Below are 55,329 nucleotides of genomic sequence, written 5' to 3'. Positions count from 1 at the left end.
AGCGCCGAACTCACGGCCGATCCCGCTCGCCTTGAACCCGCCGAACGGGGCCGCCATGTCGGGTGCGGCGCCGTTGACGTGGAAGGTGCCGGTGCGGACCCGCCGGGCGATCTCCAGGCCGTGCTCCCTGTCCGCCGTCCACACCCCGCCGCCCAGACCGTACGGGGAGTCGTTGGCGATGCGGACGGCCTCGTCCTCGTCGTCGAAGGGGATGACGACCAGCACCGGCCCGAAGATCTCCTCGCGGGCGATCCGCATCGCGTTGTCGACGTCGGCGAAGACCGTGGGACGCACGTAGTGCCCGCCCTCCAGGCCCTCCGGAACGCCGGGACCGCCCGTCACCAGCCGTGCGCCCTCCCGTACGCCGAGCTCGATGTAGGAGCGGACCCGCTCGGCCTGGTCGGCGCGGACCATCGGGCCGAGGAAGGTGCCCGGGTCCGCCGGGTCGCCCACCGTGAGGCCGTCGGCGAGCGCCGCCACCGCCGCGACGACCTCCTCGTAGCGTCCGCGCGGGGCCAGGATGCGGGTCTGCGCGACGCACGCCTCGGCGTTGTTGCCGAAGGAGCTGTACCTCAGGCCCGCCACAACCTTGTCCAGGTCGGCGTCCTCCAGGACGATTGCCGCGGACTTGCCGCCCAGCTCCAGGGTGACGCGCTTGAAGGTCTCCGCCGCGGCGCCCGCGATGGCCCGGCCCGCGGCGGTGGAGCCGGTGAAGGCGACCTTGTCGACGCCCGGGTGGCTGACCAGGTGGGCGCCGGCCTCGCGGCCGCCGGGCAGGATGCTGACCACCCCGTCGGGGAAGCCCGCCTCGGCGAAGAGCTCCCCGAGCAGCAGACCGTCCAGCGCGGTCTCGGGGGACGGCTTGAGCACCACCGTGCACCCGGCCAGCAGTGCCGGGACCAGCTTGGCCAGTGCCGACTGGTGCGGGGCGTTCCACGGGATCACCGCCGCCACCACGCCCACCGGCTCGCGGCGCACCACGGTCTGCCCGCCACCGGCGGCCGGACGGCACTCCTCCCAGGCGAGCTCGCCCGCGGCGCGCAGATAGCCCTGGGTCTGCACGGACACGGCCGGCTGCAGCATCGAGGTGAACCAGTGGGGGGAGCCGTTCTCGGCGGTGATCAGCGCGGCGATCTCGGCGGCCCGGGCCAGGTGCAGCTCGTCGAAGCGGGCCACGGCCCGCATCCGCTCCTCGGGGCTCATGCGGGGCCACGGGCCCTCGTCGAAGGCGGCGCGGGCGGCAGCCACGGCCCGGTCGACGTCGGCCGGGCCTGCCTGGGCGGAGCGGCCCACCAGCGAGCCGTCGTGGGGGGAGCGGACCTCGATCAGGTCCGTTGCGGTGGGGGCGGTCCAGTGGCCGCCGATGAAGAGCCGGTCATACGTGATCATCAGGATTCCTCGGGTCGTTCACGGAGGGGGTCGGCGCCGGCACGGCGGGTACCGGCCGGCGTTCGCTCCACGCTCCGCCCGGCCCCACGGGGGCGGCCAGGGACGACGTGTCCCTGGGACTGGCCGTACCAGGCACGCGCAGCGCCCGGTGCCGAGAATGGGGACATGCCTTCCGCCGACCGCCCGCACCGCGCCGACAACGCGCTCGGCGACTTCCTGCGCGCCCAGCGGGGCGCGGTCGACGTCGGACGGCTCGGCCTGCCGGACGACGGACGGCACCGCCGCGTCCCGGGGCTGCGCCGCGAGGAACTCGCCGAGCGCGCCCACGTCAGCGTCGACTACGTGGTCCGCCTGGAGCAGGGCCGCACTCGCCGGGTCTCCCAGGCCGTGCTGGAGTCACTCGCCGACGCCCTCGAACTGGCCCCGGACGAGCGGGCCTACCTATTCGCCATCGCCGACGTCACCCAGCCGAAGGCGTCCCGCCCGGCCCCGGCGCAAAGGGTGCTTCCGCAGATCCGGCAACTGCTGGACGGCATGCGCGACGTCCCGGCGATGGTCCTTGGCCGCCGGCAGGACGTCCTGGCGTGGAACGCCCCCGCCGCGGCGCTCCTGACCGACTTCGCCGCCCTGCCGCCCGAGCACCGCAACGTCATCCGGCTGACCTTCCTCGACCCCGCCTACCGGGCGCTGTACGGCGAGGAGTGGGCGGGCATCGCCCGCGAGTGCGTGGCCTCCCTCCGGATGGAGGCGGGCCGCTACCCCGAGGACCCGGCGCTCGCCGCCCTCGTGGGCGAACTCAGCGTCAAGGACGCCGACTTCCGCGCCTGGTGGGGAAGTCACCGGGTACGCGGGGCCCGGCCCCGCAGCAAGACCTACCAGCACCCCTTGGTCGGGCCCCTCACGCTGGACGTCCAGCAGCTCACCGTCGAGGGCCAGACCGGCCAGTCCCTGATCACCTACACCGCCCGCCCCGGCACCCCTTCGGCGGACGCCCTGCGCTTCCTCCTGCAGTGGTCGGCGTCCGGCGCGCCCGAGGGTGATGCCGCGGGGCGGCGTGCCGCGGGCGAGGCGGAGCGGCGGGACGGCTGACGGCTGTCCGCGTGCGGCGGCCCGCGGTTCGATCGGCGGCCGCCGCCCACCGGGCCGACCTCGCAGGTCCCGGTCCAGGGCGTGCAGTGGGCCGCTGAACGCCCGCGCCGCGCAGAATGCGTGCCGCGGTGCCCCGCCTGCGGCACGGTGTCGCCGCCGACGTCTGCCCCCGACCGCTCCCGCCCGACCGGCGACGCACCGGCCCGCCGGATCGTCGAGGCCTGTCCGAATCCGTACCTCGGGCCCGTGACCGCGGCATGACGCGGGGCCGGCCGGGCCCGCCGGTTGGGGGTGGTTCGTACCGGCAGAGGCGGGTTCAGCGCGTCCTGGTGGGGGTCGTCGCCGGTTGCCCGAAGCGCCGTGGCGCCGTTGGGACATGTCGCAGCTGTGACAGCCGATAACCGGTGACACCTCCCCGGCATCGGCAGATTCTGGCGGACAGCGCGTGACCCGGAGCTGTACGAAAGGTGTTTGGGTGATGGCAAGGTTCCGCCTCACAGCGGCGATATCGACAGTGCTGGTGGTGACACTCGGGGGCACCACGGCCGCCTCCGCGGGGACCGCACCGGACGGGCCGGCGCGATCCGCCGACCGTACCGGGACGTCCTCCGCCACCGTACGGCTGGTGACCGGCGACCGGGTGACGGTGACGTCGCTGCCCGGTGGGCGGCACACCGCCTCGGTCCAGCCGGGACCCGGCCGCGAGAACGTCCCCTTCCGCACGCTGGAAGCCGACGGCAAGTCCCTGACCGTCATACCGTTCGACGCCGAGGCGCTGGTGTCGGCGGGCACCCTGGACCGCCGGCTGTTCGACGTGACGGCGCTGATCGCCGCCGGCTTCGACGAGGCGCACACCTCCACGCTGCCGCTGATCGTCTCCTCGCGGCCCGAGCCGGTCCGGGACGGGGCACGCGTCACCGCGCAGGCGGCGAAGACCGCCGAGGCGACCGCCGACCGGCTGGTGGCGCTGCGCGCGGACAAGACGGCCTCGCGCACCCTGGAGAGCATCGGCGCCCGCTCCTTCCGGGTCGACGGCGACGAACTCGGCGCCTTCTGGAAGACGCTGAACCCCGGTGGGACCTCGGACGCCGCCCGGACGGCGGTGACCCCGCGGGTCTCGCTGGACGGCAAGGTCAAGGCGGTGCTGGACCGCAGCACCGCGCAGATCAACGCGCCCGCCGCGTGGAAGGCCGGGTACGAGGGCCAGGGCGTGAAGGTCGCGGTGCTGGACACCGGTGTCGACGCGAACCACCCCGATCTCGCAGGGCGGATCGCCGAGGCCAGGAACTTCTCCGACAGCGCGAACACCGACGACCACTTCGGCCACGGCACGCACGTCGCCTCGACCGTCGGCGGCACCGGCGCGGCGTCGGCGGGGACCCGGCGCGGTGTGGCGCCGAAGGCCGAGCTGCTGGTCGGCAAGGTGCTCGGCGACGACGGCTCGGGCTCGGAGTCGCAGGTCATCGACGGCATGGAGTGGGCGGCGGGCGAGCACGCCAAGGTCGTCAACATGAGCCTCGGTGCGGACATGCAGACCGATGGCACCGACCCGATGAGCCAGGCCGTCAACACCCTGACCGCGTCGACGGACACGCTGTTCGTCATCGCCGCGGGCAACGCCGGTCCGGGGCCGTCCACCGTCGGATCGCCGGGCGCGGCGGACGCGGCGCTGACCGTCGGCGCCGTCGACCGGGACGACTCCCTCGCCTCCTTCTCCAGCCGCGGACCGCGCTTCGGCGACGGCGCCGTCAAGCCCGACGTGACCGCCCCGGGCGTGGGCATCGTGGCCGCCCGTGCCGCGGGCACCACCATGGGCGACCCGGTCGACGCGAACTACGTCGCCGCCTCGGGCACGTCGATGGCGACTCCGCACGTCGCGGGCGCCGCGGCGCTGCTGGCGCAGCAGCACCCGGGCTGGGGCGCACAGCAGATCAAGGACGCGCTGATCAGCACTTCGCGCACCGTGCCCGGCACCAAGGTGACCGAGCAGGGCGGCGGCCGGATCGACCTGGCCACCGCCACCGGCCCGATCACCGCGACCGGCACGGTCGCGCTGCCCCCGGTCGAGAACGGCGGAACGGCGGGACGGCAGCAGGCGGCCACCGTGCGCTACACCAACACCGGTGACAAGAAGGTCGATCTGAAGCTGGCCGTCAAGCTGTCCACCGGAACCGGGCGCGCACTGCCCGACGGAGTCGTCACCCTCGGCTCGGGCACCGTGAGCCTCGCGCCCGGTGCCACCGCCGACGTTCCGCTCAGCACCGACGCGGCCCACGCCGCGCGCGGGAAGTACTACGGCTACGTCACCGCCTCGGCGGCCGACGGCACCGTCGTCGCCCACACCACTGTCGGCCTCAACGTGCACGCCCCCAAGCACAAGTTGACCGTGGTCGCCCGCGACCGCGACGGCAAGGTCATCGAGGGCGCGGCGCCGACGATCTGGGGCGCCGACGGGTTCGTGCAGTACAGCGGCGTCGAGCCCGCCGTCGCCGAGGTCGAGGAGGGCACCTACCAGCTCAGCTTCGGGACGCTGGACAGGGCCGCCGACGGCCAGGAGCTCCGCGAGGTGGTCAACCCGGAGGTGAAGGTCACCAAGGACACCACGGTGACGCTCGACGCCTCCAAGGTCACCGAGGTGAAGATCCGCACGCCCCGGCCCGCCGAGCAGCGCGGCATCCTCAGCTACCAGACGTACCGGAAGATCGACGGCAACGGCCTGATCCAGGGCGTGATGTTCTTCGACATCGCCAAGCGGCTCTACGTCAGCCCCACCGCGCGTGTCACCGACGGCGACTTCGAGTACGCCTCGCGCTGGCAGCTGGTCGCCCCGCAACTGCGGGCGAAGGTCTCCGGCGGCTCGTCGGCCTTCACCCCGTACTACGTGCCCGCCTCCCCGGCCTTCGACGACAAGGGCGCCAAGCTGACCGCCGTCGACGCCGGCACCGGCACCGCGGCCGAGCTGAAGAAGGCCGGCGTGCGCGGCAAGCTGGCCGTGGTCCGCTGGGACTTCTCCGACGACCGGGAGCTCGCCAGGGCGGCCGAGGAGGCCGGGGCCAAGGCGCTGATGCTGGTCGTGGAGGAGGGCTTCTACCCCTGGACCCGGTGGAGCCCGACCGGTGACCGGATGGCCGTGCCCACCATGCGCGCCGGCACGGCGGAGGGCACCGCGCTCCTCAAGAGCATCAAGAAGCGCACCACCACGGTGGAGTTCTCCGGCACCGTGCGCAGCCCGTACCTGTACGACGTGATGCAGGTGTCCAAGGGCTTCGTCCCGAAGGACCTGGTGCACACCGTCTCCGAGCGCGAGAGCGCCGTGGTGCGCAGCACCTACACCCGTACCGGCGCCGCGCAGTGGGCGAGTGAGCAGCGCTTCGGGTGGCGTCCGTACCAGGACACCGCCTGGAACCAGTACAGCCGTGAGGTGCCGACGGGCCAGGAGCGTGTGGAGTACGTGACCGGCGGGGACACCCTGTGGCAGCACACCGTGCACCACAACGTCGTCTTCGGCGTGGACACCCCGCTCGGGGCGGGCATGCAGAACGCGCCGCGCACCTACCGGCCCGGCCAGAAGGCCACGGAGCGCTGGTTCGGGGCCGTTGTCCGTCCGTCGATTCCGCGTGGCGCGGCCTGGCCGTCGGTGCGCAACGGCAACACCCTGTCCCTCTACGTTCCGGAGTTCAACGACTCCGGCACCGGCCACTATTCGTTCTACGAGCTCAACGGCTTCGGTGGCGGCATCGGAACCGGCGCGGCCCGCGCCGGCGACGGAGCGCCGGTGGACGACACCGCCACCGCGGTGCTCTACCGCGACGGCAAGCAGATCGCCGAGTCCGACCAGGGCGCCTGGGGCAACTTCGAGGTGCCGGCGGGCGACGCCCAGTACCGGCTGGACCTGACCACCGCCCGCACCTCGGACGACTGGCGGTTCGGCACCGGCACCCGCAGCTCGTGGACGTTCCGCTCGGGCACCGCGGCGCAGCCGACCACGCTGCCCCTGCTGCAGGTCGACTACTCCGTGCCGGTCGACACCCGCAACGCCGTGGGCTCCGCCCGCCGGTACCAGCTGGGTCTGAACGTGCGGATGCAGGACGGCATGGCCGCGCCGCGCGGGGTGACCGTGCGGGTGGAGACGTCCTACGACGACGGGCGGACCTGGACCCGGGCCGCCACGGCCCGCAAGGGTGGCGGCTTCACCGCCACCGTGGAGCGTCCGTCGCGGGTGCGCGGCGACGCCTACGTGACGCTGCGCGTGACCGCGACCGACGCGGCGGGCAACAGCGTCCGGCAGACGGTGGACCGTGCGTATCTGCACAGCGGCGCAGGGGCCTCCGGAGGACGGTGACGGTGGGGCGTCACCGTTGACACAGCGGCGGGTGCAGGGGAGTGTGGGCCCCGGCACCCGCCGCGCCATTGGCACGAAACATTTCCCGGGTATAGTCCGGCCCTTAACGATATGTGCGGCTTGTGCGCCTATGGTGCGCAGGTCGTGCGGACCCGTCCGGACCCGGAGGAACGCGGCATGCTCGAGGCGGCTGGCCTGACCGCGGTCGAGGAGACCGTCTACCGGCTTCTGGTCACCACCGCCACCGCCTCGGCGGACGAGGTCGCCGCCCAGACGGGCCTCCCACGCGGCCAGACGGAGGGCGTCCTCGCCTCCCTCGCCACCAAGGGACTGGCCAGCCCCACCGACAGCCTCCCGCGCCAGTACGCGGCCACCCCGCCCGACGTGGCCCTGCTGCCGCGGCTGCAACGCCAGGCCGACTCCCTCGACAAGGCCCGCACCGCGGTCACCGACCTGCTGGACAGCTACCGCAGCACCGTGCGCCGCCAGGACGCCGGCCAGCTCATCGAGGTCATCACCGGCGCCGCGGCGCTGCGCCAGCACCTGCGCCAGATACAGGAGAACGCGCGCCATGAGATGCTCTGGTTCTGCAAGGCGCAGTACGTCGCCATGCCCTCGGGGAGCAACCGCGCCGAGTACGAGGCCCTGGCCCGCGGCGTGCGCTACCGCGTCCTGTACGAGCGGGCGTTCTTCGACGACGACGGGGCCATCGCCAACGTCGTCGAGGGCGTCCAGGCCGGCGAGATGGCCCGCTCCGTGCCCCACCTGCCGCTGCGCCTCGCGGTCGCCGACCGCACCATAGCCATCTGCCCCCTGGTCCCCGGCGGCCCGCACGGCAGCCCGAACGAGCCGACCGCGGCGCTGCTGCGCGACAGCAGCCTCCTGGAGGCGCTGACCGCGCTGTTCGAACGCTACTGGGAGGACGCGGTGCCCCTGCACGTCAGCGCGTCCGGTGCGATGAGCGGCGCCGACGGCGCCGACGAATCCGACCCGCTGAGCGAGACCGACCGCCGGCTGCTGTCGCTGCTCGTCGCGGGTGTCGCCGACAAGGCCATCGCCAGCCAGATGGGCCTGAGCCGCCGCACCGTCCAGCGCCACATCCAGCACATGATGACCCTCGCCGGCGCCGCCACCCGCATGCAGCTCGCATGGCAGGCGGCCCGCCGCGGCTGGCTCTGAACGGGGTGCCGGAGGGTCCGCGGGCGTAGGGTGAGAGGTGGCGCGAGTGCCCAAGGCCCCGGAGCGTTGGTGCCATGTCCCGACGTCATACCGCTCCCTCCAGCAGCGCCGAGGAGCTGTTGAACACACTCGGACAGCTCACCGGCCGCATCCTCGAGCGGATCAAGATGCAGCAGGCGCGGGTGGAGCTGGCCGCCGCCCTGCAGCGGCACACCCTCGGCGCCGCGCTCCCGGCCGTTCCGGGGCTGCGCGTGGCGGGACGGTACGCGCCCGCCCGCGACGGGCTCGACATCGGCGGTGACTGGTACGACGTGTTCCCGATGGTGGACGGCAGCGTCGGCTGCGCGATCGGCGACGTGCAGGGGCACGACGTCGAGGCCGCCGCGTACATGGGCCAGGTGCGAACCTGCCTGCGCGCCGTCGCCGTCGCCACCACGGAGCCCGCGGAGGTGCTGGCCCGCACCAACGACCTGCTGATCTCCATGGGCTCCGGGCTCTTCGTGACGTGCACCTTCCTCCGCTTCGACCCGGCGACCTGCGAACTCGTCGACGCCCGGGCCGGGCACGTCCCGGCGGTGTGGGCCACCGACGACGGCCGCAGCGAGGTCGTGCTCGACGAGGGCGGCCTGCCGCTGGGCATCCTCGACGGCGAGAAGTACCCGTCGACCCGCCGTGTCCTGGCCGGCACCGGTGCCTTCGTGCTGGTCACCGACGGGGTGGTGGAGGGCCCCGGCCATCCCATCGACGAGGGGCTGGCCCGCGTGGCGGCGCTGGCCGCCGCCGGCCGCACGGACGACCCCGACGTACTGGCCGCCCGGGTGATCGCCGTGGCCGACCTCACCGGCCACAGCGACGACGCCGCGGTGCTCGTCCTCGGGCACGGCGGCCCCCGCGGGACGGCGCCGCGATGACCGCCGGCGGGTACGCGGACAGGCTCGGGCCGCGGCGGGCCACGGTCCTGTGGGTGCTGGTCATGGCCGCCGCCTACTACGGCGGGGCCCGCATCGGACTGGAGCAGCAACTGGTGCGCGGTCAGGTCACCCCGATGTGGCCGCCGACCGGGGTCGCGCTGGTCGGGCTGCTGCTCGGCGGCATCCGGCTGTGGCCGGGGATCGCGATCGGCGCGTTCGCCGTCAACATCATGATCGGTCCGTCGCTCCTGCCCGTGCTGGGGATCGTGGCGGGCAACACCCTCGCGCCGGTGTGCGCCTGCCTGCTGCTGCGCAGGGTGGGGTTCCGCGTCGAACTCGACCGGCTGCAGGACGCGCTCGCCCTGGTGTTCCTCGGCGCGCTCGGCGGGATGCTGATCAGCGCGACGATCGGCAGCGGCGTGCTGGTGGCCTCCGGGGCCGTGCCGGCCGGCGACTTCTGGTCCACCTGGTCGGTCTGGTGGACCGGCGACGCGATGGGGGTGCTGGTGATCGCGCCGCTGCTGCTCGTGCTCCGCACCGTCCGGCTGCCGCGCGGAGTCCCGCCGTACCGCTGGGCGGAGGCGGCGGCCCTCCTCGCGGGCACCGCGCTCGTCACGGTGGTGGCCACGCACAGCACTCCCGGGCTGCTCTTCCTCGTCTCCCCGCTGCTGATCTGGGCCGCGTTCCGCTTCCAGCTGGCGGGTGCCGCGCCCTGTGCCCTGATCACCTCGCTCATCGCGATCGACGCCGCGGCGGCGGGGGCGGGGCCGTTCGCCGGGCACGACCTCTTCGCCAAGATGGTGACCCTCCAGGCGTTCAACGGGTCCGCCTCGCTGACCGCCCTGCTGCTGGCGGCGACCGTCACCGAACGCGAGCACACCCGCCGCGAGATCGAGCAGGTCTGCCGCAGGCTCGGCGAGGCCCTGGCGCGGCTGGCGCCCGACGAGAAGATCGAGCACTGGGCGGCCGTGCCGCCGGGGGAACGCGGCCACGAATAGCGGTGCCGTTCCGCGCGTCCTCCCCGCGGGGTGGCGCTACTTTGAGAAGGGGTCCCACGAGGGCCGCCACGGCGGACGGAGGTGCCGGTGGGGACTGACGGCGGCAAGGACGCCGAGGGCCTGCCGCGGCTGCAGCTCGACGAGTTGCTGGACGAGCTGCAATCGCGCATCGACGCGGTGCGGGGGACGCGCGATCGTGTGCACAGCCTGCTGGAGGCGGTGCTGTCGGTCGGACGCGAGCTGGACCTGCCGCAGGTGCTGCAGCGGATCGTGGAGGCGGCGGTCGTGCTGGTGGACGCGGAGTACGGGGCACTGGGCGTGATCGGCGACGACGCCCGGCTGGCCCAATTCCTGCCGGTGGGCGTCAGGGACGAGCAGACCGAGGCGATCGGGCCGCTGCCCTCGGGCCACGGCATCCTGGGCGAGCTGATCCGGCACCCGGCGCCGCTGCGGCTGCAGGAGATCGCGCAGCACCCGGCCTCCCACGGCTTCCCGCCGAACCACCCCCCGATGCACTCCTTCCTGGGGGTGCCGATCCGGGTCCGCGACGAGGTGTTCGGCAACCTCTACCTGACGGAGAAACGGGGCGGCAAGGAGTTCGACGGCGAGGACGAGACGGTGTTGTCCACCCTGGCGGTGGCGGCCGGGGTGGCGATCGACAACGCCCGGCTGTACGAGGAGGCCAGGTCGCGGCAGCGGTGGCTGGCGGCGAACGCGGAGATCACCAGAAGCCTGCTGTCGGGCATCGAGGAGAACGCGGTGCTGGAGCTCATCGTGGAGCACGCGCGGCGGATCCTCGGCGCGGACCTGGGGGTGCTGGCCCTGCCCGCCGGGAGCGGCGGGATCACCATGGCGATCGCCACCGGCATCGACGCCGACGCCCACCGGGGGCTGACGCTGCCGTGCGAGGGATCCTTCACCGGCGCGGCCATGGCCGCGAACGAGCCGCTGACCAGCGTCGACATCCAGCGCGATCCACGGGTGGTGGCGGGCCCGCCGCGGTTCGGGGGCCTGGGGCCCGCGGTGGCGGTGCCGATGGCGACCCCGCAGGGGGTGCGCGGAGCGCTGCTGCTGGCCCGGGCCGAGGGGGAGGCGCCCTTCACGGAGGTGGAGACGGCGCCGCTGCTGGGCTTCGCGGGCTCGGCCGCCCTGGCGATGGAGCTGGCCGAACGCCGTCGGGCGGCCGAGCAGCTGGTCCTCCTGGAGGACCACGACCGGATCGCCCGCGACCTGCACGACCTGGCGATCCAGCGGCTGTTCGCGACCGGGATGACGCTGCAGAGCGCGGTCCGCTTCGTGGACCATCCGCAGGCCAGCGAGCGACTGCTGCGGGCCGTGGACGACCTGGACGAGACGATCAAGATCATCCGCTCGACGATCTTCGGGCTGCGCAGCCACGACACCGGCCCGGCCCGCCAGGGGCTGCGGGTGCGGACGGCGCGGGCGGTGGAGGAGGCGGTGCCCGCCCTGGGCTTCACCCCGTCCCTGCGCATGGAGGGACTGATCGACACCGACGTCCCCACCGCGGTCGCCGATCACGTGGTGGCGGTGCTCGGCGAGGCCCTGTCGAACGTGGCGCGCCACGCGAGGGCCCGCACCGCGGACGTGTCCCTGGTCGTGGGCTCGGGCACGCTCACCCTCACCGTCAGCGACGACGGAGTGGGCGTCCCCGAGAAGGGGCGCCGCAGCGGACTGGCCAACCTCGCGCAGCGCGCCGACAAGCTCGGCGGCACCATGACCCTCGAAACGCCCGACCAGGGCGGCACCCGCCTGGTCTGGCGGGTGCCGTCGGACGGCGGACGTCCGCGCTGATCGGCGGTCAGCCCCGCTCCGCGGCCCCCCGGAGCGGCGCCCGCGGCGCTTCGTCGCCGCACGCCGCGGAGCCGAACCGGATGAGCATCTGCACCAGGTCCGGACCGCAGTCCGTGGTGCGCATCGCCGCCCGCAGGTCCGGCCACTCCATCGCCTCGTGCAGCAGCGTCGCGTGGACGGTGTGGGACGTCGCCAGGAGCACCACGCGCTCCATCGCCTGTCCCGCCCGCAGCCAGTCCGCACACGAGTCGTGCGGTGTGCACAGCACGGCGATCAGGGGCCGCCGCTCGAGATCGGGAAACGCCGCCGACCCGGCGCCGGAGTCCTCGTGGACCCGGCCCCCGGAACCGACGGAACGGCCCCCGCCCGTCACGCCGCGCTGCTCGGCCTCCGCGGTCAGCCGCAGCAGCCGCAGCGCCTCCTCGGTGCGCGGCAGGGTCAGCGACGCGCCCTCCGCGTGCGCGGCGTCGATCAGCTCCAGCACGACCGCCCCGGTCGGGCAGTGCGCGAAGTAGGGCGTGCGGCAGCTGTGCCGGCGCCAGATCGCGTCGTACAGGTCCCGGTACGGGCTGTCGCCGACGTGGCGCGGGCCGAGCGGGCGCACGGCGGCGAGCACATCGGGGTCGCCGGGTACGGGCAGCAGCTGCACGGCCGGTTCCCACCCGAAGTGGGCCAGGGCGACCCGCAGGTTGAACACCGCGGCACCGACGGACACGTGCAGGGCGCGGGCCGCCGCCTCCGACTCCGGCACCCCCGGCTCGGGGACCGCCCGCACCTGGAACGTGCCGGTGTCCGGATCGAGTCGGTACCGCCATGGCTGGCTGCCGCGGAACGAGGGCGCCGCGACGGCGGCGGAGATCAGCTTCTCCAGGGTCGCCCCATTGAGTGTGGTGGGATTCATGGCGCGCTCCCTCCGGCCGGCGCGTGCTCCCACCCTGCACGCCGCGTCCCCCCACGGGGAGGGCCGACCGGCCCTGTCCCCTGGGCCGCCGGGGCATCCTCGCGGGACCGATGCGCGGCGGGTGGGCCGCTGCCGGCCGCCGCCGGCTGTTTTGTGCGGTGGGTGCGGTGGCCCGGACGCGTCGTTCGCCGTCGCGGGCGGGCCCGCGCCGGTGCGTGCCGGTGCCGTGGGACGGACGGCCTCGGGCGCTGCCCGGGAGCAGCGTGCGTGCTGAACGGCGGCGCCCGCGGTTGCCGCGCACGGGTGTGCGCGGTGGCCCTGGGAATGCCGACGCCCTGAGGCAGCAGCGTGGTGCCTGCCGGACTGCGGCCGCCCGGGGGCACTTCAGGGGGCGGACCCCGGTGTGCCGCCGGAGGCACGGTGCTCCGTGGCGAGCACCGCCGCCTGGATGCGGCGTTCCACGCCGAGCTTGCCCAGCATCCGGGAGATGTGGTTCTTGACCGTCTTCTCCGACAGGAACAGCCGTTGCCCGATCTGCCGGTTCGTCAGCCCCTCGCCGATCAGCTCCAGGATCTCCCGCTCGCGCGGGGTCAGCCCGGCCAGCGCCTCGTCCTGCGGCTCCGGCGGCTGCTCCTGCTCGCGCAGGCTGTTCATCAGGCGGGCGGTGGTCGCCGGGTCGAGCATCGACTGGCCGGAGGCCACCGTGCGGACCGCGGAGACCAGGTCGGACCCCTTGATCTGCTTCAGCACGTACCCGGCAGCGCCGGCCATGATCGCGTCCAGCAGCGCGTCGTCGTCGTCGAAGGAGGTCAGCATCAGGCAGGCCAGCCCCGGCATGCGCGAGCGCAGTTCCCGGCAGACGCCGATGCCGTCGCCGTCCGGGAGGCGCACGTCGAGGATCGCCACGTCAGGCCGCAGCGCCGGGGCCCGGGCGAGGGCGTGATCGACCGTGCCGGCCTCCCCGGCGACCTCGATGTCCGGCTCGGCGTCGAGCAGATCGTGCAACCCGCGCCGCACCACTTCGTGGTCGTCGACCAGGAACACCCTGATCGGTGCCCGCTCGGTGAACTCCCGTGCCTCGCTCATCCCGGCCCCCAGGGCATCCGTTCCCGATTTCCCGGTCCCGCGGCCGCGCGCCGCCCGCGGTCCATCGGACACGCCCTCGCGCGCCGCCGCCACCGGTGCCGCCCGATCCCCGACCGGGCCACGCGTCCGTCAGTGCACCGTGCTGCCACTGCCCTGCGGACCGTACAGGTCGAGGAGGCGGGTGCGGGCCCCCTGCAGGCGGTGGGCGACTATCTGCGCGACCCGCCGGGCGACCGCGCGCCCGAACACCGCGTCGGCCTCGCACAGCGCCCGCACCACCGTCGCGTCGAACTCGTCGGCCCGCACAGGGCTCTGCGCCCGCGCGCCCAGGTGCCAGGAGTACGGCGGGAAGAGCCACGAGCAGCCGAGCAGGTCGCCCGGGCCCAGGGTCTCGACCACGGCGGGCTGCCGGCCGGGCACGTGCAGGTCGAGCGTGACCGAGCCGGTACGGATGATCCAGAAACGGTCGGCCCGGTGCCCCTCCTCGAAGATCCGGCCCCGGGCCGGGAAGGACACGTCGCGCGCGAGTTCCAGCAGCCGCCCGCGGGTCTCCGGTGGCAGCGCGTCGAGCAGGCCCGTCGTGGTGGTGGTCATCGCCGTCCTCCCTCTCGTCCGGTACGCCCTCACCTCCAGGGTGCTCCGACACCCCGGGCGGGAGGAGGGGCCGACCGGCCCCAAGGCGGGGTCGTCGGGGAGGATGACCCCATGCCGTCCGCCGTCTCCACTCCCGCCCCGCCGCCCGGGAGGTCCGCCGTCAAGCGCGGTTGGCGCGGACTGCTGCCGGGCCTGGCCACCCTCCTCGGCTACCGCAGGGCGTGGCTGCGCGGCGACCTGCTCGCCGGCGTCACGGTGGCGGCGTACCTCGTGCCGCAGGTCATGGCCTACGCCGAACTGGCGGGGCTGCCGCCGGTGGCCGGGCTGTGGGCCACCCTGGCGCCGCTCGCGCTCTACGCCCTGCTCGGGTCGTCCCGGCAGCTGTCGGTCGGCCCCGAGTCCACCACCGCACTGATGACCGCCACCGCGATCGCGCCCCTCGCCGCGGGCGACCCAGGCCGTTACACCGTGCTCGCCGCGGCGCTCGCCGTCGTGGTCGGCCTGCTGGCCGTGGTGGCGTGGGCCGTGAGGGCGGGCTTCGTCGCCGACCTGCTGTCCCGGCCCGTGCTCGTCGGCTACCTCGCCGGGGTCGCGTGCATCATGATCATCGATCAGCTGCCCAAGCTGACCGGGGTGCCCGTCGAGGGCGAGGAGTTCTTCCCCCAACTGGTCTCCTTCGTGACGCACCTGCCCCAGGCGCACGCGGGGACGGTGGCCTTCGCCGCGTCCGCGCTGCTCTTCCTCCTCCTCGTCCAGCGGTACGCCCCCCGGGCCCCCGGGCCTCTGCTCGCCGTGGTGGCCGGCACGGTCGTCGTCGGCGTCTTCGGGCTGGAGGGGCACGGCATCGCGGTCATCGGCGAGGTCCCCTCCGGGCTGCCCCGGCCGGCCCTGCCCACCCCCGGCGACCTGGGCCGGCTGCTGCTGCCCGCGGTCGGCGTGCTGCTCGTGGGCTACACCGACTTCGTGCTGACCGCGAGGGCCTTCGCCGGCCGGGACGCCGCCCGTCTCGACAGCAACCAGGAGCTGCTCGCCCTGGGCGCCGCCAACCTCGGGTCGGGCGTGCTGCACGGTTTCCCCGTCAGCAGCAGCGCCAGCCGTACCGCCCTCGGTGCCTCCGCGGGCAGCCGCACCCAGCTGTACTCCCTGGTGACGCTGGTGGCGGTGGTCTGCGTCCTGCTGTTCCTCAACCCGCTGCTGTCCGCGATGCCCTCCACCGTCCTCGGCGCCATCGTGGTCTTCGCCGCCTGCCGGCTGGTCGACCTCGCCGGGTTCCGCCGCCTGGCGTCGTTCCGGCGCCGTGAACTGCTGCTGGCCCTCGCGTGCCTGGCGGGCGTGCTCGCCCTGGACATCCTGTACGGCGTCATGGTGGCCGTCGCCCTGTCGGTGGCCGAGATGCTGATCCGGGTGGCCCGCCCGCACGACGCCGTCGAGGGACTGGTGCCCGGCCTCGCCGGCATGCACGACGTCGACGACTACCCCCAGGCCCGCACGATCCCCGGCCTGCTCGTCTACCGCTACGACTCGCCGCTGTTCTTCGCCAACGCCGAGGACTTCCGGCGCCGGGCCCTCGCCTCCGTCGACCGCCAGCACGACCCGGTGCGGTGGTTCGTCCTCAACGCCGAGGCCAATGTCGAGGTCGACATCACCGCGCTCGACGCCCTGGACGAACTGCGCCGCGAACTCGCCGACCGCGGCATCGTCCTCGCGCTCGCCCGCGTCAAACAGGACCTGCTGGACGACCTGGACGCCTACGGGCTCACCGATTCGGTGGGCCGGGAGCGCATCTTCCCCACCCTGCCCACGGCGGTCGAGGCCTACCGCGCCTGGGCGCAGGACGGCACCGACGGGGGCAGGAACGGGACCGACGGGAGCGGGGACGGGGCGCACAACTGACGTACGGCAGACGGTGGCCGGGCGGCGGCTACCAGGCGTACTGCGACGCGGGCGGCTCGCAGAGCTCGAAGAGGAGCTCGCCCGCCTCGTCGTCCGCCGAACGGGCCAGCCGGACGCGGGCGCCGCTGCGCACCTGCGTCGGCGAGGCGCCGACGATCCGGCCGCGTACCGAGAACCCGTCGGAGAGGTCGACCAGGGACGTGTCCCGCATCGAGCGGACGATCACCCCGGTGCCGTCGCTGCGCACCTCGTCGAGTTCCGTGGAGGCGCAGGTGGGGCAGAGGAGGCGCTGGAAGGAGGTGTTGCCGCACCAACGGCACCGCTGGACCAGCAGCCCGCCGTCAACCGATTCGTCGTGCGCGTCGAGAGTCCGGTCATCCATGGCGCACACCATATGGCACTGAGTGCACTTTGGGAAGGCACTGAGTGCCGTACGTGAGGCCTTACGCGGGAGAACCCTCCTCCGCGAGGCCCGCCTCGATCTCCCGGACGACCCGCCACATGGGCGTCCGCCGCCTGGTGATCACGATCACCACGTCGTCCTCCGCCTCCGGGGCGCCCTGCCGTGCGGTGCCCTCCCCGTTCCAGGCGGCGCGCACGAACTCCAGCGCGTGGTCCACGGCCGCGCCGGCGTCGCCCTCCGCCCCGGAACGCAGCCAGGTGCGCAGGCCGTTGTTGTGCGCGGCGACCACGGCGGCCGCGATCACGTCGGCCCGGAGCTTGCCGTCGGAGCGGTCCGCGTAACGTGCCCCGAGGTAGTCGGCGAGCGCCCGCTCGTAGCGCCAGACGACCGAGAGTTCGTACGCCCGCAGACCGGGCACCTGCTTGGTGAGGCGGTAGCGCTGCACGGAGAAGGTGGGGTTCTCGGCGTACATGCCGAGCACCAGGCGCGCCGCGTCGCAGACCCGCGTCACGGGGTCGTCCGCGTCGGCGCTGGCCTCCAGGAAGCGGGTCATGTCGGCGAGCGCGCGCTCGTGGTCGGGGAAGACCACGTCTTCCTTGGAGGGGAAGTAGCGGAAGAACGACCGGCGCCCGACGCCGGCGAGGGAGACGATGTCGTCGATCGTCGTCGCCTCGTAGCCGCGTTCCAGGAAGAGCTGGAAGGCCGCGGCGACGAGGGCGTCCCGCATCGGGGGCTTCGTGGTCATGGAGGCGAACCTAACACCGGGGGACCGTCGATCGATGGCACTGAGTGTGCATAATTGAGGGTACTCGATGCCATGGAAGTCTGACGCGGACTGGAGTAACGGACGTGAGTGACAATTTCGACCTCTTCCGGACGTCGGAGGAGCACGACATGCTCCGGGACGCGGTGCGCTCCCTGGCCGAGGCGAAGATCGCCCCGTTCGCGGCCGAGGTCGACGAGCAGGGCCGGTTCCCGCAGGAGGCGCGGGACGCGCTGGAGGCCAACGACCTGCACGCGGTGCACGTGCCGGAGGCGTTCGGGGGCGCCGGTGCGGACGCGCTGTCGACGGTGATCGTGATCGAAGAGGTGGCGCGGGTGTGCGCCTCGTCCTCGCTGATCCCGGCGGTGAACAAGCTCGGCTCGCTGCCGGTGCAGCTGTCGGGCTCGCAGGAGCTGAAGGCGAAGTACCTGGGCGCGCTGGCGCGGGGCGAGGGGATGTTCTCGTACTGCCTGTCCGAGCCGGAGGCCGGCTCGGACGCGGCGGGGATGAAGACACGCGCGGTGCGCGACGGGGACTTCTGGGTGCTCAACGGCGTCAAGCGGTGGATCACCAACGCGGGCGTGAGCGAGTTCTACACCGTCATGGCCGTCACCGACCCGGACAAGCGCTCCAAGGGCATATCGGCCTTCGTGGTGGAGAAGGGCGACGAGGGCGTGTCCTTCGGCGCCCCGGAGAGGAAGCTGGGCATCAAGGGGTCGCCCACCCGTGAGGTGTACTTCGACAACGTGCGCATCCCCGCCGACCGGATGATCGGCGCCGAGGGCACGGGCTTCGCCACCGCGATGCGCACCCTGGACCACACGCGCGTGACGATCGCGGCGCAGGCGATCGGCATCGCGCAGGGCGCGCTGGACTACGCCAAGGGGTACGTGAAGGAACGCAAGCAGTTCGGCAAGGCGATCGCCGAGTTCCAGGGCATCCAGTTCATGCTGGCGGACATGGCGATGAAGCTGGAGGCGGCGCGGCAGCTGACCTATGCGGCGGCGGCGAAGTCGGAGCGCTCGGACGCGGACCTGACCTTCTTCGGCGCGGCGGCCAAGTGCTACGCCTCGGACGCGGCGATGGAGATCACCACGGACGCGGTGCAGCTGCTGGGCGGATACGGGTACACGCGCGACTACCCGGTGGAGCGGATGATGCGCGACGCGAAGATCACCCAGATCTACGAGGGCACCAACCAGGTCCAGCGCATCGTCATGGCCCGCAACCTGCCGTAACCGGCATCAGCAAACCGAGAGTGTGGAGGGACATCAAGTGAGCTTGAGGATCGTTGTCGCGGTGAAGTACGTGCCGGATGCCACGGGGGATCGTCATTTTGCGGGGGATCTGACGACGGATCGGGATGCGGTGGATGGTCTGCTGTCCGAGTTGGATGAGTATGCGGTGGAGCAGGCGCTGCAGATCGCGGAGGCGTCGGGTGACGCCGAGGTGACGGTGGTGACGGTGGGTCCGGAGGATGCGAAGGACGCGTTGCGCAAGGCGTTGTCGATGGGTGCGGACAAGGCGGTGCATGTCGAGGACGGGGGTCTGCACGGCAGTGATGTGATGGGGACGTCGCTGGTGCTGGCGAAGGCGGTCGAGCATGCGGGGTTCGATCTGGTGGTGACGGGGATGGCGTCCACCGACGGGACGGCGGGTGTGGTGCCGGCGTTGCTGGCGGAGCGGTTGGGTGTGCCGCAGGTGACGTTGCTGTCGGAGGTGGGGGTCGAGGGCGGCGTGGTGTCGGGTCGCCGTGATGGTGACACCGCGAGCGAGCTGCTGGAGGCGTCGTTGCCGGCGGTGGTGTCGGTGACGGACCAGTCGGGTGAGGCGCGGTATCCGTCGTTCAAGGGGATCATGGCGGCGAAGAAGAAGCCGGTGGAGTCCCTGGACCTGTCCGACCTGGGTGTCGATGCGGGGCAGGTGGGTCTGGCGGGGGCGTGGTCGACGGTGGATGAGGCGTCGGCGCGTCCGCCGCGGTCGGCGGGTGTGATCGTGAAGGACGAGGGCGAGGGCGGCAAGCAGCTCGCGGAGTTCCTCGCGAGCCAGAAGTTCATCTGAAGCCTCTTCGTTCGTTCCTCGAAGTCACAGGAGTACGTGTTCCCATGGGTGAAGTCCTGGTTTATGTCGATCATGTGGATGGTGCGGTTCGCAAGCCGACGCTGGAGCTGCTGACGATCGCGCGTCGGTTGGGTGAGCCGGTGGCGGTGGCGCTGGGTGCGGGCGCGGAGGCGACCGCGGGTGTGCTGGGTGAGCATGGTGCGGCCCGGGTGCTGGTCAATGACGCGGCGGAGTTCGGGCAGTATCTGGTGGTGCCGAAGGTGGACGCGCTGCAGGCGGCTGCCGGGGTGGTTGGTCCGGTGGCGGTGCTGGTGCCGTCTTCGGGTGAGGGCAAGGAGATCGCGGCGCGGCTGGCGTTGCGGTTGGGGTCGGGCATCATCACGGACGCGGTGGATGTCGAGGCGGGTCCTGAGGGTCCGGTGGCGACGCAGTCGGCGTTCGCGGCGTCGTTCACGACGAGGTCGCGGGTGACGACGGGCACGCCGGTGATCACGGTGAAGCCGAATGCGGCGCCGGTGGAGGCTGTTTCTGCCGCGGGTGCGGTGGAGGCGCTGGATGTGGCTTTCGGTGCGTTGGCCTCCGGCACGAAGGTGGTGTCGCGTACGGCGCGGGAGGCGACGGGGCGTCCGGAGCTGACGGAGGCGGCGATCGTGGTGTCCGGTGGGCGGGGTGTGGGTGGTGCGGAGAGTTTCTCGGTGATCGAGGAGCTGGCCGATTCGCTGGGTGCGGCGGTGGGTGCCTCCCGCGCCGCGGTGGATGCGGGTTGGTATCCGCACACCAATCAGGTGGGTCAGACGGGTAAGTCGGTGTCGCCGCAGTTGTATGTGGCGGCGGGTATCTCGGGTGCGATTCAGCACCGGGCGGGTATGCAGACCTCGAAGACGATCGTGGCGGTCAACAAGGACCCGGAGGCGCCGATCTTCGAGTTGGTCGACTACGGCGTGGTCGGTGATCTGTTCCAGGTCGTGCCGCAGCTGACCGAGGAGGTCGTGGCCCGCAAGGGCTGACCCCCCGGCCCCCGTCCGGCAGCACACGCACCGGAGCCCCGTGACGCCCCCACCGGCACCACGGGGCTCCCGGCGTGTCCGTCAGCCGCCGAGGTAGCCCCGCAGCAGCCGCTTGCACTCGGCGATGAGCACCGGATCGCCCTCGGGGTCCCGGCGGAAGGCGAGTCTGAGGACGGCGTCGGCGGACTCGAGGGCGACGTGCAACCGTACGCGGGCGGTGGCCTGGTCGCCGTCACCGTCGCCGAGCAGTCCGCCGACGAGGAACCAGAGCCGGTCGGCGACGGCCGCGTTGTTCTCCAGCACCGCGTCGAGAAGGTGGATGCTGCGGGGGTCCTCGCGGCCGATCGCCCCGAAGTCGACCACGCCGAAGCCCGGTACGGCGCGGCGCATCGCGACGTACTCCTCGATCGCCAGGTCCACCATCGCCCCGATCCGCTGCGGGCGTTCGGCCTCCACCCGGCGGGTGAGCCGGTCGGCGAAGTGCCCCAGGTTCCGTTCGGCCAGGGCGCCCAGCACCCCGTCGACGCCGGGGAAGAACTGGTACAGCGTCCCGATCGGGACCTCCGCGCGCCGGGCCACCTCCTTGGTGGTGAGCGCCGTGTGGCCGACCTCGTCCAGCAGTCGCGCGCAGGCGTCCAGGATCCGGTCGAAACGTTCCCGGCTGCGCTGCTGCACGGGGCGTCGGCGGAGCGGACCGGACGGGTCGGGGGGTGCCTGCATGGTTCCACTCTGCCGGATCGGGTGTAGGTTGGCGAAACTCAACATGAGCATTCCTCATGTCTCTCGCGCCCGGCAGAGGAGAGGATCCCGATGTCCCCGCTTCCCGCCTCCTTCAACTGGGGTGCCTCCACCGCCGCGTACCAGATCGAGGGCGCCGTCGCCGAGGACGGCAAGGGGGCGTCCGTCTGGGACACCTTCAGCGCCCGGCCCGGCGCCATCCGCGACGGCCACACCGGTGAAGTCGCCTGCGACCACTACCACCGCCACGCCGAGGACGTGGCGCTGATGAAGGACCTCGGGCTCGACTCCTACCGCTTCTCGATCTCCTGGCCGCGCGTCCTGCCGGAGGGCCGGGGGCGCGTCGAACCGCGCGGACTCGGCTTCTACGACCGCCTGGTGGACGAGCTCCTCGCGGCCGGCGTCACCCCCACGCCGACCCTCTTCCACTGGGACCTCCCGCAGGCGCTGGAGGACGAGGGCGGCTGGCTGAACCGCGACACCGCCAGCCACTTCGCCGAGTACGCGGCCGTCGTCGCCGGACGCCTCGGCGACCGGGTCACCCGCTGGATCACCCTTAACGAGCCCTTCGTCCACATGGTCTTCGGTTACGCCTTCGGCACCCACGCCCCCGGCCGCGCCCTGATGCTGGAGGCGCTGCCCGTCGCCCATCACCAGTTGCTCGGGCACGGGCTCGCCACCGCCGCGCTGCGGGCGCACGCCGCCGTCCCCGCGCAGGTGCTGATCGCCAACAACTGCACCCCCGTGCGGACCCGCGAGGACGCGACCGACGCCGACCACGCCGCCGCCGCGGCCTACGACGCGCTGCACAACGGGCTGTTCACCGACCCGCTGCTGCTCGGCGGCTACCCCGACCTGTCCGCGTTCGGGCTCGCCGACCCGTCGTGGGGCGGCGTCGTCCAGGAGGGCGACCTCGACGTGGTCGCGGCACCGCTCGACGGCCTGGGCGTCAACTACTACAACCCCACGTGGACCGCCGCCCCTTCGGCGGAGACCGGCCTGCCCTTCGACATCCTGGAACCGGACGTCGCCGTCCCGGGCCGCGACTACCCGCGCACCGCCTTCGGCTGGCCGGTGGTGCCGGACGGCCTCACCGAACTGCTCACCGGTCTCGCCGCGCGCTACGGGGCCGCGCTCCCGCCCGTCTGGATCACCGAGAACGGCTGCTCCCAGGCCGACCGCGTGGCGGACGACGGCGAGATCCGCGACGAGGGCCGCATCGACTACCTGCGCACCCACATCGAGGCCGTCGAGACCGCGCACGCCCGCGGGGTCGACGTCCGCGGCTACTACACCTGGTCGCTGCTGGACAACTTCGAATGGGCCGAGGGCTACCACCAGCGGTTCGGACTGGTCCACGTCGACTACGCGACCCGGCGGCGGACGCCGAAGGCCTCCTACCACTGGTACCGGGAGCGCATCGCGCAGGCGCGCCGCACCGCGCACTGATCCGCCCGTATCCCTTGGCGCCCCGCGAGCCCGGCACTACACTCGCGCGAACATGAGATGACCTCATGTTCTAGGGTGCTGCAGGGGGAACCGCATGCGCCGTACCGGTGAGGACGCCGCCCACACCCCGGACACCACGTCGGCCGAGCCGTCCGTACGGGTCCGGCCGGCTTGGACCGCCCTGCTCAGCCTGGCCACGCTGGCCGTCTTCATGGCCTTCATGACCCCGATCCAGATCCTGCTGCCGCTGCAGCTGGAGCACATCGACCCGGACGGGAAGCACACGGCGCTGTCCTGGGTGACCGGTGCCGGCGCCCTGGTCGCGATGGTCGCCAACCCCGTGGCCGGCGCCCTGTCCGACCGGACGGCCTCACGCTTCGGGCGCCGCCGGCCGTGGATCGCCGGCGGCGCGCTGGCCGGGGCGGCCGGACTCCTGGTGACGGCCGGTCAGCACACCGTCCTCGGCGTGGCCCTCGGCTGGTGCCTCGCCCAGGCCGGGCTCAACGCCATGCTCGCGGGCGTCACCACGCCGATCGCCGACCGGGTGCCGGTCGGCCAGCGCGCCGAGGTCTCCGGATGGACCGGCATCACCCAGTCCCTCGGCCTCGTCATCGGTGCCGTCGTCACCACCACCGTGGTCACCGGGATCGCCTCCGGCTACGCGGCGGTCGCCCTGCTGACCGTCGTCCTCGCGCTGCCCTTCGTGCTCCGCTTCGGCGAACCCGCGCTGCCCCGCGAGCTGCGCCCGCCCCTCGACGCGCGGCGCCTGGTCGCCGGCCTGTGGGTGAGCCCGCGCCGCCATCCCGACTTCGGCTGGGCCTGGCTGACCCGCTTCCTGATCAACCTGGGCAACGCCATGGGCACGCTCTACCTGCTCTACTACCTCACCGACTCGGTCGGCCTCGAGGACCCCGACACCGGCGTACTGGTCCTCACCCTGATCTACACCCTCTGCGCGGCGCTCACCGCCGTCCCGGTGGGCGTGCTCTCCGACCGGGCCGGCCGGCGCAAGGGCTTCGTACGGCTCTGCGCCGTGGTCATGGCGCTCGGCGCGGTGCTGCTGGCCTGCGTCCACACCTGGCCCGCCGCGATGGCCGCCGCCGCGGTGCTGGGCGCCGGCTTCGGCATCTACCTGGCCGTGGACCAGGCCCTGGTGACCCAGGTCCTCCCGGCCGCCGAGCACCGCGCCAAGGACCTGGGCGTCATCAACATCGCCAACTCCGGCCCCCAGGTGCTCGCCCCCGCCCTCGCCGCCCCCGTCATCGCCCACCTCGGCGGCTACACCGGCCTGTACCTTGCGACCGCGCTCGTCACCCTGCTCGGCGGACTGCTGATCGCCAAGGTGCGCGGGGTCCGCTAGCGCCGCGCGGAGCCGGAGCCGAAGCGGACGATCTCCCGGGCCGCGCCGCGGGGCAGGTCGGCGACCGCCGCCTCCGGCAGGTCCGCGACGACGGCGGCCAACCGCGCGGCGAGACCGGGCAGGGCGTCCCAGGCGGCGTCGGGGACCGCGACAGCCGTGAGCAGCAGGTCCCCCTCGTAGAACCAGGCGTCCAGCAGCGGTTCCGCGACGAGGAGCCGCACCGTGAGCGGCAGGACGTACGGCAGGCCCACCCGCTGGGCGAGCAGCGTCTGCAGATCCGCGGGGCGGAGCTCGCCCAGCGGGACGCGCCGCAACGCGTGCACCTTGCGGACGGGACGCGTCGCGTCCGCGGGCGGGGCATCCCAGCGAGGCGGGTCCAGCTCGTCGAGCGTGCGGTCGAGGTGCAACAGACGTTCCACGGCGGCCATTCTCCCGCCGGACCGCGCCCTGCCGGATCGGGCCGCGCGGTGCCGGATCGGGCCGGCCCCGCACGGGTCGATAGAGGCCTTCGATCAAGCGATAGGAATGCGGTCTTGGACGCTACCCGGGCGGCGACGCGACGATCGAGGGCGTGATCCCCGTCGTCACGGAAGAGCCGCCGTGGGCCGGATACGGGGATGATCCGAGGAGTCCCCATGCTGATTCCGCGTGCCCCGGGGGCCTGCGCCCCGTCATGTCCCGAGACCGGTCGCCCTCATGGCGACTGACGCGCCCGGGGCGGCCAAGACCGCCGACGCCGAGCCCGGTGAGGCGGAGCCGGCGCCGAAGCGCCGCGGCAAACGCCACCTGCCGCGGCTGCCCCCGCGCACGATCGCCTCCGCGGCCGTCACGACCTCGGTCGGACTGGCCGTACTGGTGGCCCTGGGCACGCTCACCCACCAGACGGTGCTCGTACCGCCGCTCGCGGCGACGATGGCGATCGTCACCGCGACCCCCGAATCCCCGCTCGCCCAGCCCCGCCACGTCATCGGCGGCCACATGGTCTCCTGCCTCGTCTGCTTCGGCGTGCTCGCCCTCGGCTGGCACGGCCCCTGGGCCGCCGTCGTGGGCTGCGGCGTCGCCTGCGGACTCGTGCTGCTGCTCAGGACGCCCCATCCGCCGGCCATGGCCACCGCGGTCATGATCATGCTCACCACTCCGTCCGCGATCCACTTCGTCCCCCTGCTGGCCGCCGGCGCGTTGCTCCTCGTCGTGGTGCAGATGGTCTCCGCCCGGCTGAGGCGCGAGGTCTATCCCACGTCGTGGTGGTGAGGGCTGCTCAACCCGCCGCCGGGATGTTGTGGTTGAACCGGAACACGTTGTCCGGGTCGTACCGTGCCTTCACCGCGCGCAGCCGACGGTAGGTCTCCGGCGAGTACGCCGCCGGGGTCCGTTCCTCGACCGCGTCCGCGTGGGAGAGGAACGTGGGGTGCCGGCGGTCGCCCGGCCGGGGCGTCAGACGCGCGGTGAGTTCCGTGCCCGAGGCGGCACTTCGCTCCGCCTCGCCGGCAGCCACGAAGGTCAGCGTCAGTACCGCGAAGGCGGCGTCCCGGTTGCCGACGGCGTTGGGGGCCGCGGGCGGCGCGGCCAGTGCGCCGCCGAGGTGGCGTACGTCGACGATGTCGATCCGCGTCCGGGCGTCGGGGCCGGCGGTGTCGAGGACGGCCTCGACGGCCCGCGGGGTCAGCCCGTCGAGCAGGGCGAAGTGCTCGACGGCGGCCCAGGGTTCGCCGCCTTCCGGGATGATGCCCAGGCAGTCCGCGTAGGGCATCTCCGTCACCGTGTCCGCGAGCAGCGGTGCGGCGTTCCGCATCGGCGCGACGAGCCGGTCGCCCAGTTCGGGCGGTGCGACGCAGGAGACGCGGACGTTCACCGTCAGGGTGCCGCGCATGAACGCCGGGAGAAAGGGCGCGTCCGGCATCCGCATCAGCGCGAGCGAGGACGTGACCTCGTCGGGCGCGGCCGCCGTGAAGTCCCGGTAGGCCCGCAGGACTTGTCCCGCGTGCTCCCCGGCGTAGTAGAGGTTGCCCGCGTAGAGCCGGCTCACCGGGAACAGGGTGAACGCCATGGCGGTGACGACGCCGAAGTTGCTCTTGCCGCCCAGCAGGGCCCAGTAGAGGTCCGGCTCCTCTTGCGGCGCGGCGCGCCGCAGCTCTCCGTCGGCGGTGACCACGTCCATGGTCTGCACGTGATCGGCGGCCCAGCCCTGGGCCCGGGCCATGCTGATGCTCAGTCCGCCGCCCAGGGTGTAGCCGACCACGCGGACCGACGGTGACGAGCCCACCAGGGGCGCGAGACCGTCCCCGGCCGCCGCCTCCACCACCGGCCCCCACAGGGCCCCCGCCCCCACGTGCGCCGTCCGGGCGCCGGCGTCCACGCGCACCCCGTCCAGCCGCCGCGTGGTGATCAGCACCCCCTCGTCCACCGGCAGCGCCGGACCGTGCCCGGTGGCCAGCACCCCCACCGGCAGCCCGCGCTCCCCGGCGAACCGCACGGCCGCCTGCACGTCGCCCTCGGTCGCCGCGCCCACGACCACCTGTGGATGGTGCGCCACCGCGAGGTTCGCCCCCGAACACTCCCCGGCGTACCCCTCGTCCCCGGGCGTCAGTACAGGGCCAGAGACGGCGGACGCCAGCTTCCTGACGTCCTGTTCGAATGGAAGATCGGTCATCGTTGCCTCCAGTGCGACTTTTCGCCACAACTGGAACGATTGCATGCAAACGGTAAAGAGGAGCCGCGTGGACTCCCAATTACCGCTGAGTAAAGACCACGGAATGGACTCCGTGGTCTCGGATCACGAGAAAGCCGGAGGCGGTCGCGGCATCCGGCCTGCCGGATGCCGCAACCGCGCACGTCAGGCCGACGCGGTGACCCGTTCGCCAAGGTGCCGGGCGAAGAAGCGGACCGCGCTGTCGGCCTCGAAGCGGGGCAGCTCCTTGTGCCTGCCCGAGTTCACGTGCAACGACTTCTCCTTCGAGGCGAAGGCGTCGAACAGCGCGAGGCCCTCCTCGCGGGAGATGTGCTCGTCGTCCCACTGCAGATCGAATTCGATCGGGACGGTGATCCGCCGTGCCTTCTCGGCCAGGACGTCGGGCCAGTGCTGGCCGAAGACCGCAGCCGTGATCCGGGGTTCGGTCGCCACGAACGGCACGCCGATCGCGGTCCCCATGTTGATCCCCCAGTAGCCGACCGGCCCGTCGGTGCCGATCTCCGGAAGCTCCTGGAGGGCGTCCAGGAGCGCCCGGTACTCGGGCACGGCGAGCGCCGCCAAGTGGTCGTTGTAGCGGACGACGACCGGCCCTTCCGGTTCGCCGGCCGCCCTCGCCCGGAACAGTTCGGCGATCTCCGCCTCGTCATGAGCCGTACGCGGCCGGTCGCCGTGACCGGGCGCATCGAGGACGGCCACGTGGAAGCCGCAGCCGGTCACCAGACGCCGGGCCCGGCCGGACATCGCCGGGTGCTTCTTGTGGTTGCCGCCGCCGTGCCCCATCAGGACCAGAGGCGCGAGGTCCGTACCGGAAGCCGGTGACCAGAGGACGCCGGGGACCCCGTCCACGGTGAAGTCGCGCTCGATCACGCCGTTCGACGACGACTCGGCGGTGAACTGAAGAGAGTTCATGGGTGTTGCCCTTCGGGAGTGCCTTGTTGTCGAGGCGCTCCCGGCGACACCTATGTCAGTCGCCAGACCGTGACGGCAGGGGGAGCACCCACAGAGATACCGCGTTCATGGGTCTCACCTCCTCGAGCGACGTCACGTGGGACCGAAGCTAACAGATCGATCAGCGGCCCGCCCGGGTCTTTACCGGCCCTTGGCCAGGCCGGCACCGGGGCGAACCCGCGTACGGAGTCCTGGGCCGCCGGACGACGAATGACCGGTCGCAGCCCATCCGCCGGACCGGGCGCCTCGCCTCCCCGCACCGTTTCGTCCGAAGAGCCGATCAGGCAGCTCTCGGATCGAGGTGAAGAGAGACGATAGGAGAGTGGAGCTGCGTCGAGCCGACGGCGGGGTGATCGCGGTCGAGGTGCTGGGGGAGCCGGACGCGCCCGCTGTGCTGCTCTGCCACGGGCTGGCCGACTCCCGGCTGGCCGTGTACGGCTTCGCGGCCGCGGCCGACGCGCTCGGACTGCGCTTCATCGCCCCGGACCGTCCCGGCATCGGCGGCACCGACGCCCGTCGCCTGACGCGGGTCGTCGACTGGACTGCCGAGGCCACCCTCGTCCTGGACGCATTGGACGTCGACTCGGTGGCCGTGCTCGGCGTCTCGGGCGGCGGAGCGTTCGCGGCCGCCTGCGCCTCCGAGCTGCCCGACCGTGTAAGCAGCCTGCTTCTCGTCGCGCCCCTCGGTCCGCCCGCTTGGCCCACCCGCGGCATGGCGGCCGGGCAGCGCGCGTCCCTGCGGATCGCCCGGCACGCTCCGGCCTTCGGTGGCTGGTTCATGGGCCGCCTGGCCACGCCGGCGCGCCGGGCACCAGGGCTGTTCCTCCGTCTGGCGACCAGCGAGATGCCTGCCTGCGACCGGCGCGCCCTCGCCCGGCCGGACGAACGCACGGCCTTCCTGGCCAACTACGTGGAGGCGTTCCACCGCGGCAGCCGGGGAGTCGCGCAGGATCTGCGGGTGCTGACCCGACCCTGGGGTTTCGACCTCGAATCGATCCGAGTGCCCACGTCGATCCACCACGGGGACGCCGACACCACCGTCCCGCTCCAGCACGCCCGCCGCTTCGCCGCCGCGATACCCGGGGCCCGCCTTCACGTCCACCCCGGCCAAGGCCACTTCTCGATTCTGACCGCACCCGAGCGGATGCTGGCGACGCTCGCCGCGTAGCCGTCCCTCGTCCCCGTCACGCGCAGAGCGGCTTCCCCGCGCGGGCTGCGCGGGGCGGCACGCGCACGCCGCCTCGCCATTACCCCCGGCGTAATCGACCCCGTCCCGCGGGCCCGGCAGGGTGGGATCACCGGGCGGACGGGGTGGCGCACTCCACCCCGTCCGTCCGGGTAGAACCGCCAGGACGAGGAGGACCGTGATGTCGCAGAACCGGTACGAGGCCGCCGTCGCCCGCTACTTCGAGGCGTGGAACAGCAGCGTGGACGCGGAGGCGAGGGCGAAGGCGGTGGCCGCCGCGTGGGTGGAGGACGGTACGTACACCGACCCGCTCGCCCAGGTGGGCGGGCACGAGGGGATCGGGGCGCTGATCGCGGGAGTGGGGGAGCGGTTCCCCGGTTTCGCGTTCACGCAGGTGGGGGAGGTGGAGGGGCACCACGACGTGGCGCGCTTCGCCTGGGAGCTGGGGGCGGCCGGCGCGGAGCCCGGGACGGCGCCGATCGCCGGCTCCGACGTGATCACGCTCGCGGAGGACGGCCGGATCCGTTCCGTCAGCGGGTTCCTGGACCGGCTCCCCGCGGCGTGAGGGACCGCAGGGCGGCGGCGGTCTCCGGGTCGGCGGGCAGGAAGGTCTCGATCGCCAGCTCGGAGACCGTCACGTCCATCGGGGTGTTGAACGTGGTGGCCGTGGAGATGAAGGACAGCACCCGGCCGCCGTGTTCGATCCGCATCGGCAGCGCGAAGGGGAAGACCTCGGCCTCCTCGGAGGCGGCGGGGGCCGAGGCAGGGGGCTCCTCGGCGTGGCCAGGCGGGGCGGGGTACGACGTCAGCTCCTCGTACAGGGCGCGCAGCGGCCCGTGGCCGCTCATCGTGATCTGACGCTCGATCCGTTCCAGCAGGTGCCCGCGCCACTGCGCGAAGTTGCGGATGCGCGGGGCCATGCCCTCGGGGTGGAGCGTGACGCGCATGGCGTTGAGCGGCGGCCGCAGCAGGTGCGGGGCGACGCCCTCGAGCAGGGCGCCCACACCCTGGTTGGCGGCGACGACGTCGTACATGCCGTCGAGCACCAGCGCGGGGTACGGCTCGTAGGCCGCCAGGAGCCGGTCGAGGCTCTCGCGCAGCGGGTGCATCGCGGGGTCGCCCAACGGGGTCTCCGGGTACGCGGGCGCGTAACCGGCCGCGACGAGCAGGGCGTTGCGCTCCCGGACGGGTACGTCGAGGTGCTCGGCGAGCCGCAGGACCATGGCCTGGCTGGGGCGGGAGCGCCCGGTCTCGACGAAGCTGATGTGCCGGGCCGAGCTGTCCGCGCGCAGGGCGAGTTCCAGCTGGCTGATCCGGCGCCGCTCGCGCCAGCCGCGCAGCAACGTCCCCACACCCGCCGTGGTCGTCGTCATGCCCCGACCGTAACGCAGGTGCGGGGCCCCGCGCCGCGGCCGGCTGGCCGAACTGCTCAACGAGCCCCCGCTGTAGGGGAGTCCTTGACGAGGGCCAGCAACCGGTAGACCGGGTCGGGGCGGGCGGTGTCCTGCTCGGGCAGCGCGGCCAGGCGTCCGGCGAGAGCTTCCGTGTCGCCGTCGCGCAGGGCGAGCGCGGAGGCGAACTCGCCCGCGGCGATCCGGGCGGCGAGATCACGCGGGGTGCGGCCCTGGCCGTGGCCGGCGAAACGGGCCGCACCCGCGGGGCGCAGGCCGTGTGCCGCGGCCTGCCGCACCACCCGTTCCTCCGCGTCGTACGCCTCCCGCGTGCGGAACGGCGCGAGGAGCGCGTCGACGTCGCAGCCGACGTCGTGCCCGGCGTCCTTGTCGACCGTGGTGACGAGCACCCCGCCGGGCCGCAGCACCCGAGCGCACTCGGCGATCACCGCGGGCGCGTCCGGCAGCAGATGGAGCACCCACACGGCCGTCACCGCGTCCAGCGAGGCGGTCGCGAACGGCAGCCGGCGTACGTCGCCCTGGACGATGCCCGGCCCCACCCGCCCGGCGGAGAGCCGGGCCATGGCCAGGGCGGCGTCGACGCCGAGCACGCGCAGCCCGGGGCGCCCGGTGTAACGGGCCGTCACCAGGCCGGTGCCGCAGCCGATGTCGAGCACGGTCCGGGCCGGCCGCGGTATCAGCCCGAGCACGGCGGCTGCCGCGGCCTCGGCCCGTGGGACGCCGCCGCGGGTGGCGTCGTAGATCGCGGCCTGCTCCTCGTAGTCCAGCACGCCCGTAGGTTAGCCGCCCGCCATCTACCCGGCGGTAACCAACTGCCCCTAGTCTCACGCTGTTTCCGCGACCGAGCTCCACCCGACTCCAGGAGAGCCCGTGAGACACGGCAGAGCCGCCGCCTGCGCCTTCGTCCTGCTCCTCGCCCCGTCCGCCGGCGCCGCCGGCACCGGAACCGCGGCCGCCGCCCCGACGGCCACCGCCACCGCCACCGCACCTCAGCTCCGGCTGGTCACGAGCAACGTGATGATGCTGCCGCGCACCCTCTACCCCAACTGGGGCCAGCTGGAGCGCGCCGACCTCGTCGCCGCCTCCGGCTACGTGCAGGGCGCCGACGTCCTGGTCTTCCAGGAGGCCTTCGACAACGGGGCCTCCGACCGGCTGCAGGCGAACCTGAGGAGCCGCTACCCGTACCAGACCCCGGTGCTGGGCCGGTCCAGGAGCGGCTGGGACCGCACCGAGGGCGCGTACAGCTCGCTCACGCCCGAGGACGGCGGAGTGACGATCCTCAGCAAGTGGCCGATCCTGGAGAAGGTCCAGCACGTGTACGGCGACGCGTGCGGTGCGGACTGGTTCTCCAACAAGGGCTTCGTGTACGCCGTCCTCGACGTGAACGGCACCCGGGTCCACGTTGTCGGCACCCACACCCAGGCCGACGACTCCGCCTGCGGCAGCGGCGAGGCGGCGAGCGTCCGCGCCGCGCAGAACCAGGAGATCGACGCCTTCCTCGACGCCCGGGCGGTCCCCGCCGCCGAGCCCGTGTTCGTCGCGGGCGACCTCAACACCGCCGCCGGCGGAGCCGAGCACGCCCGCATGCTCGCCGACCTGGACGTCACGGCACCCGACGCCGACCCGGGTCCGGCCGCCAGCTTCGACCCCGCCACCAACTCCGTCGCGTACGACCGCTACCCCGACGACCCCGCGCAGCGCCTGGACTACGCGCTGCTGCGCAACGGCCACGCGCGTCCGGCCCGCTGGAACAACCGCGTGGTCGACGAGCACTCCCCGCGGTGGTCGGTCACCAGCTGGGGCACCACCTACACCTTCGACGACTACTCGGACCACTACCCGGTGGTCGCCGGCGACGTCTGAGCACGTGTGAGGCGGCGGCCCGCCCGGCCGCCGCCTCTCGGCGTGCGCGCGTCGGCCGACGCGGTCAGTTGAAGGAGGACGGGTCCGGGCCGAGGCGCCCGCCGTTGTCGAGGGCGTCGATCGCGGCCAGGTCCTCCCCGTCGAGCTCGAAGCCGAAGACCTCGATGTTCTCCCGGATCCGCGAGGGGGTCACGGACTTGGGGATCACGACGTTGCCGAGCTGGAGGTGCCAGCGCAGGACGACCTGGGCCGGGGTCCTGCCGTGCTTGGCGGCCACGGCAGCGAGCGCCGGCTCGTCGAGGAGGCCGCGGCCCTGACCGAGCGGTGACCAGGCCTCGGTGGCGATGCCCTGCTCCGCGTGGAAGGCCCGCAGCTCGCCCTGCGGGAGGTGGGGGTGCAGCTCGACCTGGTTGAGGACGGGTACGACGCCGCCCTCGTCGAGCAGGTGCTGCAGCTGGGCGACCGGGAAGTTGGACACGCCGATGGCCTTGGCGCGGCCGTCGGCGTGGATCTTCTCCAGGGCGCGCCAGGTCTCCGGGTACAGGCCGCGGGCCGGGGCGGGCCAGTGGATCAGGTAGAGGTCAACGTAGTCGAGGCCGAGCTTGCCGAGGGAGGCGTCGAAGGCGCGCAGGGCGTTGTCGTGGCCCTGATCGGTGTTCCACAGCTTGGTGGTGACGAACAGTTCCTCGCGCGGGACGCCGGAGGCGGCGATGGCGCGGCCGGTGCCCTGTTCGTTCCGGTAGAGCGCGGCGGTGTCGATGCTGCGGTAGCCGGCCTCCAGGGCCGTGGCGACCGCGGTGGCGGCTTCGTCGTCCGGGACCCGCCAGACGCCGAAACCGAGCTGCGGCATGGTCACGCCGTTGTTCAGGGTGATGTCGGGAACCTTGCTCACGAGCAGGACGTCCTCACTTCGTCGGAGCCGGACTCAGGGTCTGCCCGTACTTCAACGATCTCCGCGGCGGCGCCATTCCCCGGCGCCGTCCCGTGCGCGGCGGGCCGCTCTGTCCAGCCCACGGCACGCCCTACGAGTGGTAGAGGGCCTCGATCTCGCGGGTGTACGCCTTCTCTATCGCCCTTCTCTTCAGCTTGAGCGACGGCGTCAGCAGCCCGCCCTCCTCCGAGAACTGCCCGGCCAGGATGCGGAAGGTGCGGATCGACTCGGCCTGCGAGACGAGCGTGTTGGCGGCGACGACCGCCCGCCGGATCTCCGTCTCCAGGTCGGGGTCGCGGATCAGCCTGGCGATCGGCAGCTGCGGCTTGGACCGCATGCTCAGCCAGTGCCCGACGCCCTCGGGGTCGAGGGTGATCAGCGCGCCGATGAAGGGCCGGTCGTTGCCGACCACGACGCACTGCGAGACCAGCGGGTGGGAACGCACCCGGTCCTCCAGCACCACCGGCGAGACGGACTTGCCGCCGCTGGTCACCAGGATCTCCTTCTTCCGCCCGGTGATGGTGAGGTAGCCGTCCTCGTCGAGCGCGCCGAGGTCGCCGGTGGCGAGCCAGCCGTCGTGCAGCACCTCCGCGGTGGCCTTGGGGTTGTTGAGGTACTCGCTGAAGACCTGACCGCCGTACACCCAGATCTCGCCGTCGTCGGCGATGTGCACGGTAGTGCCCGGGATGGGCACGCCCACCGTGCCGAAACGTGTCTGCTCGGGCGGGTTGGCAACCGCGGCGGCCGTGCTCTCGGTGAGCCCGTACCCCTCGAATATCCGTACGCCCGCGCCGTCGAAGAACAGCCCCAGCTGCCGGTCCATCGCCGAGCCGCCGGAGAAGGCGTGCCGGACCTTGCCGCCGAGGGCGGCGCGCACCTTGCCGTAGACCAGCTTCTCGTACAGCTGGTGCTGCATCCGCAGGGAGGTGCTGGGGCCGGGGCCGGTGCCGAAGGCCCGGGCCTCCATCGCCTCGGCGTGCCGCACCGCCACCTCCACGGCCTTCTCGAAGGGCCCGAGCCTGCCCCCCGCCTCGGCCTTGCGGCGGGCGCCCTGGAAGACCTTCTCGAAGACGTACGGCACGGCGAGCACGAAGGTCGGTTTGAAGGAGGCCATCGCCGGCAGCAGTTCCGCCGCGGCCAGGTTGGGCTGGTGGCCCAGCCGGACCTTCGCGCGGACCGCCGCGACCTCCACCATGCGGCCGAAGACGTGGGCGAGCGGCAGGAAGAGCAGGGTGGAGGCCTCGTCGCCGCGCTTGCTGTGGAAGACCGGCTCGTACCTGGCGACGACATTGTCGCTCTCGGCCATGAAGTTGCCGTGGGTGATCACGCATCCCTTGGGGCGGCCGGTGGTGCCCGAGGTGTAGATGATCGTCGCGATGGCGTCCGGGGTGACCGCCTTGCGGTACCGGTGCACCAGGTCGTCGTCGACGGCGAGGCCGTGCCGGGCCAGTTCGGACAGCACGTCGGAGTCCAGCTGCCACAGCCGCGTCAGGTGAGGGAGTTCGTCGACGACCGCGCCGATCGTCATCGCGTGGTCCTCGTGCTCGACCACGCAGGCGACCGCCTTGGAGTCGTGCAGCATCCAGCGGACCTGGTCGGAGGACGAGGTGGGGTAGATGGGGACGGGCTGGGCGCCGATCGCCCACAGTGCGAAGTCCAGCACCGTCCACTCGTAGCGCGTCCGGGACATCAGGCCGACCCGGTCGCCGAAGCGGATCCCCTGGGCGATCAGGCCCTTCGCCACCGCGAGGACCTCGTCCCGGAACCGTGCGGCCGTGACGTGCTCCCAGTCGGTGCTGCCGTCAGTTCCGTCAGTGCCGTCTGCGCCGTCCGCTCGGGTGCGGCGGCTCAGCACGATCCGGTCCGGCTCTTCGTCGGCATTGACGAACACCGCGTCCGCCAGACCTCCGACCTGGGGTGCCGTCACCAGTGGGGGAATGGTGAACTCGCGCAACGTCGCTCCTCGACCACTTGGGCGGTCACAGAACGTACCCGATACCACGTGCGGTGGGGAGGGGTGTGACTTTCGGCTGTGAAGACCCGGGTGGGCTCCCTCACACCCGCGTGACGAGCCGATTCGCGGTTACCGCAAGGAACATGGCGCCGGGGGGCGGCTGCCGGGCGGACCGGGGTCCGCCCGGACTCTGCACCAAATCCCCTCGCGGGGATCACGGCCGCTCTACAGCCCCTACCGGCTCGGGGGCGGCCGCCGGTGCCGCCCTGCCCGGCCGTTCGCGTACCAGGGCGAGCACGACCGCGCCCGCCAGCAGCCCGGCGACACCCGCCGCCAGGGCCGCCGCGTCCAGACCCGAGGCGAAGGCGGCGTGCAGCGCGTGGTCCGCCGCCGCGCGACGGCCGGAGGGGACCTGGGCCAGCAGTTCCCGCGCGCCGCCGCCCGCGAGCGCCCGGGCCGTCTCGTGCGGGGCGGGGGCCCCGGCGTCCCGCAGCGAGTGCTCCATCCGCGTGGAGAGCAGGGTGCCGAACACGGCGACGCCCAGGGCGTACCCGAGCTGGCGGAAGGTGTTGACCGCGCCGCCCGCCATGCCCGCCCGCCGCGGCGGCACGGAGGCGAGGGCCGCCCCCGCGATCGCCGGGTTGACCAGCCCGACGCCGAGGCCCGCCACCACCAGGCCGGCGGTCAGCGCGCCCCAGCCGGAACCGGCGTCCAGTACCGCCTGCGCCAGCGCACCGGCGCCGATGAGCACCATCCCGCCGCCGATCACCAGCCGGTACGGAGCGCCGTGCAGGAAACGGCCGCCCACAGCCGAGGCCACGAAGGCCGCCAGCGCCAGGGGTATCAGCACCAGGCCGCCGCGGACCGGGCTCAGTCCGAGCAGTGTCTGCAGCCACAGCGAGGTGTACGGCAGGAAGCCGAAGGCCGTCCCGCTCAGCGCCAGCGCGCCGACCATGATCGCGGTGAAGGAGGGGTTGCGGAACAGCGCGAGGTCCAGCATCGGCTGCTCCGCGCGCCGTTCCACCACGACGAACACCACCAGCGCCGCCACCGCGGCGCCGAACGTCCACGCCGTACGGGCCGAGGCCCAGCCGGCCTCGTCCGCGCGGATCACGGCGAAGGTGAGCAGCCCGGCGAACGCGGTGAAGGACGCCGTGCCCGGCCAGTCGATCCGGGCCCCGCCGTGGCCGCGCGACTCCTTCACCACCCGCAGCGTGAGGGCGATCGCCGCGACGCTCACCGGCAGGTTGACGTAGAAGATCCAGCGCCAGTCCAGCGCCTGCGTCAGCAGCCCGCCCAGCACCGGCCCGAGCGCCGCCGCGGCGCCGCTGACCGCGCCCCACACGCCCAGCGCCACCGACCGGTCGCGGCCCTCGTAGGCCGCGCCGAGCAGGGAGAGCGTCGTGGCGAACATCGCCGTCGCGCCGACCCCTTGCACCGCGCGCATCGCCACCAGCACACCCGCGCCGGGCGCGAGTCCGCAGGCGAGGGAGGCCGCCGCGAACAGGGCCGTGCCCGCGACGTACATCCTGCGCCGCCCGATCACGTCGGCCGCCGAGCCGGCTCCCAGCAGCAGCGCGGCCAGCGCCAGCGCGTAGATGTCGATCATCCACTGGAGATCGGACAGCGACGCGTCCAGGGCGTCCGCGATGTCGGGCAGTGCGACGACGACGATCGTCACGTCGATGAGCAGCATGAAGGTGCCCAGGCAGACCGCCACCAGCGGTCCCCACTTGTGCATGGTCCTTCTCCGTTCCGTTCTTCCGTTCCGTGGTGGGTCCTCCGTACCATCGCGAGAGGACCTGGGTTTCCTCCAGTCATTGGCTGAATGACGATGGAATCCGACACCGAGGAGGAGCAAGCGATGGATTCCCACACGCTCGATGAGTTCGACATGCGGCTGCTGCACGCCCTGCAGCTCGACGGGCGCGCCCCCTTCAGCCGGATCGCCGACGTCCTCGGCGTCTCCGACCAGACCGTGGCCCGCCGCTACCGCCGGCTCCGCGGCGACTTCGGGATGCGCGTGCTCGGGCTGCCGGAGCAGGAACTGCTCGGACGCACCCGCTGGGCGCTGCGGCTGCGCAGCACCCCCGAGGCCGCCGAGTCCCTGGCCAAGGCCCTGGCCAGGCGGGACGACACCGCCTGGATCTCCCTGATGTCCGGCGGCACGGAGGTGATGTGCGTGACCCGCCCGCGCAGCCACGACGAGCACGACGCGCTGCTCCTCGGGCGCCTGCCGCGCACCCCGAGCATCGTCGAGATCGGCGCCCACAGCATCCTGCACACCTTCTACGGCGGCGCCTTGGGCTGGTTCGCCAAACGCGGCGCCCTCAGCGCCGAGGAGATCGGCGCGCTGCGGCCGCCACCGCCCGTGCCGCCGTCCGGCACGGTCGTCCTTGACGCCACCGACGAGGCCCTGCTGGCCGTCCTGGCAAGGGACGGCCGCGCCTCCTACCCCGAACTGCACCGCGCCACCGGCCTGTCGGAGTCGGCGGCCAAGCGGCGGCTGGAGCAACTGCGCGGCTCGGGTGTGCTCTACACCGACGTGCAGCTCGACACGGCGTGGGTCGGCCACGACACCCGCGCCATCTTCTGGATCACGGCCGCCCCCTCCGCCCTCTCCTCCGTCGGGCGGGCACTGGCCGCGCACCCCGAGACCGCCTACGTCGCCGCGACCACCGGATCGTCCAACCTCGTCGCCGTGGTCATCTGCAGCAGCACGCCGCAGCTCTACCGCTACCTCAGCGAGTGCGTCGGTGCCCTGGACGGGGTCCGGCACGTGGAGACCGTGCCGTCGCTGCGCCTGGTCAAGCAGATCACGACCGAAGGGATCCGCTGAGGATCGCCGCCGCGAGGGCGTCCGCGGCCTCCTGCGCCGCCGGCCGCCGCCGTCCGTGCAGCAGCACGAAGTCGACACCGCCGAGCTCCGGCAGTCCCGCGCGCGCCGGGACCCGCACCAGACCGGGCGGGATCAGCCCCTCGGCGTGCGCCATCACCCCGAGTCCCGCGCGGGCGGCGGCGACCAGCCCGCTCAGCGAGCCGCTGGTGCACGCGATGCGCCACGCACGGCCGTTCCGCTCCATGACCTCCAGGGCCCGCGCCCGGGTGATCGCGGGGGCCGGGTAGAGGATCAGCGGCACGGGCCGCTGGGCCTCGGGGCGGTAGCGCTCCCCGGCGATCCACACCAGCCGGTCGCTCCAGACCAGTTGGCCGTGGGTGTCCCCGGTCGCGCGCTTGCCCAGCATCACGTCCAGCCGGCCGGCCGCCAGCTGCCGGTGCAAGGTGGCCGACAGCTCCACCGTCAGTTCCAGGTCGACCTCGGGATGGTCGCGCCGGAAGCCCTCCAGGATCTCGGGCAGCCGGGTCAGGACGAAGTCCTCCGAGGCGCCCAGGCGCAGCCGGCCGCGCAGCCGGGTGCCCGCGAACCAGCCCGCGGCGCGCTCGTTCGCCTCCAGGATCGTCCGGGCGAAGCCCAGCATGGCCTCGCCGTCCTCGGTCAGCTCGACACTGTGCGTGTCGCGCGCGAAGAACCGCCGGCCGGCGGCCTCCTCCAGCTTGCGCACATGCTGGCTCACCGTCGACTGGCGCAGGCCCAGCCGGCGACCGGCCTGCGTGAAGCTCAGCGTCTGGGCCACGGCGACGAAGGTCCGCAGCTGCACCGGATCGAACACACGGCCAGCCTACCGCCCCCATCGCGATACGTGATGACAGTGAGTGCGGTCAAAGTCATTTACGATCGCCCGGTCAGCGGGCACTCTGGAGAGGGCCCCGTCCAGCACCGTTGAGGAACCACCATGCGCCGCCTGCGTTACCCGTCCTGGCTCCCTGTGGACCCGTACATCGCGGCGCTGCTCGGCACCGTGCTCCTCGCGGCGCTGCTGCCCGCCCGGGGTACCGGCGCCCACCTCGCGGGCGGGGCGTCCACCGGAGCGGTGGGGCTGCTCTTCTTCCTCTACGGCGTGCGCCTGTCCACCCGCGAGGCGATGGACGGGCTGCGCCACTGGCGCCTGCACGGCACCGTCCTGGCAGCCACCTTCGTTCTCTTCCCGCTGCTGGGCCTGGCCTCGGGCGGACTCGTGCCGTACCTGCTGACGCCCGAGCTGCACACCGGGCTGCTCTTCCTGTGCCTGGTCCCCTCGACCATCCAGTCCTCGATCGCCTTCACCTCCGTCGCCCGCGGCAACGTGGCCGCCGCCATCTGCGCCGGCTCCTTCTCCAGCCTCGCCGGGCTCGTCCTCACCCCGCTGCTGGCCGCGCTGCTGCTCGGGGGGAGCGGCGCGGGCTTCTCGGCGGACGCGGTGCTCGGCATCGTGCTGCAGCTGCTGGCGCCCTTCGTGGCCGGTCAGCTGCTGCGCCGCTGGGTCGGCGGCTTCGTCACCCGCCACAAGAAGGTGCTCGGCCTGGTCGACCGGGGCTCGATCCTGCTGGTCGTCTACACGGCGTTCAGCGAGGGCGTGGTGCGCGGCATCTGGCACCAGGTCACACCGCTGCGCCTGCTCGGACTGCTGCTCGCCGAGGCGCTTCTGCTGGCCGCGATGCTCGGCCTCACCTCGTACGGCGCGCGCAGGCTCGGCTTCCCCCGCGCGGACCGGGTGACCATCGTCTTCGCCGGGTCGAAGAAGAGCCTGGCGGCCGGACTGCCCATGGCCTCGGTGCTGTTCGGTGCCCAGGCCGGGCTGATGGTGCTGCCGCTGATGCTCTTCCACCAGATGCAGCTGATGGTGTGCGCGGTCCTCGCCAAGCGGTGGGCCCGGCAGGCGGAGTCGGCCGCGCCCGCCGCCGCCCCGGCCGCCGCGCGGCCCCGGGAGGTCGTGGCCGCCCGCAGGTGAGCGCGGGGCCCGGCCGCACGGCGGCGGAGGGCCCGCTCAGCGCAGGGCGTCGACCCCCAGGACCGCCAGTGCCATCGCCAGGAACAGCGTGTACGCGAACAGGGCACGCCCCCGGTCACCGGAGCGCAGTTGGCACGGCAGCACCCAGGCGAAGATCCCGGCCTCCAGCGCTGCGCCCGCGACGCCGACGGGAGGGTGCCGCAGTCCGACGATCACGCCGGCGGCACCCAGCGTGTGCAGCGTGCCGAGCAGGGTGACCACCCACAGGCGCCGTCCCTCCAGGACGCCGAGCCGGGTCAGCTCGTCCAGCCGTTCCAGGCCGGGCCGCGCACGCATCAGCTGGGCGACCGCGGAGGGGACGACTTCCAGCAGGAGGAGGACGGTCGGCGTGACGGCGAGTGCGAACACCCGGACGGTCTGCCGTACGTTCGAAGGCGCTCAGTCCGTGCGGCAGACGACGAACCCCGGGTAGGCGTGGCGTCCCGGCCGGTCGCCGATCTCCTCGACCGCCCGCCGGACCTCGCGGAGCTGGTCCACGCTCATCTCCAGCGGCGGCTCGTCGGGCTGGTGGGTGGTGCGGACCGGGTAGTCCACACCCGGCTCGCGGGTCATCTCGATGTGGCAGCCCAGCACATGGGTGACCGGGCGCTCCGCGGCGAAGGCGACCAGCCGGTCGAGGGTGCGCCGGAAGGCGGCCCAGTCCGCCACGTACAGCCGGCCCGGGTAGACCGTGTCGCCGGTCAGCAGGAAGCCCGTCGCCGGGTCGTAGTAGGTGACGGCCGAGGCGTGGTGGCCGGGCGTGGCGAGGCATTCCAGGACCCGGCCCCCGAGGTCCAGGCGGGCCACGCGGTCGGGGTCCTCGCTGAAGCCGAGGAAGTCCCAGGCGCTGTCGCGGTCCGCCGGCACCACGACGGTGTCCGGCCGGCCGGCGAACTGTGCGTCCCCCGCGACGTGGTCGCCGTGCGCGTGGGTGTGCAGCACCAGCAGTTCGTAGCCCGGCCGCTGGAGGGCGGGCGGCCGCAGCTCGAACAACTCGTCCACGACCTCCCGCAGCGGGAAGAACTCCTCCTCCGGCGTGGCCCCGGTGTCCAGGAGTACCGCGCGGTCGTCCCCGAAGAGAAGGAAGAGGAACGGCGCCTCGTAGTGGACCGCCTTGTTCTGCCGCAGGATGAAGGTGCGTTCGTCGTACTCGAAGACCTGGATGTCCGGATCGGTGTTGTGCTTCGCCGAGGGCGACCCGTGGATCCAGCGCACGTCGAGCGGCTCCGGCGCCGAGGGTGCGGATGCGTTCATGGCGTGTTCTCCCGCGGGCAGTCGTGGCGCCGGCCGGACCGGCCTGCCGGTGTGCCCCGCCGGGCGGCGCGGGCACCGTTTTGTGCGTCCCACCGGTCGGGAGGGACACTGTCCACGTGACCTCGGAGGCAGCGGTGGCGACGTCCATCCACCATATCGGCGTCCCCGGCCGGGGCCGCGGCGCCGGCCGGGGCACCTCGCGGCACGCACCCCGGCGGCAGCCGGGGCACCGCGCGCGTCACCGCGCTTTCGTCAGTGATCCCGACGGCAACGACATCGCGGCCGTCCACAAGGAGGTGGCCCCCTGATGGCTCCGCGCCTCGTGCTCGTCCGGCACGGCCAGACCGAGTGGTCCAAGAGCGGCCAGCACACCGGCAGGACCGACATCCCGCTCACCGACGAGGGCCGGGAGGCCGCCCGCCTGCTGGGCAAGCGGCTGTCCCGCGCGCCCTGGCACGACTTCCCGGGAGCCCGGGTCCGCACCAGCCCCCTCCAGCGCGCCCGCGAGACCTGCGAGCTCGCCGGTTTCGGTGACCGGGCGCAGACCTGGGACGCACTGCGCGAGTGGGACTACGGCGAGTACGAGGGCCGTACGTCCCCGGAGATCAGGGAGGAGCGCCCGGGCTGGGTGATCTGGCGCGACGGTGTCGTTGGCGGCGAGACCTCCTGGCAGGTCGCCAACCGCGCGGACGAGGTGGTGGCCTGGGTCAAGGAGGAGGACAGTGACGCGGTTGTCTTCGCCCACGGCCACTTCCTGCGCACCCTGGCCGCCCGCTGGCTCCGGCTGGACCCGATGCGCGGCATGGTGCTGAGCCTGGCCCCGGCCTCGCTGTCGGTGCTCGGCTGGGAGTACGGCGACCCTGCGATCACCCTCTGGAACGACACCGCCCACCTGCAGTGACGCGCTGACCCGCGGGGGCGTCCGGCCGGATCAGCGCGCCCAGGGCGGGCTGATGCGCGACCCGTCGGCGAGCACCGCCTCCAGGCCGGCACCGGTGGTCACCCAGACGGAGGCGGGGCCGTCGCCCGGGTTCTCCAGGGCCAGGCGCGAGCCGGCGGGCGCCATGGCGACGTCGCCGGGGGCCAGGTCGTGGGTCTCGCCGTCGATGGTCAGGCGCGGACTGCCGGACAGCACCAGGAAGACCTCCTCACGGCTGATCGTGTGCGCGGGACCGGCGGTCCCGGCCGGCACCTCTCCGCGCCACGCGCACAGTTCGGTGCTGCCGGTGGCGGTGCGGGCGTACGAGACGAAGCGGACACCATGCAGCTCGTGGACTGCGGCGTCGGCGGAACGGACGACGGGCATGCGGGCTCCTGTCCCCATATAGGCAAGCAAATTGAGCAAGTTGCTTGCCCATATGGTCAAGTCGCTTGCGCACTGTGTCAAGGTGGCCGGATGAAGGACGAAGAGGCCCTGGCCATGGCCCTGGGCGTCAACCTGCTCGCCGCCGCCGGCGCCCTCACCGCCGCCATCCACGACGGCGTCCTCGCACGAGGCTTCGACGACCTCCGGCCCGCCCACGGCTTCGCCTTCGCCCGGATGTCGGCGGGCGGCGCGACCGTCACCGAACTCGCCGCGCACCTCGGGGTGACCCGCCAGGCGGCTGGGCAGCTCGTCGACGAACTCGAGGCCAAGGGCTACGCGGAACGCCGCCCGCACCCGGACGACGCCCGGGCCCGGCTGGTCGTCCTCACCGAGCGCGGACGTGCCTGCACCCGCGCCGCCGAGCGGGCCGCAGCCGAGGCCGTACGCCCCTGGGCCGCCGAGCTCGGCGAGGACCGGCTGCGCGCCCTCGCCGCGGACCTCGGCCGGCTCGCCCCGGGCGGACCGGTCCGGCCGGCGTGGTAGCCGGCACCCCGGCGACGGACGTCACCGGCGACTTCGAGACCCACTTCACGGTGCCCGCACCGCGGCCCGGCGACGAGGAGCGGATACGCCGCTGGGCGGAGCGCAACGGCCTCAAGTACACCCGCATCGTGCTCGACCGCGGCGCCACCCCCGACCAGCCGATGCTGACCGTGCGCGGCCGCGGCGCCCTGCCCGCGCAGCGCTCCGCCGCCGCGCGGTGGACCGGTCTGCTGCGCGCCGAGGGGATCGGCGTGGCACGCGTGAAGATCGAGGCCGCACCCTGGAACACCGGCGTCCCCCGCACCGCCCGGGAGGCCCGCGCCCTGCCGCCCGGCTGCTACTTCGAGCACCACGTCAAGCTCCTCGTCACCGACCGCGCCCGCCTGGACGAGGTCCGGGCGATCGCCGGACGCCATGCCGCGCACGTCTCCCGCAACGCCCGCCGCGACCACGGCGACCGCGGCCACGAACGCTTCGTCACCCAGCGCTGCCGCGACGTCGGGCGCCCCGAGGCGCGGCAGCGGCTCGACGGGCTCCTCGCGGACCTCGCCGGGGCGGGCTTCACGGTGGTGGAGGTCGAGGAGGAGTTCGTCGTGCACGACGACCGGCCCGCCCTCGACGACGGCTGGATCGACGAGGAGCGGTGAGCGGCGCCGGGCAGCGCGATCCGGCGGCCGTCGCCCGGCGCGCCGTCCTCGACCACCTGCTGGGTCTCGTCGCGCGGTCCCCGCTGGCCGACTGCCTCGTGCTGCGCGGCAGCATGGTGATGCCCGCCTGGGTCGGCGCCGCCGCCCGCGAACCGGGCGACCTCGACTGGATCGTCGCGCCTTCCCTGGTGGTGCCGATCGAGCAGTTCCACCCGTACCCGTACGTCGACGAGCGGGCCACCGTGCAGCAGTGGCCGGAGGCCGCCGACGGCGCCGCCCGCCCCGAGATCTGGACGGACGAGGAGTTCGGCACCGGCGGGCAGCGCGCCCACGTCCCGCCCGAGGGCCTGCACTGGGTCGTCGACCCGGAACCCGAAGACACCGAGGACTTCGACGGCCCGCCCGGCGAACTGCTGGAACTGGTCCGGGCCCACCCCGACGCCGCCCCTGGGGTACGCCTCGACGCGGAGGGTGCCCGGGACGACGGCAGTTGGACCTACGCGGAGTACGACACGCCCGGCGTTCGCCTCGTCGTCCCCTGGTGCGCGGACGGACTGCCCCCGGGCGAAGTGAGCCTGGACTTCGCCCGCGACGAACGGCTCCCCGAGGCGCCCGTCCTGACCGCGGTGCCGCGCGGCGACGGCGGACCCCCCGCCGTGCTGCTCACCGCGAGCCGTGAACTCTCCCTCGCCTGGAAGCTGCTGTGGCTCCAGGCCGACGCCGCCGCCGAGGGCCGCGCCCAGGGCAAGGACCTCTACGACGCGGTCCTTCTCGCCGAGGCCCCCGGCACCGCCCTCTCCGCGCGCCTGCTGCGCCGGGTGACGGCCCGCGAACCCGGCCACCCCGCGTCCGCGTCCCGTCTCGCCGAGGTCGCCCCGCACTGCGTCGACTGGGACGCCTTCCGCGCCGCGCACCCCGGCATCACGGGCACGGCGGCGGAGTGGCTGGCCCGCCTGTCGCGCGCGCTGGGCGAGGTTCTGACGGACGGGCACTGACGCGTGATCCGCGGTCGGGCTCGGGCGGTGGGCGGCGCCCAGGGCCGGGTCACCGGACGGCCCGAGGGGCCCCTCCCGCTTCGCCCGGTGGCGGCACGCGGAGGCGGTTAGCATGCCAGGAGAACGTGATCGCGGTTAAGGAGGCGGGTCCACCATGGCGGACGACGTCACGATCCCGGGTATCGACCCCACGGCCGGGCCGAGCGGCGACGGCTGCGCCGACTGCGGTGCCGGCCAGGGGCCGGGCTGGTGGCTCCACCTGCGCCGCTGCGCGCAGTGCGGGCACATCGGCTGCTGCGACTCCTCGCCCTCCCAGCACGCCACGCGGCACGCGCAGGAGGAGGGCCACCCGTTCATCACCAGCTACGAGCCCGGTGAGGACTGGTACTGGAACGTCGAGACCGAGGAGTACTACGACGGTCCGGCACTGCGGCCGCCGAACTCCCGCCCCGAGGGCCAGCCCTCCCCGGGCCCCGCGGGCAAGGTCCCCGAGGACTGGCAGGCGCAGCTGCACTGACGGCGCGCCCCGGGGCCACGCCCCCAGCGTGTCGTCGCTACGCGGCGCCCTGCGGCAGCCGCACCCGCGCCAGTTGCCGGGACTGCGCCACCAGACGGCCCGCCGAGTCCCAGACCTCGGCGTCCTCCTCCATGTAGCCGTCCGCGAAGTTGCGGGTGGAGTGCTTCAGCCGCAGCCACCCCGGCTCGGGCCTGGCCCGCACGTGCGCGGTCAGTTCCAGCGTCGGCGCCCAGCCCGGTATCCCCAGGTCGAAGCTGACCGGCGGCAGGGTGTCCACGGCGAGCAGCAGCATCAGCGGGTCGGGCTCGCGGCCGTCGGGCATCCGCAGCCAGCCCTGCACCAGGCCGCGGCCCGAGGGGGCGCCGACCGCCCAGCCGACGGTGTCCGGGTCCAGGCGCAGCTCGATGCGCTCCAGCATCGGGGACGACTTCAGGAACTCCGGCGGCGCCGCGTCCGCGCCGACGCACTTTTCCGGCGGTGGCATCCGCGGGGGAGTGGCGGAGGTGCGTATGTCGCCCGCGTGGTCGTGGCCGTCCAGGTCGCCGTAGGTCGCTATCGCCCGCAGCCGCTCCTCGCCGTCCTGCACGAGGGACACCATGCCGGTGGAGACGCTGCGGCCGCGGCGCAGCGTCTCCGTGCGGGCGGTCACCGGGCCGGGGAGCGAGGTCGACAGGTAGTAGGCACTGATCGAGAACGGATCCCGGTGCCCTTGTCCGTCGCCGCCCAGTTCCTCGGCGAGGGCCCGGCCGGCGAGGGCGAGCAGCAGTCCGCCGTTGACGCCCATGCCGATCCGCCAGCCCTCGTGGAGCTCGGCGTCGTAGACCGAGGGCTCGCCCGGTCGCGCCGTGACGGCCGTCTCGCGGTCGAATCCGTACTTCTCGTGCATCGTCAGTGTTCCTTGAGGTCGAACGAGGTGAAGAGCGCGTCGAGCGCTTCGTCGATGGACGCGGCGCCGGTGCCCAGGGCCAGCGAGCCCCACAGCCACAGCTGCGCCACACCGTGCAGGCCGGACCACACGGCGCCGGTGAGCGCCCGGGTGTCCGCCCCGGGCCGCCAGCCCTCGGCCTGCGCGGCGCGCACGAGCACCAGGAGGTGGTCGTCGAAGGCCGACATCCCGGCCCGGCCGAGTTCCCTGTCCCGGGGGTCCAGCAGGTCGTGCCGGAACATCAGGGTGAACATCGCCGGCCGGCCCAGGGCGTAGGCCACGTAGCCGCGGGAACCGGCCCGCAGCCGGGCGGCCGCCGAGGCGCCCTCGGGACACTCCCGCACGGCCGCGCCGGCGCGCGCGTTGAGTTCCCGGAAGCCTACGGTGGCCACGGCGGACAGCAGCGCCGCCCGGTGCGGGAAGTGCTTCAGCGGCGCCCCGTGGGACACCTCGGCGCGCCGTGCGATGGCCCGCAGGGTCAGCCCCTCGACCCCCTCGTCGTCCAGGACGGCGAGGGCGGCGTCGAGCAGGCGCGCGCGGGGAGCGGTGGTCATGGTGGACAGTGTCCACAACCGAGGTGGACAGTGTCTACCTCGGTTACGGCGGGACCGGCCGGCGCAGGGGGCGCAACCTCGCCGGCCGGTCCCGCACGCGTGTACGCGTGCTGGGACGGGTCAGACCCGCCCGGCCGCAGGCGCGGGCAGGGCGATCCGCTCTTCGCCCGCGTACACGTTCATGGAGGTGCCCCGCAGGAAACCGACGAGGGTGAGTCCGGACTCGGCGGCGAGGTCGACGGCGAGCGAGGACGGTGCCGAGACGGCGGCGAGCACCGGGATGCCGGCCATCACGGCCTTCTGGGCGAGTTCGAAGGAGGCCCGCCCGGAGACCATCAGGATCTTCCCGGCGAGCGGCAGCAGGTCCTGCTGGAGGGCGCGGCCCACGATCTTGTCCACGGCGTTGTGGCGGCCGACGTCCTCGCGCAGGTCGAGCAGTTCGCCCTCGGCGGTGAAGAGCGCGGCCGCGTGCAGACCGCCGGTCCGGTCGAAGACCCGCTGCGCGGCGCGCAGCCGGTCGGGGAGCGCGGACAGCAGTGCGGGCTCGAGCCGCAGCGGCGAGGGGTCGCTGACGGGCCAGCGCGCCGTGGTGCGCACGGCGTCGAGGCTGGCCTTGCCGCACAGGCCGCAGGAGGACGTCGTGTAGACGTTGCGCTCCAGCGTGATGTCCGGGACGGGGACGCCGGGGGCCAGGCGTACGTCGACGACGTTGTAGGTGTTGGACCCGTCGACGGTCGCGCCCGCGCAGTACACGATGTTCGCCAGCTCGTGCGCGCCGCCGAGCACGCCCTCGCTGACCAGGAAGCCCGCCGCGAGCGCGAAGTCGTCGCCGGGGGTGCGCATCGTGATCGCGAGCGGCTTGCCGTTCAGCCGGATCTCCAGTGGTTCCTCGGCGACCAGGGTGTCCGCCCGGTGGTCGACCGCTCCGTCCCTGATCCTCAGTACCCGACGCCGTTCGGTGACCCGTCCCATGTCGATCAGTCCCGGTTCTGTACGTGCTGGAAGCCGCATCGGCCCTTGTTACAGAGGTTGCCACGGGTGACCGCGCCGTAGTCCGGCGAGGCCACCTCGACGAGTCCGTCGGCCCGGGCTTCGTCCCCGGACGAATACTGTGTACAGTATTCGTCTCCTTGGGGTCAAGGGGTCGTAAAAGCGGTCCCGGCCGGCGCCCGGTCGCGGAGGGTCCGGCGGTAGTCCGGCCTGATCCGGCGCGCGGAACCCCGGGCGTTCACGCCTGGGCAAGGGCAGGAACTCGACCGGGGCCTGCCGCCGTCCTGCCGCGGCTCGTCGGCGTCGCGGGGCGGGAGCACGGTCGCGGGCCCTTGCGCCGGGGTGAGGACGATCTCCGCCGTCCGCCCGTGCCGCGCGGTGGCACGGAGCGCCTCGATAGCGGGCGGGATGCGCCGCCGCTCCGCACCCTCGTCCGGCAGCACCTCTCCTGCCCGCGGCCGGGCGGTCATGCCGCCTCCTCGCAGGACCAACTCCGTTGTGCCCGCGACGGATGCCTCGCTCGTCACGGCATCACGGCATCGCGGCAGGGGAGCTGGCGGGAGCCGCGGAATAGGATCGGCGCCGGACGGACGAGGGGCGGGCGAGGAGGTGTGCGGTGGCCGGGAAGCCGTTCTCGGTGGGCCGGGGGGCGTGGTGGCGGATCGGCGTCCCGTCGGCCGCGGCGGTCCTGCTGGTCGCACAACTGGCCTGGGGACACGGCCGGCGGGAAGAGGCGGTTGCGGTGCCCCGGCCGGGGGAGTGCGGCAAGGGCGCGGCACGGCAGGTCGGCGAGCCCGGTGTGTCACGGGACATGGTCATCGGGAGCTACGGCGCGGACAACCTTCCCCGGATGAAGGGAGAGCCGACCTTCAAGGTGCGCCTCACCGTCTCCCCCGGACCGGACCGGCACGCGCTGACGCTGCGGACCCCGCTGACGGGCGCGGTCACGGTCCAGGTGCACGCCGGCCGCGGCGGCGGCCTCCTCGCCGGTGCCCGCGGCCTCACCGCCCGGATCGACGAGGGGATGTACGACGCCGGCCAGGCCCCGCCCGCGACCGGCACCGTCCGCGTGACGGAGGACGACTTCCTCCGCCTCGTCGTCGAACTCCCGGACGCCGCCATCTGTCCGGGGGTGACCATGGGCGACCTCGTCTCCCGGGACCCCGGGAGCAACGACGCCGCCGACCTGACCGTGGTCACCGTCGTTCTCGTCGACCGGGCCTCCGGTCTGCGCATGGAGGCGCAGAGCGGAGTGGTTTGACGCACTGCGCCCGGGCTGGGTACAAACGTGCGACTCCACCGTCCCGTTCGCCGCATGGGGGGCCTCGCGCTCGTGAGCACCACGGACACCGACCAGGGCACCGAGCCGCCGGTCACCACCTGCTACCGGCATCCCAAGCGCGAGACGTACGTGCGCTGCACCCGCTGCGACCGCTCCATATGCCCGGACTGCATGCGCGAGGCGGCGGTCGGCCACCACTGCCCGGACTGCGTGAAGGAGGGCGGCAGGAGCATCCGCGAGGCGCGCACCGTCTTCGGCGGCCGGGTGGCGACCTCGGGCGTGCCCGTGGTGACGCAGGTCCTGATCGCCCTCAACATCGCCGCCTACCTCGGCGAACTGGTCCTCTCCGACCTCGTCGCGCGCTTCGGCGCCCTGGGGCAGGGGCTGCTGGGCCCCGACGGCGTGACGTACGTCTACGACGGCGGGGTGCCCTTCGGCTTCGAGGCCGTCGGCATCGCCCACGGCGAGTGGTACCGGCTCATCACCTCGGCCTTCCTCCACCAGCCGCCGGACCAGGGCACCTTCGGGATCCTGCACATCCTGTTCAACATGTACGCGCTGTGGACCCTCGGCCCGGCCGTCGAGGCCCAGTTGGGGCGGATCCGCTTCGCCTCGCTCTACCTGCTCTCCGCCCTCGGCGGCTCCGTACTGGTCTACCTGATCGCCCCGCACGAAGGCGCCGTCGGCGCCTCCGGCGCGATCTTCGGCCTGGGCGCCGCCTACTTCGTCCTCGGCAAGCGCCTGCGCAACGACCCGATCGGCGGGCGGCAGCTCCTGATCGGCCTGCTGGTCTGGATGGTCGTCTCCGCCGCCGTCACCTCCTGGCAGGGCCACCTCGGCGGCCTGCTCACCGGCGGCGCGCTCGGCCTCGTCCTGGCCCACGCGCCCCGCAGGCACCGCGGCGTGTGGCAGACGGCGGGGATGGTCGCGATGCTGCTGGTGCTGGTCACCCTGGTCGTCCTGAAGACCTCCCAGCTCGCCGGCGCCGCGTAGCGGGAGCGTCGCGGCGCCGGAAGTGTGAAGAGCGTCACGATCGGGCCCGGTGACCGCGCCGGGGTCCTGCGCGCGTAGACTGTAGACGAAAGCCAATCATCCCCGGGAAAGGTTGGGGCGTCGATGCTGTCCAGCGGGCTGTCGCAGGGATCCGTACCCAAGCTCCAGCGTCCGGGACCCCTGCGCGAACAGGTGTACGAGGCGCTGCTCGAGCTGATCATCACCCGCTCGCTCACCCCCGGCCAGCACCTGGTGGAGACCGAACTCGCCGGCCACCTCGGGGTGTCCCGCCAGCCCGTGCGCGAGGCCCTGCAGCGGCTCAACACCGAGGGGTGGGTGGACCTGCGCCCTGCCCAGGGGGCCTTCGTCCACGAGCCCACCGACGAGGAGGCCGACCAACTCCTGGTCGTCCGCGCCCTGCTGGAGACGGAGGCGGCCCGCCTCGCCGCGGCCAACGCCACCTCCAAGGGCCTGGAGCGGCTCGAGGAGCTGTGCGAGGCGGGCGAGGCGGCCGTCACCGCCGACGACGTCGACGCGGTCGTCGCGGCCAACGCCGCCCTCCACGCCTGCGTTATGGAGCTGGCCGGGAACGCGGTGCTCGCCGAACTCGCCCGGCAGGTCGAGCGGCGCGTGCGCTGGTACTACACCCCGGTCGCCCGGCAGCGCGGCATGCAGTCCTGGGTCGAGCACCGCGAGCTGATCGCGGCCATCGCCGGACGCGACGGCGAGCGGGCCCAGCAGGTCATGCGCGTGCACACCGAGCACACCAGGACCTCGTACCACCAGCGGTCGCACGAGGACTGACCGCGCCCCCGGTCCGCCCTGCCGGGCCCCGGCGGCTCAGAACAGCGGCTTGCCGTCGAACCGGCCGAGATCCTCCCGGTACAGCTCCACGTTGACCCCGTTGGGATCGCGGATGTAGAGGCTGTCCTCCACGCCCCGGTCCGGCCCGAGGTACTCCGTCCCGGTCTCGTCCAGCCGGCGCTTGGCCTCGGCGAACTGCTCGGCGGTCACCGACAGGGCCAGGTGCTGCAGCCCGCCGATCGTCTCGTGGTGCTCGGGGTGCTCGTGGCCGGGGAAGTCGAAGAACCCCAGCAGGTTGCCGTGGCCGATGTCGAAGAAGAAGTGGCTGGAGCCCGCGTAGTCCCGGTTCTCCACCAGCTCCACCAGCGGGAAGCCCAGGAACTCCTGGTAGAAGCGGATGGTCTCCTCGACGTCCCGGCAGATGAACGCGACGTGGTGCACCCCCGCCGCCCTCGTCGCCGGTCGCGCTGCGGGCTCGTGCAGGTACCTCCCGCGCAGTTCCTCCCGCCGGGCCCGTACGGCCTCCAGCTGCTCGCCCTTGGGCTCACCCATGATTGATCCCGCCTCCTCGTACCCGCGCTTAATGCGGTGCGCCGGAAGATATACCCGATTAGCCTCCGGGCATGGTGTCCATCGACCGGCTCGCGGCATTCGCCCTGGTATCGCTGGTGCTCGTGGTGATCCCGGGCCCCAGCGTCCTCTTCGTCATCGGCCGCGCGCTCGCCCACGGGCGTCGCGTCGCGCTGACCTCCGTCGCCGGCAACACGCTCGGCTCGTACGTCCTGGTGGTCGCCGTCGCCCTCGGCGTCGGCCCGGTCGTGGAGCGCTCGGCGCTGCTGTTCGCGGCCCTCAAGCTGGCCGGTGCCGCGTACCTGGTGTACCTGGGCGTCAAGGCGCTGCGGCACCGCAGGGACCTCACCATGGCGTCAGGGGGCGCGGGGGCGGCGCGCGGCGCGCTGCGCACGCTCGGCGAGGGCTTCGTGGTCGGCGTCTCGAACCCCAAGACGATGGTGTTCTACGCGGCGGTGCTGCCGCAGTTCGTCGACCGCCCGGCCGGACACGTCACCGTGCAGATGCTGCTGCTCGGTCTGGTCTTCAACGCGATCGCCCTCGTTTCGGACAGCACCATGGGCCTCGTGGCCGCGGCGGCCCGTTCGTGGTTCGCCCGCTCCCCGCGCCGCCTTTCGCTGGTCGGCGGTGCGGGCGGCCTCGCCATGATCGGCCTCGGCGTGACCGTAGCCGCGACGGGACGTGCCGACTGATCCGCGTCCCCCTGGTTAGGCTGGGCGGATGGACGACGGACACGCGGACGACACGGCCGCCCTGGAGCGGCTGCGCCACCTGCGCGGCAGCATCGACAACCTGGACGCGGCCCTGGTGCACCTCCTCGCGGAGCGCTTCAAGGCCACGCAGCAGGTGGGCGAGCTGAAGGCGGCGCACAACATGCCGCCCGCCGATCCGGGGCGCGAGGCGGAACAGATCGAGCGGCTGCGCCTGATGGCCGAGGAAGCGCACCTCGACCCGGCCTTCGCGGAGAAGTTCCTGAAATTCATCGTCGAAGAGGTGATCCGCCACCACAAGGCGATCGCCGCCGACCGCTCGGGCTGAACGCCGCGTGGGCCCCAGCCGTGGCGTTCCACGGCTGGGGCCCACGTCATTCCGGCGCGTTCCCCTAGAACACGGGGGTGGTCCGGGGACGCCGCGGCGGGCGGGAGGGACACCCGGTCGTCGGGCACGAGGTGCCGTGCCGGAGCCCCGGGTGCTCTCCGGCGGTCACGTCAGATCGCCTCCCTGCTGATGGGCTGGGGGTTGGGCTCGATGTCCTTCTTCCTCGGACGCCCCGGGGGGGTGAGGAAGAGCGCGACGAAGCCGGCGAATAGCGAGATCGAACCCGCGAGGGTGAACGCCCCGCTGTGGCCCCAGTGGCTGACGACGAAGGCACCCATGCCGGAGCCGAGCAGACCCGAGACCAGCTTGGAGCTGTAGACCAGGCCGTAGTTGGACGCGTTGTTGTTCTCGCCGAAGTAGTCGGCCGTCATCGCCGCGAACATCGGGAAGATCGCGCCGCCGCCGAACCCGGAGATGGACGAGAAGATCAGGAACAGCGGAAGGTTCTTGATCTCCGCGGACCACAGGATGCCGTACTGCGCGAGGCCGAGGACGAGGCAGACGAAGATCAGGCACTGCTTGCGGCCGTAACGGTCGGACAGCCAGCCGATGACGCCGCGGCCCGTGCCGTTGACGATCGCCTTCAGGGACATGGCCGTGGCCACGATCCCGCCGGCGAAGCCCGCCTCCTCACCGATGTCGACCTGGAAGGCGATGCCGAAGATGTTCACGCCCGAGGTGCACAGCAGGCAGAACCACATCAGCGCCACCCGGCCGGTCCGCCACGCCTCGGCGGGGGTGTACTGCCGTACGGCGGGCGGGTTCTTCTCCATGGCGCGCCGTGCCCGCGGGTCGTCCGGCACCTTCAGCGGGTCGACGTCGGCGGGCCACCAGTTCTTCGGCGGGTCCTTGAAGAAGTAGCCGGCCACCGCGACGGTCGCCGCGAGGAAGACGCCGACCGAGACCAGCACCCAGCGGAAGTTGGTCAGGTTCATGTAGCCGGTGAAGAGGAAGACGAACGGCACCGAGCCGTAGGCGAAACCGCCGTTGACGAAGCCGGTCTTGCCTCCCTTCCGCTCCGGGTACCACTTGCCGACCATGTTGACGCAGGTCGCGTAGACCATGCCGGCGCCCATGCCGCTGAACATGCCGAAGCCGATGTACGCGACGACGACGTGCGGTGCGTACGCCAGCGACAGGTAGCCCAGGAAGGTACCCAGGGCGCCGCACATCATGGCGTAGCGCGCCGGCAGCTTCCCGGACTCGCGGAGCTTGCCCGCCGGGAAGGCCACCGCGGCCTGGAAGAAGACCCAGACCCCGAGCATCCAGAAGATGTGCAGGCTGCTCCACGAGTGTGCGGTGTGGAGCGTGTCCTCGGCGGACGCGAACGCGTACTCCGCCGAGCTGATGCCCATCATGCCTACCCACGGCAGGATGACCATCCACTTGCGCTTCCGGCCCATGATGTCCATGTCGGTCTCGCCGACGCGGAACACCCGGCCGTTGTGGTCGGTCACCTCTCGGTAGGTGACGGGTGCTTGGGACGTCGATGTCGTTGACGCCATTGTCATGATTCCCCTGCCTCGAAAGAGTCTGGCCAGCGCCCCCTGGACCTGGGGCCGGCACGGGTCGGTCTCCGTGGAGACCGACCCGTGCCGGCCCCCGTGCTCTTTTCGTGCTGCGCGGCGGGCCCGGTCCGCGTGGTTCACGCGGCCCGGCCCCGTCACGGGTGGTGCGTCGGTCAGGGCAGCCCCGCTGCCCCGGCCCACCGGTGGTCGGTGCCCCGCACCGCCACCGGTTGCTCTGTGATGTGCGACCGTACGACCTCGCGCCCCTTGGTGTCCGCCATCGCTCAGATCACCCCTTCGGTCCGCAACCCGGCCAACTCGTCTTCGTGGATGCCGAGTTCGGTGGTGTAGATGTCGTGGTTGTGTTCGCCGAGGAGGGGTGAGCGGTGGATGGTGGTGGGTGAGTCGGAGAGTTTGAGGGGGTTGCCGACGGTGGTGTAGGTGCCGCGTTCGGGGTGGGGGATCTCGACGACGATTTCGTTGGCCTTGAGGCTGTCGTCCTCGATGATCTCTTTGGTGGAGAGGATGGGCCCGCATGGGATGTTGTGGGTGTTGAGTTCTTCGAGGACCTGCCATTTGGGCAGGGTGGTGGTCCATTCCTCGATGAGCTGGAACATCTTGGCGAGTTTGGGGAGCCGGGCTTCCGGGGTGGCCCATTCGGGGTCGTCGGCGAGTTCGGGGTGGCCGATGAGTTCGGCGAGGGGTTGCCAGCCGACGGGTTGGACGATGACGTAGACGTAGTCGTTGGGGCCGCCGGGTGCGCATTTGACGGCCCAGCCGGGTTGTCCGCCGCCGGAGGCGTTGCCGGAGCGGGGGACTTCGTCGGTGAAGTCCTCGTTGGGGTATTCGGCGAGTGGGCCGTGGGTCAGGCGTTGCTGGTCGCGGAGTTTGACGCGGCACAGGTTGAGGACGGCGTGCTGCATGGCGACCTGGACGCGTTGTCCGCGTCCGGTGTGGGTGCGCTGGTAGAGGGCGGCCAGGATGCCGGCGACGGCGTGGACGCCGGTGCCGGAGTCGCCGATCTGTGCGCCGGTGGCCATCGGGGGGCCGCCCTCGAAGCCGGTGGTGGCCATGGATCCGCCCATCGCCTGCGCGACGACCTCGTAAGCCTTGAAGGCGGTGTAGGGGCCGTCGCCGAATCCCTTGATCGAGGCGTACACGATCCGCGGGTTGATCTCCTGGATCCGCTCCCAGGTGAAGCCCATCCGGTCGATCGCGCCGGGGCCGAAGTTCTCGACCATCACGTCGCTGCGGGCGATCAGTTCGGTCAGGATCTCCCGCCCGCGCGGGGTCTTGGTGTTCAGCGTGATGCTCCGCTTGTTCGCGTTGAGCATCGTGAAGTACAGACTGTCCACCCCCGGCAGGTCCCTCAGCTGACGCCGGGTGATGTCACCCGTGGGCGCCTCCAGCTTCACCACGTCCGCACCCAGCCACGCCAGCAACTGCGTCGCCGACGGACCCGACTGGACATGCGTCATGTCCAGAACACGAACACCCTCCAAAGCCTTCGTCACAAC

54 protein-coding genes and 1 pseudogene (1 of these 55 only partly in view) are annotated in these 55,329 nt (G+C 73.0%); 29 read left to right on the top strand and 26 right to left on the bottom strand.

The annotated features are described in order from the left end of the window. A protein-coding gene (locus tag ACFW3D_RS26875) for an aldehyde dehydrogenase (protein WP_500507956.1) crosses the window boundary here: on the bottom strand, positions 1-1,389 show its 5' portion. 45 nt of this gene lie to the left of the window's left edge; only the first 1,389 of its 1,434 coding nucleotides appear in the window; its start codon is at positions 1,387-1,389; its stop codon lies off the left edge, out of view. Positions 1,390-1,554: 165 nt separating this feature from the next. Here ACFW3D_RS26875 and ACFW3D_RS26870 point away from each other — a divergent pair, with 165 nt between their 5' ends. The 6 genes from ACFW3D_RS26870 (at position 1,555) to ACFW3D_RS26845 (ending at position 11,720) form a co-directional block, all read left to right on the top strand. Further along, entirely contained in the window at positions 1,555-2,478 is a 924-nt protein-coding gene (locus ACFW3D_RS26870) for a helix-turn-helix domain-containing protein (RefSeq protein ID WP_500507954.1), read from the top strand. Between the two features lie 478 nt (positions 2,479-2,956). Beyond that, on the top strand, positions 2,957-6,820 hold the full coding sequence (locus tag ACFW3D_RS26865) for a S8 family serine peptidase (protein WP_500507952.1): 3,864 nt from the start codon (positions 2,957-2,959) through the stop codon (positions 6,818-6,820). Between the two features lie 177 nt (positions 6,821-6,997). Next, a complete protein-coding gene (locus ACFW3D_RS26860) occupies positions 6,998-7,999 on the top strand; it encodes a helix-turn-helix domain-containing protein (protein WP_500507950.1) in 1,002 nt (333 codons plus the stop codon). 74 nt (positions 8,000-8,073) lie between these two features. Further along, entirely contained in the window at positions 8,074-8,910 is an 837-nt protein-coding gene (locus ACFW3D_RS26855; protein WP_500507948.1) for a PP2C family protein-serine/threonine phosphatase, read from the top strand. Beyond that, positions 8,907-9,908 (top strand): MASE1 domain-containing protein, encoded by a 1,002-nt coding sequence (locus ACFW3D_RS26850; RefSeq protein ID WP_500507946.1) that lies wholly within the window; start codon positions 8,907-8,909, stop codon positions 9,906-9,908. The genes ACFW3D_RS26855 and ACFW3D_RS26850 overlap by 4 nt, the downstream gene beginning before the upstream one ends. 87 nt (positions 9,909-9,995) lie before the next feature. Beyond that, positions 9,996-11,720: a GAF domain-containing sensor histidine kinase gene (locus tag ACFW3D_RS26845; protein ID WP_500507944.1), complete on the top strand. Its 1,725-nt coding sequence runs from the start codon at positions 9,996-9,998 to the stop codon at positions 11,718-11,720. Positions 11,721-11,727: 7 nt separating this feature from the next. Here the strand turns inward: ACFW3D_RS26845 and ACFW3D_RS26840 are convergent, their stop codons facing one another. From ACFW3D_RS26840 to ACFW3D_RS26830, 3 genes are all read right to left on the bottom strand, one after another. Further along, entirely contained in the window at positions 11,728-12,621 is an 894-nt protein-coding gene (locus tag ACFW3D_RS26840) for a hypothetical protein (RefSeq protein WP_500507942.1), read from the bottom strand. Between the two features lie 384 nt (positions 12,622-13,005). Further along, positions 13,006-13,707 carry a response regulator gene (locus ACFW3D_RS26835; protein ID WP_500507940.1) on the bottom strand — a complete coding sequence of 234 codons (702 nt, stop codon included), beginning with the start codon at positions 13,705-13,707 and terminating at the stop codon, positions 13,006-13,008. A gap of 129 nt (positions 13,708-13,836) precedes the next feature. After that, positions 13,837-14,301, bottom strand: a complete 465-nt coding sequence (locus tag ACFW3D_RS26830; protein WP_500507938.1) for a Crp/Fnr family transcriptional regulator — start codon at positions 14,299-14,301, stop codon at positions 13,837-13,839. Positions 14,302-14,412: 111 nt separating this feature from the next. Here ACFW3D_RS26830 and sulP point away from each other — a divergent pair, with 111 nt between their 5' ends. Then, positions 14,413-16,194 (top strand): sulfate permease, encoded by a 1,782-nt coding sequence (gene sulP, locus ACFW3D_RS26825; protein WP_500507936.1) that lies wholly within the window; start codon positions 14,413-14,415, stop codon positions 16,192-16,194. 28 nt (positions 16,195-16,222) lie between these two features. On the opposite strand, the gene ACFW3D_RS26820 is transcribed toward sulP, so the two are convergent. Then, on the bottom strand, positions 16,223-16,576 hold the full coding sequence (locus tag ACFW3D_RS26820) for a Zn-ribbon domain-containing OB-fold protein (protein WP_500507934.1): 354 nt from the start codon (positions 16,574-16,576) through the stop codon (positions 16,223-16,225). Between the two features lie 61 nt (positions 16,577-16,637). Then, a complete protein-coding gene (locus tag ACFW3D_RS26815; protein ID WP_500507932.1) occupies positions 16,638-17,342 on the bottom strand; it encodes a TetR family transcriptional regulator in 705 nt (234 codons plus the stop codon). 104 nt (positions 17,343-17,446) lie between these two features. Between ACFW3D_RS26815 and ACFW3D_RS26810 the strand changes: the two genes are divergently transcribed. Genes ACFW3D_RS26810 through ACFW3D_RS26800 form a run of 3 tightly spaced genes read left to right on the top strand, consistent with a single transcriptional unit; the run spans position 17,447 to position 20,428 of the window. Continuing rightward, positions 17,447-18,598 carry an acyl-CoA dehydrogenase family protein gene (locus ACFW3D_RS26810; protein ID WP_500507930.1) on the top strand — a complete coding sequence of 384 codons (1,152 nt, stop codon included), beginning with the start codon at positions 17,447-17,449 and terminating at the stop codon, positions 18,596-18,598. 37 nt (positions 18,599-18,635) lie between these two features. Next, positions 18,636-19,421: an electron transfer flavoprotein subunit beta/FixA family protein gene (locus ACFW3D_RS26805; RefSeq protein WP_500507928.1), complete on the top strand. Its 786-nt coding sequence runs from the start codon at positions 18,636-18,638 to the stop codon at positions 19,419-19,421. 44 nt (positions 19,422-19,465) lie between these two features. Further along, a complete protein-coding gene (locus ACFW3D_RS26800; RefSeq protein ID WP_500507926.1) occupies positions 19,466-20,428 on the top strand; it encodes an electron transfer flavoprotein subunit alpha/FixB family protein in 963 nt (320 codons plus the stop codon). Positions 20,429-20,509: 81 nt separating this feature from the next. Here ACFW3D_RS26800 and ACFW3D_RS26795 read toward each other — a convergent pair whose 3' ends face one another. Next, positions 20,510-21,148, bottom strand: a complete 639-nt coding sequence (locus tag ACFW3D_RS26795; RefSeq protein ID WP_500507924.1) for a TetR/AcrR family transcriptional regulator — start codon at positions 21,146-21,148, stop codon at positions 20,510-20,512. 90 nt (positions 21,149-21,238) lie between these two features. On the opposite strand from ACFW3D_RS26795, the gene ACFW3D_RS26790 reads away from it, so the two are divergent. After that, entirely contained in the window at positions 21,239-22,615 is a 1,377-nt protein-coding gene (locus ACFW3D_RS26790) for a GH1 family beta-glucosidase (protein ID WP_500507922.1), read from the top strand. A gap of 94 nt (positions 22,616-22,709) precedes the next feature. After that, entirely contained in the window at positions 22,710-23,975 is a 1,266-nt protein-coding gene (locus ACFW3D_RS26785) for an MFS transporter (RefSeq protein WP_500507920.1), read from the top strand. Here ACFW3D_RS26785 and ACFW3D_RS26780 read toward each other — a convergent pair. Continuing rightward, positions 23,972-24,394: a contact-dependent growth inhibition system immunity protein gene (locus ACFW3D_RS26780; protein WP_500507918.1), complete on the bottom strand. Its 423-nt coding sequence runs from the start codon at positions 24,392-24,394 to the stop codon at positions 23,972-23,974. The two genes, ACFW3D_RS26785 and ACFW3D_RS26780, sit on opposite strands and share 4 nt — an antisense overlap. Positions 24,395-24,671: 277 nt before the next feature. Between ACFW3D_RS26780 and ACFW3D_RS26775 the strand changes: the two genes are divergently transcribed. Next, positions 24,672-25,226, top strand: a complete 555-nt coding sequence (locus ACFW3D_RS26775) for an HPP family protein (RefSeq protein WP_500507916.1) — start codon at positions 24,672-24,674, stop codon at positions 25,224-25,226. Between the two features lie 7 nt (positions 25,227-25,233). On the opposite strand, the gene ACFW3D_RS26770 is transcribed toward ACFW3D_RS26775, so the two are convergent. Next, positions 25,234-26,625 carry an FAD-binding protein gene (locus tag ACFW3D_RS26770; RefSeq protein WP_500507914.1) on the bottom strand — a complete coding sequence of 464 codons (1,392 nt, stop codon included), beginning with the start codon at positions 26,623-26,625 and terminating at the stop codon, positions 25,234-25,236. A 183-nt stretch (positions 26,626-26,808) separates the two neighbouring features. After that, complete coding sequence (locus ACFW3D_RS26765; RefSeq protein ID WP_500507912.1) at positions 26,809-27,573, bottom strand: alpha/beta hydrolase family protein; 765 nt, start codon at positions 27,571-27,573, stop codon at positions 26,809-26,811. Positions 27,574-27,934: 361 nt separating this feature from the next. Between ACFW3D_RS26765 and ACFW3D_RS26760 the strand changes: the two genes are divergently transcribed. Continuing rightward, entirely contained in the window at positions 27,935-28,780 is an 846-nt protein-coding gene (locus tag ACFW3D_RS26760; protein WP_500507910.1) for an alpha/beta fold hydrolase, read from the top strand. Positions 28,781-28,979: 199 nt separating this feature from the next. Next, a complete protein-coding gene (locus ACFW3D_RS26755) occupies positions 28,980-29,363 on the top strand; it encodes a nuclear transport factor 2 family protein (protein WP_500507908.1) in 384 nt (127 codons plus the stop codon). Here the strand turns inward: ACFW3D_RS26755 and ACFW3D_RS26750 are convergent. Together ACFW3D_RS26750 and ACFW3D_RS26745 are read right to left on the bottom strand one after the other, a co-directional pair. After that, positions 29,329-30,171, bottom strand: a complete 843-nt coding sequence (locus tag ACFW3D_RS26750; RefSeq protein ID WP_500507906.1) for a helix-turn-helix domain-containing protein — start codon at positions 30,169-30,171, stop codon at positions 29,329-29,331. The genes ACFW3D_RS26755 and ACFW3D_RS26750 overlap by 35 nt on opposite strands. Before the next feature lie 56 nt (positions 30,172-30,227). Then, positions 30,228-30,980, bottom strand: a complete 753-nt coding sequence (locus ACFW3D_RS26745; RefSeq protein WP_500507904.1) for a class I SAM-dependent methyltransferase — start codon at positions 30,978-30,980, stop codon at positions 30,228-30,230. A gap of 100 nt (positions 30,981-31,080) precedes the next feature. Between ACFW3D_RS26745 and sph the strand changes: the two genes are divergently transcribed. After that, complete coding sequence (gene sph, locus ACFW3D_RS26740) at positions 31,081-32,073, top strand: sphingomyelin phosphodiesterase (RefSeq protein ID WP_500507902.1); 993 nt, start codon at positions 31,081-31,083, stop codon at positions 32,071-32,073. Positions 32,074-32,137: 64 nt separating this feature from the next. Here sph and ACFW3D_RS26735 read toward each other — a convergent pair whose 3' ends face one another. The 3 genes from ACFW3D_RS26735 to ACFW3D_RS26725 form a co-directional block, all read right to left on the bottom strand. After that, positions 32,138-32,965, bottom strand: a complete 828-nt coding sequence (locus tag ACFW3D_RS26735) for an aldo/keto reductase (protein WP_500507901.1) — start codon at positions 32,963-32,965, stop codon at positions 32,138-32,140. Between the two features lie 130 nt (positions 32,966-33,095). Continuing rightward, positions 33,096-34,958 (bottom strand): AMP-dependent synthetase/ligase, encoded by a 1,863-nt coding sequence (locus ACFW3D_RS26730; protein ID WP_500507899.1) that lies wholly within the window; start codon positions 34,956-34,958, stop codon positions 33,096-33,098. A gap of 214 nt (positions 34,959-35,172) precedes the next feature. Then, positions 35,173-36,699 carry an MFS transporter gene (locus tag ACFW3D_RS26725; RefSeq protein ID WP_500507897.1) on the bottom strand — a complete coding sequence of 509 codons (1,527 nt, stop codon included), beginning with the start codon at positions 36,697-36,699 and terminating at the stop codon, positions 35,173-35,175. A gap of 123 nt (positions 36,700-36,822) precedes the next feature. On the opposite strand from ACFW3D_RS26725, the gene ACFW3D_RS26720 reads away from it, so the two are divergent. After that, the gene (locus tag ACFW3D_RS26720; protein WP_500507895.1) at positions 36,823-37,797 is read left to right on the top strand and encodes an Lrp/AsnC family transcriptional regulator; all 975 of its coding nucleotides are present in this window, start codon (positions 36,823-36,825) and stop codon (positions 37,795-37,797) included. On the opposite strand, the gene ACFW3D_RS26715 is transcribed toward ACFW3D_RS26720, so the two are convergent. Further along, complete coding sequence (locus ACFW3D_RS26715) at positions 37,775-38,629, bottom strand: LysR substrate-binding domain-containing protein (RefSeq protein WP_500507893.1); 855 nt, start codon at positions 38,627-38,629, stop codon at positions 37,775-37,777. The two genes, ACFW3D_RS26720 and ACFW3D_RS26715, sit on opposite strands and share 23 nt — an antisense overlap. 123 nt (positions 38,630-38,752) lie before the next feature. On the opposite strand from ACFW3D_RS26715, the gene ACFW3D_RS26710 reads away from it, so the two are divergent. Further along, positions 38,753-39,787 carry a bile acid:sodium symporter family protein gene (locus ACFW3D_RS26710; RefSeq protein ID WP_500507891.1) on the top strand — a complete coding sequence of 345 codons (1,035 nt, stop codon included), beginning with the start codon at positions 38,753-38,755 and terminating at the stop codon, positions 39,785-39,787. 36 nt (positions 39,788-39,823) lie between these two features. On the opposite strand, the gene ACFW3D_RS26705 is transcribed toward ACFW3D_RS26710, so the two are convergent. Beyond that, positions 39,824-40,195: a DoxX family protein gene (locus ACFW3D_RS26705; RefSeq protein WP_500507889.1), complete on the bottom strand. Its 372-nt coding sequence runs from the start codon at positions 40,193-40,195 to the stop codon at positions 39,824-39,826. 30 nt (positions 40,196-40,225) lie between these two features. Next, positions 40,226-41,080 (bottom strand): MBL fold metallo-hydrolase, encoded by an 855-nt coding sequence (locus ACFW3D_RS26700; RefSeq protein WP_500507887.1) that lies wholly within the window; start codon positions 41,078-41,080, stop codon positions 40,226-40,228. Between the two features lie 116 nt (positions 41,081-41,196). Between ACFW3D_RS26700 and ACFW3D_RS26695 the strand changes: the two genes are divergently transcribed. Next, the gene (locus ACFW3D_RS26695; RefSeq protein WP_500507885.1) at positions 41,197-41,388 is read left to right on the top strand and encodes a hypothetical protein; all 192 of its coding nucleotides are present in this window, start codon (positions 41,197-41,199) and stop codon (positions 41,386-41,388) included. Next, the gene (locus ACFW3D_RS26690; RefSeq protein ID WP_500507883.1) at positions 41,388-41,981 is read left to right on the top strand and encodes a histidine phosphatase family protein; all 594 of its coding nucleotides are present in this window, start codon (positions 41,388-41,390) and stop codon (positions 41,979-41,981) included. The genes ACFW3D_RS26695 and ACFW3D_RS26690 overlap by 1 nt, the downstream gene beginning before the upstream one ends. A gap of 30 nt (positions 41,982-42,011) precedes the next feature. Here ACFW3D_RS26690 and ACFW3D_RS26685 read toward each other — a convergent pair whose 3' ends face one another. Next, the gene (locus ACFW3D_RS26685; RefSeq protein WP_500507881.1) at positions 42,012-42,386 is read right to left on the bottom strand and encodes a cupin domain-containing protein; all 375 of its coding nucleotides are present in this window, start codon (positions 42,384-42,386) and stop codon (positions 42,012-42,014) included. Between the two features lie 90 nt (positions 42,387-42,476). Between ACFW3D_RS26685 and ACFW3D_RS26680 the strand changes: the two genes are divergently transcribed. The 4 genes from ACFW3D_RS26680 to ACFW3D_RS26665 all read left to right on the top strand — a co-directional run bounded on the left by ACFW3D_RS26680 (position 42,477) and on the right by ACFW3D_RS26665 (position 45,088). Further along, a complete protein-coding gene (locus tag ACFW3D_RS26680; RefSeq protein WP_500507879.1) occupies positions 42,477-42,929 on the top strand; it encodes a MarR family winged helix-turn-helix transcriptional regulator in 453 nt (150 codons plus the stop codon). After that, entirely contained in the window at positions 42,923-43,576 is a 654-nt protein-coding gene (locus ACFW3D_RS26675; protein WP_500507877.1) for a hypothetical protein, read from the top strand. The genes ACFW3D_RS26680 and ACFW3D_RS26675 overlap by 7 nt, the downstream gene beginning before the upstream one ends. Next, positions 43,573-44,571, top strand: coding sequence for a nucleotidyl transferase AbiEii/AbiGii toxin family protein (locus ACFW3D_RS26670; protein WP_500507875.1), 999 nt, complete (start codon positions 43,573-43,575; stop codon positions 44,569-44,571). Before ACFW3D_RS26675 ends, ACFW3D_RS26670 begins: the two co-directional genes overlap by 4 nt. Before the next feature lie 154 nt (positions 44,572-44,725). After that, entirely contained in the window at positions 44,726-45,088 is a 363-nt protein-coding gene (locus ACFW3D_RS26665; RefSeq protein ID WP_500507873.1) for a UBP-type zinc finger domain-containing protein, read from the top strand. A gap of 37 nt (positions 45,089-45,125) precedes the next feature. Here the strand turns inward: ACFW3D_RS26665 and ACFW3D_RS26660 are convergent, their stop codons facing one another. The 4 genes and pseudogenes from ACFW3D_RS26660 to ACFW3D_RS26645 all read right to left on the bottom strand — a co-directional run. Then, positions 45,126-45,974 (bottom strand): thioesterase family protein, encoded by an 849-nt coding sequence (locus tag ACFW3D_RS26660; protein ID WP_500507871.1) that lies wholly within the window; start codon positions 45,972-45,974, stop codon positions 45,126-45,128. 2 nt (positions 45,975-45,976) lie between these two features. Beyond that, complete coding sequence (locus ACFW3D_RS26655) at positions 45,977-46,567, bottom strand: TetR/AcrR family transcriptional regulator (protein WP_089229165.1); 591 nt, start codon at positions 46,565-46,567, stop codon at positions 45,977-45,979. 120 nt (positions 46,568-46,687) lie between these two features. Next, positions 46,688-47,539 carry a formate dehydrogenase accessory sulfurtransferase FdhD gene (gene fdhD / locus ACFW3D_RS26650; protein WP_500507984.1) on the bottom strand — a complete coding sequence of 284 codons (852 nt, stop codon included), beginning with the start codon at positions 47,537-47,539 and terminating at the stop codon, positions 46,688-46,690. A gap of 5 nt (positions 47,540-47,544) precedes the next feature. Next, positions 47,545-47,643: pseudogene (locus ACFW3D_RS26645) on the bottom strand (2Fe-2S iron-sulfur cluster-binding protein); the annotation flags it as partial. 530 nt (positions 47,644-48,173) lie between these two features. Here ACFW3D_RS26645 and ACFW3D_RS26640 point away from each other — a divergent pair. The 3 genes from ACFW3D_RS26640 to ACFW3D_RS26630 all read left to right on the top strand — a co-directional run bounded on the left by ACFW3D_RS26640 (position 48,174) and on the right by ACFW3D_RS26630 (position 50,636). Further along, on the top strand, positions 48,174-48,818 hold the full coding sequence (locus tag ACFW3D_RS26640; protein ID WP_500507869.1) for a hypothetical protein: 645 nt from the start codon (positions 48,174-48,176) through the stop codon (positions 48,816-48,818). 54 nt (positions 48,819-48,872) lie between these two features. Beyond that, positions 48,873-49,832, top strand: coding sequence for a rhomboid family intramembrane serine protease (locus ACFW3D_RS26635; protein ID WP_500507866.1), 960 nt, complete (start codon positions 48,873-48,875; stop codon positions 49,830-49,832). 123 nt (positions 49,833-49,955) lie between these two features. Continuing rightward, the gene (locus tag ACFW3D_RS26630; RefSeq protein WP_500507864.1) at positions 49,956-50,636 is read left to right on the top strand and encodes a GntR family transcriptional regulator; all 681 of its coding nucleotides are present in this window, start codon (positions 49,956-49,958) and stop codon (positions 50,634-50,636) included. A gap of 36 nt (positions 50,637-50,672) precedes the next feature. Here ACFW3D_RS26630 and ACFW3D_RS26625 read toward each other — a convergent pair whose 3' ends face one another. Then, positions 50,673-51,188, bottom strand: coding sequence for a VOC family protein (locus tag ACFW3D_RS26625; protein WP_500507862.1), 516 nt, complete (start codon positions 51,186-51,188; stop codon positions 50,673-50,675). A gap of 71 nt (positions 51,189-51,259) precedes the next feature. Between ACFW3D_RS26625 and ACFW3D_RS26620 the strand changes: the two genes are divergently transcribed. Both ACFW3D_RS26620 and ACFW3D_RS26615 read left to right on the top strand, forming a co-directional pair. Next, positions 51,260-51,898, top strand: a complete 639-nt coding sequence (locus ACFW3D_RS26620; protein ID WP_500507860.1) for a LysE family translocator — start codon at positions 51,260-51,262, stop codon at positions 51,896-51,898. Between the two features lie 28 nt (positions 51,899-51,926). Continuing rightward, a complete protein-coding gene (locus tag ACFW3D_RS26615) occupies positions 51,927-52,244 on the top strand; it encodes a chorismate mutase (RefSeq protein WP_500507858.1) in 318 nt (105 codons plus the stop codon). A gap of 170 nt (positions 52,245-52,414) precedes the next feature. Here ACFW3D_RS26615 and ACFW3D_RS26610 read toward each other — a convergent pair whose 3' ends face one another. Both ACFW3D_RS26610 and frc read right to left on the bottom strand, forming a co-directional pair. Further along, complete coding sequence (locus ACFW3D_RS26610; RefSeq protein ID WP_500507856.1) at positions 52,415-53,809, bottom strand: OFA family MFS transporter; 1,395 nt, start codon at positions 53,807-53,809, stop codon at positions 52,415-52,417. Between the two features lie 287 nt (positions 53,810-54,096). After that, positions 54,097-55,329: formyl-CoA transferase (frc, locus tag ACFW3D_RS26605; protein WP_500507854.1), on the bottom strand; the 1,233-nt coding region annotated here is incomplete at its 5' end.

Origin of the sequence: Streptomyces sp. NPDC058864 (genome assembly GCF_042742985.1) — a bacterium.
Classification (GTDB): Bacteria; Actinomycetota; Actinomycetes; order Streptomycetales; family Streptomycetaceae; genus Actinacidiphila.
This window is presented reverse-complemented; position numbering and strand designations above follow the sequence as displayed.

Coding starts and splice junctions, on each gene's coding strand:
- ACFW3D_RS26870 (WP_500507954.1), top strand. CDS start 1,555: ATGCCTTCCGCCGACCGCCCGCACCGCGCCGACAACGCGCTCGGCGAC.
- ACFW3D_RS26865 (WP_500507952.1), top strand. CDS start 2,957: ATGGCAAGGTTCCGCCTCACAGCGGCGATATCGACAGTGCTGGTGGTG.
- ACFW3D_RS26860 (WP_500507950.1), top strand. CDS start 6,998: ATGCTCGAGGCGGCTGGCCTGACCGCGGTCGAGGAGACCGTCTACCGG.
- ACFW3D_RS26855 (WP_500507948.1), top strand. CDS start 8,074: ATGTCCCGACGTCATACCGCTCCCTCCAGCAGCGCCGAGGAGCTGTTG.
- ACFW3D_RS26850 (WP_500507946.1), top strand. CDS start 8,907: ATGACCGCCGGCGGGTACGCGGACAGGCTCGGGCCGCGGCGGGCCACG.
- ACFW3D_RS26840 (WP_500507942.1), bottom strand. CDS start 12,621: ATGAATCCCACCACACTCAATGGGGCGACCCTGGAGAAGCTGATCTCC.
- ACFW3D_RS26835 (WP_500507940.1), bottom strand. CDS start 13,707: ATGAGCGAGGCACGGGAGTTCACCGAGCGGGCACCGATCAGGGTGTTC.
- ACFW3D_RS26830 (WP_500507938.1), bottom strand. CDS start 14,301: ATGACCACCACCACGACGGGCCTGCTCGACGCGCTGCCACCGGAGACC.
- sulP (WP_500507936.1), top strand. CDS start 14,413: ATGCCGTCCGCCGTCTCCACTCCCGCCCCGCCGCCCGGGAGGTCCGCC.
- ACFW3D_RS26820 (WP_500507934.1), bottom strand. CDS start 16,576: ATGGATGACCGGACTCTCGACGCGCACGACGAATCGGTTGACGGCGGG.
- ACFW3D_RS26815 (WP_500507932.1), bottom strand. CDS start 17,342: ATGACCACGAAGCCCCCGATGCGGGACGCCCTCGTCGCCGCGGCCTTC.
- ACFW3D_RS26800 (WP_500507926.1), top strand. CDS start 19,466: ATGGGTGAAGTCCTGGTTTATGTCGATCATGTGGATGGTGCGGTTCGC.
- ACFW3D_RS26795 (WP_500507924.1), bottom strand. CDS start 21,148: ATGCAGGCACCCCCCGACCCGTCCGGTCCGCTCCGCCGACGCCCCGTG.
- ACFW3D_RS26790 (WP_500507922.1), top strand. CDS start 21,239: ATGTCCCCGCTTCCCGCCTCCTTCAACTGGGGTGCCTCCACCGCCGCG.
- ACFW3D_RS26785 (WP_500507920.1), top strand. CDS start 22,710: ATGCGCCGTACCGGTGAGGACGCCGCCCACACCCCGGACACCACGTCG.
- ACFW3D_RS26775 (WP_500507916.1), top strand. CDS start 24,672: ATGGCGACTGACGCGCCCGGGGCGGCCAAGACCGCCGACGCCGAGCCC.
- ACFW3D_RS26770 (WP_500507914.1), bottom strand. CDS start 26,625: ATGACCGATCTTCCATTCGAACAGGACGTCAGGAAGCTGGCGTCCGCC.
- ACFW3D_RS26765 (WP_500507912.1), bottom strand. CDS start 27,573: ATGAACTCTCTTCAGTTCACCGCCGAGTCGTCGTCGAACGGCGTGATC.
- ACFW3D_RS26755 (WP_500507908.1), top strand. CDS start 28,980: ATGTCGCAGAACCGGTACGAGGCCGCCGTCGCCCGCTACTTCGAGGCG.
- ACFW3D_RS26750 (WP_500507906.1), bottom strand. CDS start 30,171: ATGACGACGACCACGGCGGGTGTGGGGACGTTGCTGCGCGGCTGGCGC.
- ACFW3D_RS26725 (WP_500507897.1), bottom strand. CDS start 36,699: ATGCACAAGTGGGGACCGCTGGTGGCGGTCTGCCTGGGCACCTTCATG.
- ACFW3D_RS26720 (WP_500507895.1), top strand. CDS start 36,823: ATGGATTCCCACACGCTCGATGAGTTCGACATGCGGCTGCTGCACGCC.
- ACFW3D_RS26710 (WP_500507891.1), top strand. CDS start 38,753: ATGCGCCGCCTGCGTTACCCGTCCTGGCTCCCTGTGGACCCGTACATC.
- ACFW3D_RS26700 (WP_500507887.1), bottom strand. CDS start 41,080: ATGAACGCATCCGCACCCTCGGCGCCGGAGCCGCTCGACGTGCGCTGG.
- ACFW3D_RS26690 (WP_500507883.1), top strand. CDS start 41,388: ATGGCTCCGCGCCTCGTGCTCGTCCGGCACGGCCAGACCGAGTGGTCC.
- ACFW3D_RS26685 (WP_500507881.1), bottom strand. CDS start 42,386: ATGCCCGTCGTCCGTTCCGCCGACGCCGCAGTCCACGAGCTGCATGGT.
- ACFW3D_RS26680 (WP_500507879.1), top strand. CDS start 42,477: ATGAAGGACGAAGAGGCCCTGGCCATGGCCCTGGGCGTCAACCTGCTC.
- ACFW3D_RS26665 (WP_500507873.1), top strand. CDS start 44,726: ATGGCGGACGACGTCACGATCCCGGGTATCGACCCCACGGCCGGGCCG.
- ACFW3D_RS26660 (WP_500507871.1), bottom strand. CDS start 45,974: ATGCACGAGAAGTACGGATTCGACCGCGAGACGGCCGTCACGGCGCGA.
- ACFW3D_RS26655 (WP_089229165.1), bottom strand. CDS start 46,567: ATGACCACCGCTCCCCGCGCGCGCCTGCTCGACGCCGCCCTCGCCGTC.
- fdhD (WP_500507984.1), bottom strand. CDS start 47,539: ATGGGACGGGTCACCGAACGGCGTCGGGTACTGAGGATCAGGGACGGA.
- ACFW3D_RS26635 (WP_500507866.1), top strand. CDS start 48,873: ATGGGGGGCCTCGCGCTCGTGAGCACCACGGACACCGACCAGGGCACC.
- ACFW3D_RS26630 (WP_500507864.1), top strand. CDS start 49,956: ATGCTGTCCAGCGGGCTGTCGCAGGGATCCGTACCCAAGCTCCAGCGT.
- ACFW3D_RS26625 (WP_500507862.1), bottom strand. CDS start 51,188: ATGGGTGAGCCCAAGGGCGAGCAGCTGGAGGCCGTACGGGCCCGGCGG.
- ACFW3D_RS26620 (WP_500507860.1), top strand. CDS start 51,260: ATGGTGTCCATCGACCGGCTCGCGGCATTCGCCCTGGTATCGCTGGTG.
- ACFW3D_RS26615 (WP_500507858.1), top strand. CDS start 51,927: ATGGACGACGGACACGCGGACGACACGGCCGCCCTGGAGCGGCTGCGC.
- ACFW3D_RS26610 (WP_500507856.1), bottom strand. CDS start 53,809: ATGGCGTCAACGACATCGACGTCCCAAGCACCCGTCACCTACCGAGAG.